We start from the raw sequence: 47,742 nt of genomic DNA, 5'->3' as shown, positions 1-47,742 counted from the left end.
TGCCACCGCGCCCGGCGATACCGGATCCGCAGACACCGCCGCGCCCGAGTCCGCAGCGGACGTCGCGGGCGCCACCGCCGTAGGTCGCGACACCGCACCGGCGTTTCCGCTGCGGCTACCGTGGCTGCTGCTGATCGCCGCGATCGTGCTGGCGGCGGATCTGGGCACCAAGGTGCTGGTCGTGGCGAAGATGACACCGGGAGAGCCGATTTCGGTCATCGGTGACCTGGTCCGGCTGAATCTGATCCGCAATTCGGGCGCGGCGTTCTCGATGGCCACGGGGATGACCTGGCTGCTGACCCTGATCGCGGTCGCGGTGGTGATCGGAGTGATCCGGATCGGCCGGACGTTGCGCTCGCTGAGCTGGGCGATCGGTCTCGGGCTGGTACTCGGTGGCGCGGTGGGAAATCTGGTGGACCGGATCTTCCGCGCACCCGGCCCGCTGCAGGGCCATGTCATCGACTTCATCGCGGTGACCCGCTGGTGGCCGGTGTTCAACATCGCCGACTCCGCCATCGTGTGCGGCGCGATTCTGCTGGTGGTGCTGACGGTGTTCGGATTCGAACCCGACGGCACCCGGACCCGTGACAAGGAGGCGGGCGAATGAGAGAGACCCGGGCGATGCCGGTTCCCGACGGTCTGGAGGGGATGCGCGTCGACGCCGGTCTGTCGCGATTGCTGGGCTTGTCGCGGACCGCGGTGGCGAATCTCGCCGAGGACGGTGCGGTGCAGATCGACGGCACCGCAGCCGGGAAGTCGGATCGGCTCGTCGCGGGCGCCTGGCTGGAAGTCGAGTTCCCCGAACCGAAACGGGAACTGACCGTCGATGTGACCCCGGTCGAGGGAATGACCATCCTCTACGCCGACGACGACATCGTCGCGGTGGACAAACCGGTCGGGGTCGCCGCGCACACCGGTGTCGGCTGGTCGGGGCCCACCGTGGTCGGTGGCCTGGCCGCGATGGGATACCGCATCTCGACTTCGGGCGCGCACGAACGGCAGGGCATCGTGCACCGCCTGGATGTCGGAACGTCCGGGGTGATGGTGGTCGCGCAATCCGAGCACGCGTACACGATGCTCAAGCGCGCCTTCAAACAGCGCACCGTCGAGAAGCGGTATCACGCGCTGGTGCAGGGGCATCCGGACCCGTCCAGTGGGACCATCGACGCGCCGATCGGGCGGGCGCGCGGCGGTGACTGGAAGTTCGCGGTCACCGCGGACGGGCGGCCCAGTGTCACCCACTACGACACCGTCGAGGCGTTTCAGGCCGCCAGCCTGCTCGACGTGCATCTGGAAACCGGCCGCACCCACCAGATCCGGGTGCACTTCTCCGCGATCCGGCATCCCTGCTGTGGCGATGCGACCTACGGCGCCGATCCGCGGCTGGCCGAGCGGCTGGGGCTGGCCCGCCAGTGGCTGCACGCCCGCAGCCTCGGTTTCAGCCATCCCGCCGACGGCCGCTGGATCGAGATCACCAGCGACTATCCCGACGATCTGGCGCATGCGCTGGATGTTCTGCGGGCAGCCTGAGCGGCGGTGAGCGTGCGCGGGCGGTGGCGCACCGCGGCCGGTCCAGTCCTGGTGGCCGCGGTGGTAGCGGCGGTGGTCGCGCTGGGCTGGGCCCGTCCGCCCAGTAGTTCACTGGTCGGCACCGACCGGCTGGGGCCCGATTCCGGGGAGCCGGTCGCCGCGTATCTCGACCGCGCGCACGATTCGCTGCCGGGTGGTGACACCGGGCCGCGGTGGGCGCTGGTGACCTTTCGCACCGGGCTCTCCACCGGAGCCGTGGTGAATGCGGTAGCGGGGCTGCGTATTTCGCAGGTGCTCTATCACGTGCCGATCGATCGGGTGTACACGCCGGTGATCACGGTGCCGGTCCCGGCCGGGGAGGCGGCGCTGCGGGCGGCACAGCCGGCGGCAGCGGGCGCGATGGACCACGTCGTCACCGACGACGACCGGTCGCGGCGCATCGCCGGTGTGCTGGCGGCTCGGTTGCACGAAGGCTGCGCGTGTGTGGTGAATCTGGTGGTGCGGGGCAGTCTCGCGCAATTGCGCGGCCTGATGTCGCATGCGGATGTGCGCAGTGTGCAGGCCCTGCCCGCCGATGCGTCCGCCGGGACCTTCGCGGTACTACCGCTACTACCCGAGCAGGTGGACACGGTGGTGCCGGGACCCGACGACGGAGCGGTGCCGGCGCCGTGACGTGCGACCGACTCGCGTCCGGTTCGCCCGGAACGTTCTAGGCTGTCGGACATGTCGATCACCGAGCAGTACACCCGCGCATCCGGGCTGAGCGCGGCCGAGGTGGAACAGCGGGTTCGGGACGGACAAGCCAACGATGTGCCCGACCGGGCGAGCCGATCGGTGGCCGACATCGTCCGTGCCAATGTCCTCACCCGGATCAACGCCATTCTCGGCGTGCTGTTCGTACTGGTCATGGCCACCGGATCGATCATCGACGGCATGTTCGGCCTGCTGATCGTGGCCAACAGTGCGGTCGGCATCATCCAGGAACTGCGCGCCAAGCGGACCCTGGACGAACTCGCCATCGTCGGGCAGGCCAAACCGGTGGTGCGGCGCGACGGTGTCGCCGGTGAGGTGGGCCCCCAGGAGGTCGTGCTCGACGATCTGATCGAACTGGGACCGGGCGATCAGATCGTGGTCGACGGTGAGGTCGTCGAGTCCGAACTACTCGAGGTCGACGAGTCGCTGCTCACCGGCGAGGCCGACGCCGTCGACAAGCCGGTCGGCGCGACGGTGATGTCGGGCAGCTATGTCGTCGCCGGATCCGGTGCCTACCGCGCCACCAAGGTTGGGCGCGATGCCTACGCGGCGCAGCTGGCCGAGGAAGCCTCGAAGTTCACGCTGGTCGATTCGGAGCTGCGCCGGGGTATCGACACGATCCTCAAGGTCATCACCTACCTGCTGATCCCCGCGGGCCTGGTGACCATCTACAACCAGCTGTTCTCCAGCCACGACTCCTGGCGCGACGCGCTCAACGGCATGGTCGCGGCCCTGGTGCCGATGGTGCCCGAGGGACTCGTGCTGATGACCTCGATCGCCTTCGCAGTCGGTGTGGTGCGGCTGGGGCAACGCAAATGCCTGGTCCAGGAGTTGCCCGCGATCGAGGGACTGGCCCGCGTCGATGTCGTGTGTGCCGACAAGACCGGCACGCTCACCGAGAACGGCATGCGGCTGTCGGAACTACGGCTGGTCGGTGATGTCGACGAGGCGCGGCTGCGCTCGGTGCTGGCCGCCCTCGCCCACGACGATCCGCGCCCCAACGCCAGCGTGCTCGCGATCGCCGAGGCGATGACCGAGGACCCGGGCTGGCACTCCACCGGAGTGGCGCCGTTCAGTTCGGCCAAGAAGTGGAGCGGAATCTCCTACGGCGACGACGGCAACTGGCTGCTCGGCGCCCCGGATGTGCTGCTGGACCCCGAGACCGACATCGCCGCCACCGCACAGGACATCGGCGCCCAGGGACTGCGGGTGCTGTTGCTGGCCTCCTCGGATCGCCCGGTGGACGATCCCGCCGCGCCGGGGACCGTGCACCCCCAGGCGTTGGTGGTACTGGAACAGAAGGTGCGGCCGGACGCCGGCGAAACCCTGGAATACTTTGCCGACCAGGATGTCTCGATCAAGGTCATCTCCGGTGACAACGCGGTGTCGGTCGGCGCGGTGGCGTCCTCGCTCGGGCTGGGCGACGGGGAACATGCGGTCGACGCCCGCGGGTTGCCGTCGCAGCAGCAGGAATTGGCCGATGTGCTGGAGCGCGAGACCACGTTCGGCCGGGTACGACCGGATCAGAAGCGGGCGATGGTCGGCGCACTGCAGTCGCGCGGGCACACCGTCGCGATGACCGGTGACGGCGTCAACGACGTGCTGGCGCTCAAGGACGCCGATATCGGCGTGGCGATGGGGTCGGGGAGTCCGGCCACCCGCGCGGTCGCGCAGATCGTGCTGCTGGACAACCGATTCGCGACGCTGCCCTATGTGGTGGGCGAGGGACGGCGGGTGATCGGCAACATCGAGCGCGTGTCGAACCTGTTCCTCACCAAGACCGTGTACTCGGTGCTGCTGGCCTTCCTGGTGGGGGTCGCCGGAATCGGTTCCAAGATCTTCGATTACGAACCGCTGTCGTACCCGTTCCTGCCCCGGCACGTGACCATCGCCGCCTGGTTCACGATCGGCATCCCCGCCTTCATCCTCTCACTCGCCCCGAACAACGAGAGGGCGCGAACGGGTTTCGTACCGCGGGTACTGCGGTTGGCGGTGCCTTCGGGAGTGGTGATCGGGGTGATGACCTTCGTCGCGTACCTGGTCGCCTACAACAATCCCGATCGCGGGCTCGGTGTGGAGGACCAGCAGGTGCAGACGGGGACGACGGCGCTGATCACGCTGCTGGTGATCGCGGTATGGGTGCTGGCGATCGTGGCGCGGCCGTGGTCGTGGTGGAAGATCGTGCTGGTCGCCGGTTCGGTCGCCGGTTATCTGATCCTGTTCACGGTGCCGTTCACCCGTCACTTCTTCAAACTCGATCCGTCCAATGCCGAACTGACCGGGGTGGCATTCCTCTGCGGCGCGGTCGGTGTCGTGCTGGTCGAGTTGATGTGGTGGCTGACGGCGATGGTGACCGGTGAGAAGCGGCAGCTGTTTCCACCGGTGGCGGGTCGGTCCCGCTGAGCGACGGCCTGTTCCGGCGGCTCTACTGGTCGCATGGTATGGCGCGCCGTGAACCTCGTTGTCCCGGGCATCTATTCGACACGCGAGTACCTTCTGCACTATGGAGGTCCTGCTGCATCAGATCGACGCGTTCGCCGATGCGCCCTTCACCGGCAACCCGGCGGCGGTGATGCCGCTGCTGGCGTGGCTGCCCGACGAACTGCTGCAGCGGCTGGCCGAGGAGAATCGGCTGTCGGAGACGGCTTTCTACACCTCGTCGCTGCCGCCGGAGGCCGGATTGCCGCCCGGTGACGGCCCGGCCTTCTGGCTGCGCTGGTTCAGTCCCACCACCGAGATCGACCTGTGCGGGCACGCCACCCTGGCGGCGGCCGCGCAGATCTTCGACGATATGCATCCGGTCGCGGAAGTAGTGCACTTCTACACTCGCAGTGGGTGGCTCGGTGTGCAGCGTCGTGGTCCCGATCTCGTCCTCGACCTGCCCGCGGCCGAATCCCGCGATACCGTGCCCGATCCGGATCTGATCGCCGCACTCGGCGTCCGCCCGGTGCGGGTGCTGACCGGCCCCGACGAGCTGGTGGTCGTCGCCACCGAAGCGCAGGTGCGCGGGGCACGCCCGAGTTTCACCGCCTTTCCGCGGCTGGCGCGCGGGGTGATCCTCACCGCTCCCGGCGACCGCACCGATTTCGTATCACGGTTCTTCGCTCCCGGCGTCGGGGTCGACGAGGACCCGGTCACCGGTTCCGCGCACGCCCAGCTGGCCCCGCTGTGGGCGCGCGAGTTCGGGCGCCGGGAGCTGTCGGCCCGGCAGTTGTCGTCGCGGACCGGGCGCCTGCACTGCACGGTGACGGGGTCACGGGTGCTGCTCACCGGCCGCTGCCACCGGTATCTCGACGGGGTGGTCCGGCTGCCACACCCCGAGGTGCTGCCGACCCTTGGATGAGGGAGCCCGCCCGATGCACCGTGGCGGCCGAAATCTGCTCGACAGGTATTGCCGGACGGAAGTAGCGTGCGCGTGGTGTGGTCGCGTGGATCGGTGAGTGATTCGGGGCAGGCGGCACCCGATGCGGGTGCGGGGGAACCGGCGGGGCGGCGGTGGCGGATCGGCCGCGCGACGGCCGGTGGTGGCGTGGCGGTGGGGGCGGGCGCCTATCTGGTCTGGGGAATGTTCCCCGCGTACTTCGGAGTCCTGGATTTCGCCGGCCCGATCGAGATCCTGGCGCAGCGGATCCTGTGGACCCTGGTGGTGGTGCTGGTGCTGCTGTTCGCCGCCGGGCGCTTGCGCGAGATGCGCACCATCGACGGGCGGACCTGGCGGCTCGCGGCGGTCGCGGCGGCAGCGATCGCACTGAACTGGGGAACCTACGTCTACGGGGTCACCTCCGGGCACGTGGTCGAATGCGCGCTCGGATACTTCATCAATCCGCTGGTCACCGTGTTGTTCGGGGTGTTGCTGTTCCGGGAACGGCTGGTCTGGCCGCAGTGGGTGGCGCTCGCGCTGGGGGTGTCCGCGGTGGTGGTGCTGACCGTCGACTACGGCAAGCCACCGGTGATCGCACTGGTGCTGGCCTGTTCGTTCGCCACCTACGGACTGGTGAAGAAGGTGATCCGGCTCGACCCGATGCGCAGTGTGGCCGCCGAGGGAGTGGTCTCGGCACCGTTCGCACTGGCTGTGATCGTCGTGCTGGGATTGCGAGGCACCGCCGAATTCGGGCACGGCGCGGGCCACACCGCGCTGCTACTGAGCTCCGGCCCGGTGACCTTGCTGCCGCTGCTGCTGTTCGCCTTCGCCGCCTCGCGGACCGCGCTGTCGACCATGGGCATGTTGCAATACCTCACTCCGGCACTGCAATTGGCATGGGGCGTGCTGGTGGGTCACGAGCCGATGCCGGCCTCGCGCTGGATCGGCTTCGGGCTGATCTGGGCGGCACTGGCGATCTTCACCGCCGATGCGCTACGCCGATCGCGGCGGGCTCGGTCTCCTCAGGCCGACACCGCGACGCCGAGCGACATCGCCGCCAGGAAGCGTGGCGCGGGGGAGTCGTAGAACCGGTCCACCTCGGTGATCTCGAATCCGGCCTCCTCCAACAGGCCCCGGATATCGCGATCGAGATGGCACCCGCCCGCGATCACCCCCTGGATCGGATCCAAGCGGTGCTGCCAGGTGCGCACCTGCGCGTCCGGCGCCAGACCGTGCTCCACGAAATGCAACTGCCCACCCGGCACCAGCACCCGCCGCACCTCCTGCAGTGCGAGCGCGATATCGGGAATCGTGCACAGCGTCCAGGTCGACAACGCGCTGTCGAAGCTGTTGTCCTCGAACGGCAGTGCCTGTCCGTCCAGACCCGCCCGCTCCACCGGCACCGAGGAATCCGCGATCCGGGCGGCGGCCATCCGCCACCCCAGATCGGCGGGTTCCACCGCACCGACCCGGGTCACCGCGGCGGGATAGAACGGCACATTGCGCCCGGATCCGAAGCCGATCTCGAGGACCCGGCCGTGCAGTCCCGCGCACACTCGTTTGCGCAACCGTTCGTTGGCCGCCATGCCACAGGTCCGGTCGATCAACCGCGGAAGTATCCGCTCGCTGTAGATTCCCACTCCACCACTGTGTCAATTCACCGCGTCCACCGCCACCGCGTTCACCGGGTCGGTGGCACGTACTTCTCGATCCAGGTGCTGACGTAGGAGAGCACTTCGGGAGCCATGGTGGTCTGGATGACGGGATATTCCGAGGGGCTTCCGGTATCGGCGGGCTGCATCAGATGGTTCAGGCCGTCGAAGACGTGGATATCGGCCTCCGGGTTGCCGGCGAGGTCGGCCCGCGCGGCCGGTGCGCTCTGATCGGCCGGCACCTGCATATCCTTGGTGCCGTAGAACGCGAGCACCGGGATGTGCAGCGCGCGCAGCGCGGGAGCGGGGTCGTAGTCGATCAGGGCGTCGAAGTACGGGCTGGTCAGCTGGTCGATCGCGGCCTGTGGCTGGCGTTGCTCCGGCGGTAGTGCGTCGTTGTGCTCGGTGGCGAAGCGGCGCACCTGGTCCAGATCGCCGCTGCGGATCAGGGTGGTCAGGGTGGAGACGTATTCGACCTGCTCGCGCACCTGCTCGGGGGTGGCGCCGGAGCTGCGCAGCAGCAACTCGTTCTGCTTCACCAGCACCTCCGAACCGGAGACGGCGGGCCCGGCCATCAGGATCACGAAGGCGAGATTGCTGTCGGGACGTTGCGCCGCCAGGGGGGCCAGATAGCCGCCCTCGCTGTGGCCGAGCAGGCCGATGCGGTTGCCGTCGATATCGGAGCGGGTGCGCAGGTAGGTCAGCCCGGCCATGATGTCGTCGGTCAGGTCGGTGTAATCGGAGGTGTCGAGGTCGCCGCCGGTACCGCCGACGCCGCGATCGTCGGTGCGCAGCACCGCATATCCGGCGCGAGTGAGGGTGTCGGCCAGCAGCAGGAACGGTTTGTGCCCGGCGATCTGCTCATCGCGGTCCTGCGGACCGCTGCCGGTCACCAGGACCACAGCCGGATGCGGGCCGGGTGCCTCGGGCAGGGTGAGGGTTCCGGCGATGGTGATGTCACCGCTGCGGTAGGTGACATCCTCGGACGGGTATGGCCACGGCGGGTGCGGTTCCTGCGGCCGGAGCGGTGTCGGCACCGCGCCGCGGTGCAGCGTCAGCGGCAGATCCTGCCCCGACTGGGTGAAGGTGCCGGTGATGGTGTCACCGGCCTTGTCGAAGCGGCCGTGGAAGGCGGGGTTGCCGGGCAGCCCGGTGATGGTGAAGGTGATCGCCTCCGGCGTCAGGTCCACGTTTTCCAGCGGCTGGTCGTAGACCCCCTGTAGCGGGACCGAGGCGGTGCCGCCGTCGGAGGTGAAGGTGAAGCCGATCGGTAACTGCTGTTCGGCGATCTGCAAGGCGCCGTTCCAGTCGCCGGTGACCGCTGGTTCCGGAGGAGCCGAGGACGAATCGGAGCCCGAGCAGGCCGCCACCAGTGCGACCGCGAGCACGAGGGCCACGAGTGCGCCACCGAGCCGGCGTGATGTCGGTGAGGCGGCCGTCGATCGACCAAATCCCGGCAAAACAGACTTGTATGAGCGCGGCGATCCCATCCGTCAACCATGTCATATCCGGGGTCGGAAAGGCATTTTCGCAGTTCCCAACGGTGTGTGCCGGAATCATCGTTCGGGCGATGCCATTGCCCGAGCAACGGTACGCCCGTACCGTAGATGGGTGAGCAACGACGCTTTACCCGCAGGTGCTGCGGTGCTACCCGCTGGTGTGAGCGGTGTGGCCGCAGTCGAATTCGAGCCCCTGGTGCGCAACTTCGCGCGGATCGTCGGGGGCCGTGCCGGAGCCGGTGGCGGCCTGACGGTGCTGCGGCACGGCGAGCCGGTGGTCGACATCTGGACCGGGCACTCCGATCCCGCCACGCCCTGGACCCGCGATACGGGCAGTGTGGCCTTCTCGGCGACCAAGGGCATCGCCTCCACGGTCATCCATCGCCTGGCCGATCGCGGCCTGATCGACTACGCCGCCCCGGTCGCGGAGTACTGGCCGGAATTCGGTGCGGCGGGCAAATCGCGGATCACGGTGGCACAGGTGCTCACTCATCGGGCCGGTCTGTCCGCGTTGCCGAATATCGCCACCGGGCTCGACGAGGTGCTCGACCACGAACTCATGGAGCATCGGCTGGCCGCGGCCGCCCCGGACCGGCTGCTGGGCATCCCGGCTTATCACGCCCTCACCTACGGCTGGTTGCTCGCCGGTCTGGCCCGGGCGGTCACCGGCTCGAGTATGCGCGAGCTGTTCCGTACCGAAGTGTCCGAACCGCTCGGCATCGACGGGTTGCATCTGGGGCATCCGGCGCCGGGGGCGGGAACGGCCGTCGCCGCGCTCGCCGGGTCTAAGCTGGAGGTGGCCGGAACCGCGTTGGGGGCGCTGGTTCTCGGGCAGGCGGGACACTTGCCCGGCCCGGCCGGTGCCGCGACCCGTGCCTTGTTCCTGCCGGGGCTGCATGCGCTGTTCGACGGTGCGGATCCGGCGATCCTCGCGACCGAGATGCCGGCCGGGAACGGGGTTTTCACCGCGCCCGCGCTGGCATCGGTGTACGGGGTCCTCGCCGAGGACGGTATGCATGCCGGACGCCGGTATCTGTCGGCATCGACGATGCGGCGGATCCGCCGCATCCAGACCCACCGGCTCGATCACGCGCTGTTCTACTTCCCGATGATGTGGCATCTCGGGTATCACACGTTCCCGTTCCCGGGCGCTGCCGGTGGGTTCGGCCATATCGGTCTGGCCGGCTCCTTCGGCTGGGCGGAACCGAGGCTGGGACTGTCGGTCGGGTTCGTGCACAACCGGTTCACCCCGCAGTCGTTCGTCTGGGATCAACTGGCGGCGGCCTGGGTGTTACCGCTGGCGGTCCGCGGCGGGCGGGCCATGGAGGCCGGAGTGCGTCGTCCGTACCGGGAACGCGCGGCCTGACTCGCCGGTACGGCGAACTGTCCTGCCGCACACCGAATCCGGTGCTGCAGCGGAGGTCGTTCGCCGTGCCGGCGTGCGGGTCAGGTCAGGTAGCGGTACGTGGGGGAATCGGGATCGAGCTGTTCGCACTGGATGGGCGAGTTCGCCATCCGGGCCAGCAGCGGCCCGATCCCGGCCGGTTCGCCCAATTCGATACCGACCAGCGCGGCGCCGATCTCGCGGTTGTTGCGCTTGATGTACTCGAACAGGGTGATGTCGTCGTCGGGACCGAGAACCTCGTCGAGGAAGCGGCGCAGCGCACCGGGTTCCTGCGGGAAGTCGACCAGGAAATAGTGCTTGAGCCCGCGGTGGACCAGCGACCTCTCGATGATCTCGCCGTACCGCGAGATGTCGTTGTTGCCGCCGGACAGCAGGCATACCACCGTCGAGCCGGGCTCGATCTCGATATCGGCCAGTGCCGCAACCGACAGCGCACCCGCCGGTTCGGCGATGACGCCCTCGTTCTGGTACAGCTCGAGCATCGCGGTGCAGATGGCGCCCTCGTCGATCTGCATCATCCGGAACGAACCGGCCCCGGGGGGAGGCTCGGTGCCGATCAGTAGCGGTAACGAGGCGTGTGAGACCACCCGGCCGCCGAAGCCCGACACCGCCGCGTAGGGCAGGTCGCCGACGCGCCGCACCGCCGCGCCGTCCACGAACGGATCCACCTCCGACAGCACCACCGGGCCGCCTTCGATCAGGGCCGCCGTCATCGAAGCCGCACCGGTGGGCTCGACCCCCAGCATCGCGGTCGCGGGCGAGCGGTCGCGCAGATAGGTGCCGATGCCGGCCAGGCAGCCGCCACCACCGACCGGGACGATCACCAGATCGGGTGCGGTGGGCAGTTGCTCGAGCAGTTCCACTGCGACGGTGCCCTGTCCGGATGCGGTACGCGCATCGTCGAACGGGGGAACCATTGTCGCACCGGTACGCTCTACATCCGCGGCGGCCGCGGCGGCCGCCGCGTCGAAATTGTCGCCGACGGCGATCAGTTCCACGAAGTCGCCGCCGTGGGCGCGGATACGGTCGCGCTTCTGCTTGGGTGTGGTGGTCGGAACGTAGATCCGGCCTTGGATCTGCATCGAGCGGCAGGCGAAGGCGACGCCCTGGGCGTGATTACCGGCACTGGCGGTGACCACACCGGCCGCACGTTCGGCCGATTCGAGCTGCACGATCAGGTTGTAGGCGCCCCGCAGTTTGTAGGACCGGACCGGGGTGAGGTCTTCGCGCTTGAGGTAGATGTTCGCGCCCGTGGCCGCCGACAACCGCTCGATACGCTGCAGCGGGGTCGGCTCCATGATCTCCGAAATTCGCTTGGCGGCCGCGTCGATCTCGTCCGCGCTCAGTTCGGGCTGCGGAGTGGACACTTTCGCTACGACATCCAGCGGATCAGACACTCGGATATGTTATCGGGCCCGTGCCGCGGCCTGTTCGGCAGCGGGGGCGCACGAGGTGCGGACGGACCGGTCCGCAGACGAACGCGACGCCCCGGGCCGGGGCGTCGCGTTCGGGATGTGGTTGCCGACCGGCCGGGACCGGCTGTGTCCTCAGGACTTCGGCGTCAGAACGAACAGTGGAATTTCGCGAGTGGTCTTCTTCTGGTAATCGGCGTAGTCCGGGTAGGCCGCCACGGCGCGCTCCCACCACACGGCCTTCTCCTCGCCGGTCACCTCGCGTGCGACGTACTCCTTGACCACATCGCCGTCGCGCAGCTCGACGTCCGGGTTGGCTTTGAGGTTGTAGTACCAGACGGGGTGTTTCGGGGCGCCGCCGAGTGAGGCGACCGCCGCATATTCACCGTTGTGCTCCACTCGCATCAACGGGGTCTTACGCAGCTTGCCGCTCTTGGCTCCGATGCTGGTCACCAGGATGATCGGCTCCTCGCGGCCGGGCAGAACATTGGCTTCGGCCCCATTGGAGGACTCGAATTTCTCGGCCTGCTCGCGGGCCCAGCCGGATGTGCTGGGTGCATATTCTCCGGTAAGTGGCATGACCGGCACAACGCCTGTTCCTCCGCATCTGTTCCCGGCCGGCCCGGGTGTGCAAATCCCGACATAGTTGTACGGATCACCGCCGGTCACCCCCAATGTTCGGTAGACCGAAACTCTGGATACGAGTAGCCTGATCTCATGACCGCGGTGACCCCTCTCGAGTGCCCCGCTCCCCGCATTTCACAGACGGTGGAGGTGGCGGGCGTGCCGTGGCCGGTCTACAAACTCGAAGCTCTCGCACTGGGCGTGCTGGTGGGTCTCGTCCTCGGAGTGGTGTTCGGGTCGGCACAACTCGCCGTCCTCGCTGCTGCCGGGGTGGCGGCACTGCGCTGGACGGCCGGCGCCGTCACCCGGAGTGTGGTCCGCGCCCGCGCGACCGAACCGGTCGACCGCGCCTGCGTGAATCACTGAGCGTGCGGGGGCAGGCCAGCTCAGCTGGTCAGGCAGCCCGGTCCGAGTAGTGCCTTCAGATCACCCATCAGCGCCGAGGACGGCGAGACCCGGAGATTGTCGGCCACCTTGAGCATCGTGGTCCGCTCCCGCGACCCGACATGGCGAATGTGCACATCCGCGGTTCCCGGATGGCTGGACAGCACCCGCTTGAGCGCGCCGACCTTGTCCGGGGTGCACAGCCGGGTCGGGATCGTCACCGCGAGCGGCTTCTCCATTCCGATCGCCGACAGATCCGGAACCACCAGGTCGTTGGCGATCAGCGAGATGCGGTCGTCGCGCACCGAGACCCGCGCCTTCACCAGCACCACCGCGTCCTCGGTGACGTCCATGCCGTACACCGAATAGGCCTGCGGGAAGAACAACACCTCGATACCGCCGGTGAGATCTTCCAACTGTGCCGAAGCCCAGGGCATACCGTTCTTGTTCACCCGGCGCGTCACCGAGGCGAGAATGCCGCCGATGGTCACCTGGGCGCCGTCCTTGACATCGCCCTGCAGAATGGCGGGAATCGGAGTGTCGGCCTGCGCGGCGAGTACATGTTCCACGCCGTTGAGCGGATGGCCGGAGACGTAGAGGCCCAACATCTCGCGTTCCAGTGCGAGCTTGTGCTTGGACTCCCACTCCTCGTCGGGCACCTTGACATCGAAGACCGACGACAGCGAATCGTCGGCATCGTCGCCGAGCCCGCCGAACAAGTCGAACTGGCCGATCGCCTCGGCCTTCTTGGTAGCCATCACCGCGTCGATGGCATCGGAGTGCACCAGCAGCAGGCCCTTGCGCGGATGGTCGAGCGAATCGAAAGCGCCTGCCTTGATGAGGGATTCGGTGACCTTCTTGGTGCAGGCGATGGTATCGATCTTGTTCAGGTAATCGGAGAAGTCGGTGAACTTCGACTTGTCGGCGCGCGCCGAGATGATCGAGGACACCACGTTGGTGCCGACATTGCGCACCGCGCCCATGCCGAAGCGGATGTCCTTGCCGACCGAGGTGAAGTTGTGCACGGACTCGTTGACGTCCGGCGGCAGCACCGTGATCCCGAGGCGGCGGCAATCCGACAGATAGACCGCGGCCTTGTCCTTGTCGTCGCCGACACTGGTGAGCAGTGCGGCCATGTACTCCGCGGGATAGTTGGCCTTGAAGTACGCGGTCCAGTACGAGACCAGGCCGTAGGCGGCGGCGTGCGACTTGTTGAACGCGTATCCGGCGAACGGGAGGATGGTGTCCCACAGGGCCTTGATCGCCGCCTTGGAGAACCCGTTGTCCTGCATGCCCTTCTCGAAACCCTCGAACTCCTGCGCGAGGACCTCGGCCTTCTTCTTACCCATCGCGCGGCGCAGAATATCTGCTCGTCCGAGCGAGTAGCCGGCCACCTTCTGGGCGACGTGCATGATCTGCTCTTGGTAGACGATCAGACCGAAGGTTTCACCGAGAATGTCGGCCAGCGGCTCCTCGAGTTCCGGGTGGATCGGCTTGACTTCTTGGCGGCCGTTCTTGCGATCGGCGTAGTCGTTGTGCGCGTTCATGCCCATCGGGCCGGGGCGATACAGCGCGCCGACGGCCACGATGTCCTCGAAGGCGGTGGGCTGCATACGGCGCAGCAGGTCACGCATCGGCCCACCGTCGAGCTGGAACACGCCCAGGGTGTCGCCGCGGGCGAGTAGTTCGAAGGTCTTCGGGTCGTCCAGCGGCAGTGCGTCCAGGTCGACCTCGACCCCGCGATTGGATTTGGCGTTGTCGATCGCGTCGCCCAGCACCGTCAGGTTGCGCAGGCCCAGGAAGTCCATCTTCAGCAGGCCGATGGCCTCACAGGACGGGTAGTCCCAGCCGGTGATGATGGCGCCGTCCTGGGCTCGCTTCCACACCGGGATGGCGTCGGTGAGCGGCTCCGAGGACATGATCACCGCGCAGGCATGCACACCCGCGTTGCGGATCAGGCCCTCGAGGCCCTTCGCGGTGTCGTAGATCTTGGCGATGTCCGGGTTGGACTCGATGAGCGTGCGGACCTCGGCGGCCTCTTTGTAGCGCTCGTGCTCGGGATCGGTGATACCGGCGACCGAGATGTCCTTGGCCATGACCGGTGGCGGCAACGCCTTGGTGATCTGGTCGGCGATCGCGAAACCGGGCTGGCCGAACAGTACGCGGGCCGAATCCTTCAGCGCCGCCTTCGTTTTGATGGTGCCGAAGGTGATCACCTGAGCGACCCGGTCGCTGCCCCACTTCTCGGTGGCGTAGCGGACCATCTCACCGCGGCGGCGATCGTCGAAGTCGATATCGATATCGGGCATCGACACGCGCTCGGGGTTGAGGAACCGCTCGAACAGCAGACCGTGCGGCAGCGGGTCGATATTGGTGATCTTCAGGGCGAACGCGACCAGCGAACCGGCTGCCGAACCACGTCCGGGACCGACTCGGATGCCGACCTCGCGGGCATGGTTGATCAGGTCGCCGACGACCAGGAAGTAGGCCGGGAAACCCATTTCCAGGATGACGCCGATCTCGTAGTCGGCCTGGTCGAGGTACTTCTGCGGCACACCGTCCGGGAAGCGGTATTCCAGCCCGCGCGCGACCTCCTTGCGCAGCCACGACGCCTCGCTCTCGCCCTCGGGGACCGGGAACTTGGGCATCCGGTCGCGGTGGGTCCAGACCTCTTCGTAGGACTGGACGCGCTCACCGATCTGCACCGTGTTGTCGCAGGCGCCGGGCACCTCGGAATCCCAGAGTTCGCGCATCTCCGCGGCCGACTTCAGGAAGTAGCCGCTACCGCCGAACTTGAACCGATTGGGATCCGAGAGCGTCTTACCGGTCTGGATGCACAGCAGCGCCTCGTGATTGGTCGAGTCGGATTCGTGCACGTAATGGCAGTCGTTGGTGGCCAGCGGCGGGATGCCCAGCTTCTTGCCGATCTCGATCAGACCGCTGCGGACCCGGGTCTCGATGGACAGGCCGTGGTCCATCAGTTCGAGGAAGAAGTTGTCCTTGCCGAAGATCTCCTGCCACTTGGCGGCGGCCTCGAGCGCCTCGCGGTCGTGGCCCAGCCGCAGGCGGGTCTGCACCTCGCCCGACGGGCAGCCGGTGGTCGCGATGATGCCCTCGGCGTGCTGGGCGATGATCTCGGCGTCCATGCGCGCCCACTTGCCGAGCTGGCCCTCGATGGAGGCCAGGCTCGACAGCTTGAACAGGTTCCGCAGTCCGGTCGCGTTCTCGGCAACCATCGTCATATGCGTGTAGGCGCCGGAGCCGGAGACGTCGTCGCTCTTCTGGCTCGGGTCGCCCCACAGGACGCGCTTGGTGTTGAAGCGCGACTCCGGCGCGATGTAGGCCTCGATGCCGATGATCGGCTTGATGCCCTGCTTCTTCGCCGAGTTGTAGAACTCCGCGGCGCCGTACATGTTGCCGTGGTCGGTCATCCCGACCGCGGTCATTCCCAGCCGCTCCGCCTCGGCGAACAGCGGCGAGATCTTCGCGGCGCCATCGAGCATCGAGTACTCGGTGTGGTTGTGAAGGTGTACGAATCCCGAGTCAGCCACGCGGGCGATCCTAGTCGAATTCCGGGCGGCTCACCGCGCGTCGGGGCCGACGAATCACATCGGTGACATTCCCGGGGAGTCCCGGCCAGCGATCTTGCCGCAATCGTCCCCCGATCCAGTGTGCGATCTCACCTCGCGGCCTGCTCGTACGGCCCTTCCGGACCGGGTCCGCGATCTCGTTCGGTCATAGCCGAGCGGTTCCTCGGGTGACGACGGTAACGTCGTGCCGACGCGCCGGGATACATCTGGTGCGAGAGCGGCAAGGGTCTTCGCGCCGCAGCCGGAGCTGTCGCCGGCCTCGCCGATGACGGTCGACCGAGACGAGGGCGGTCGGCCGTCGTCATCGGCGTCCGGGCCGGCCGGCGCCGGGATCGAATCCGACAACCGAGCGAGGGGACAGGAATGCCTACGTTTCGATTCGTGAAATCCGCCGCTGCATTCGGCGTCGCTGCCGCGGCGGGGGCCGCGACCGTGCTCGCCACCGCCGTCCCGGCGGCCGCCGAGGATACCGGCGGCGCGTTCACCACCGTCTATTCACTGGCGAACGGTCCGTGCGCCGCCGTCGTCGATTCCTCGGTCAACGGCGACGCCTATCCGGGGATGGCAGCGTTCACCGTCGAAGTCCGGCTCGCCGGCGTCGGGAACTGCAGTCTGGACGTCACCCTGAATTGGCGCAACACCGAAACCGGGGAGACCGGCAGCGTCACCGAGACCGCCAACGGGCCCGGATACTGGAGCAACAGTGGGCGCTCCGCGTTGTTCGACCCGGGCTACGGGGAGTTCACCGGCACGGTCACCGTGGGGGCCGCGCACATCCCCGAACCGGGCGAGGTCCACTTCTCCAATCATCCGTATCAAGGCTGATCCGGAAACCCCTGCCGTTCCGGAAACCCTTGCCGTGCAGTGAGTTCACGCACCGCATCGAGAGAAGTGCCGATCGCGAGTGAGACGTGACGCCGTAGCGATCTGCGGGCCGCGTGCCCGGCCGTCCACACCGAATGCGGGTGACAATTAACGCATTCGGTGTGTGGGCGCGATGATTCGGGTAGTTCACTACTCGGGATCGTCGTTACCCGGGGCGGGAGGATCGTGGCTATGAAGCGTTTGGTGGTCTGCTGTGACGGTACCTGGGGTACGGAGAGCAATCCGACGGTCTCCAATGTCGTGAAGATCGCCGAGTCGGTGCGTTCGAGTACCACTGTCGCGGGCGAGCATGTGGGACAACGGGTCTTCTACGTCGACGGCCCCGGGTCCCGCGGATATCTGGCCGACAAGTTGCTCGGCGGCGCCTTCGGTCTGGGGTTGGACGCCAATCTGGCCACCATGTACTGGCAGCTCGCATTGAACTGGGTACCCGGGGACGAGATCTACGTATTCGGATTCAGCCGCGGCGCCTACACCGCGCGCAGCCTGGTCGGGATGATCAACCGGCTCGGACTGCTGACGGCCGACGCGATGGTCGATCGCGCCTATCCGCAGGCGCTGAAGATCTATCGGCAGCGCAAGCAGGATCTGGACGCGCCGGATCGGCCGGAATGGGTGGAGTTCCGCAAGGAGCACTGCGTCTACCCGGTGCCGATCACCTTCGTCGGCGTCTTCGACACCGTCGGCGCACTGGGCATTCCGGGACTGACCTCGTGGCGCTACCGCTTCCACGATGTGCGGCTGTCGCCCAATGTGCAGCGGGCGCGGCAGGCGTTGGCGATCGACGAACGCCGCCGCATGTACGCGCCGTGCCTGTGGGAGAACACCGACGACCCGGACCACGGTGCGGGCGGATCCGAGCGGGTGCGGCAGGTGTGGTTCGAGGGCGTGCACACCGATGTCGGCGGTGGTTACACCGACAGCCGGCTGTCGAACCGGTCGCTGCGCTGGATGGTCGACCAGGCACGCGAGGCCGGATTGTGTTTCGACGACGAGCGCATCGGGCAGCTCCTCGAGCGCGACACCGTGACACCCGTCGCGCCGCTGCGGTCGTCGGTCGGACGGGTGCGTGGCCCGTCGCGGTCGAAGAGTGCCCCGGCACGGCCGGTGCGCGAGGCGGCACCGTCGGCGACCGACTCGGCGGCGGCGCCGAGCGATTCGGATTCCCCACTCGCCGCGCAGGACTCGCTCACCGTCTTCTACCGGATACTGAACCGGCTCGGGTGGCTGCTGCATCCGCGCAATCCTCGGTTCTACGCCGATTCCTGGCGCAGGTTGTCCGCACCCGACGATCGGCGGGTATCGCTGGCCGACTGTGCGGTACGCGAGGGATACGACCCACCGAATGTCGACCGCTGGGAGCAGGAACTCGGCTGCGCACCGCCCACCACGGCCATCGGTATCGGCACCGCGATACCCGGCGACGGTGACCCGGCGGACGAAACGGCCGCCTGACCCCGGCCGCCGGTTCAGCGCACCAGCAAGGCCACCGGGAGTCGGGCGAACAGCTTCTCCAACCGGACGCGCCCGGTGAAGGTGTGACCGGTGAGCCGGTCGGTCCAGGTCCCGGACGGGAGATCGAGCACGGTATCGCTCCAGCCGGCCTCGGCCAGCGCCACGCTGTGCCGGGTCGCGGCGACGATGACCTGGGGCGGCTCACCGGCGCGCCCGCGCGCATAGCCGACCATATGGTCGCTGCGCTCACCACCTGCGAACAACGGCGTGTACGTGCCGCCGACGAAACAGTCCGGACGCTCGCGGCGCAACCACAGCGCGTATGCCACGATCCACATCTTGGCCGCACCCGTGGATTCCAGTTCCGGTGTGCCGGTGAGTGATTGCAGCATCGCGAGGCGGTGCCCGAAGTCGACCGGCCTGCGGTTGTCCGGATCGACGAGTGCGTCCTCCCACAATTCGCAGCCCTGATACACGTCGGGGATACCCGGCCCGCACAGCTGCAGCAGTTTCTGGGCCAGCGAATCCGACCGGGCGTGCGGGGCGAGGTGGGTGGCCAGCTCGCTCAGTTCGAGCCCGACCGGGCCGTCGACGACCGCGTCCACCCACCGGTGGATCTCGGATTCGAACTCGCTGTCGGGTTCTTCCCAGGACGAGCGCAATCCGGCCTCGCGGACCGCCTTCTCGGTGAACAGATGCAGCCGCTCGCGCAGCTGCGGCACCGCGGCCGGACGAGTGCCGTCGACCGGCCAGATCCCGAACATGTTCTGCAGCAGGAAGGCCGCGGTGGGACCGTCCGGTGCCGGGGTGAGCTCGAGCCAGGCGGTGACCGACCGTGCCCAGTTCTCGGCAACCTGGGACAGTACCGAAATGCGCGCGCGCACGTCCTCACCACGTTTGGTGTCGTGCGTGGACAGTGTCGTCATGGTCATCGGCCGTCGCATCGCCCGCTCGGCGTTGGCCAGATGGAATTCCAGGACCGAGCGGCCGAAGCGGCCTGGATCGCCACCCATCTCCTGCAGCGACACCAGTCGTGCCGCCTGATAGAACATGGTGTCGTCGATCGCCTTGGCCGCGACCGCTCCGCCGACCTGATGCATCCGTCGCGCCGCCTCGCCACCGGCGGCCAGCGCGCGCACCAGCACCGACAGTGGTGCGGTCAGCTCCCGGTGGCGGCGCTGCACCTCGGCCACGACCTCGGTGAGGACGCCCGCCAGCGCCGGATAGTCGGTGCGGTAGACCGGCATGTGCGAGAGCACCTCGATGGTGGCGTTGGTCAGCGCCATATCGCTGATCGCGGCCGAGTCGAAGCCGTTCACCGCGGCGTCGCGTTTGACCGCGGCGACCAGGCGGCGTACCTCGGGTACCAGCAGCCGTTCGGCCACCGCGCGCCGGATCCGATGTTCGGTGTCGGCCATCCACTCGGCATCGCTGCCGTGTCCGAGCAGCCGGTGCGACAGCTCCGTCAGCGCGGGCTCACCGGCCGGGTCCACCAGTACGCCGCCGATCTGGGCGAGGGCCTCGTAGCCGACGGTGCCGTCGACGGGCAGGGTCGGATCGAGCGGTTCGTGGCGTCCGAGCACCTTCTCCACCAACAGCAGTCGCTGCGGTCCGATCAGGCGGCGCAGCGCGGCCAGATAGGCGACCGGGCGGGACAAACCGTCGGGGTGGTCCACCCGCACCCCGTCGATCAGGTCGTGTTCACACCAAGCCGCCAGCTCACGGTGGGTGATCTCGAATACCGCCGGATCCTCCTGCCGCAGCGCGGCCAGTTCCGAGACCGCCAGGAAACGCCGGTAGGTCCCGATACCGGCCTTCCAGCTGACCAGCCGGTAGTGCTGCCGGTCGTGGATGCGCAGCGCATTTTCCCCGTCGGTGCCCGGGGCGATCGGGAACCGCAGATCACGCAGGGCCAGTACGGGTTCGGGTCCGGAACGGTCGACGGTCAGTGCGGCCGGATCGTTCTCGCTCTGCAGCACCGGCAGTGCCAACCGGCCACCGGCGCCGTTGGCCGGACTCCAGTCGATGTCGAAGAAGTGCGCGAATGCCGACTTCTTACCGTTGCGCAGCACATCCCACCACCACGGATTGCGGCGTGGATCACCGACACCGACGTGGTTGGGCACCAGGTCGACGATCAGGCCCATGCCGCGCCCGCGCACCTCGTCGGCGAGGGCCTTGAGCCCGGACGGGCCGCCGAGCGCTGCCGACACCGTGGTCGGATCGGTGACGTCGTATCCGTGCGCCGAGCCCGGCATCGCGGTCATGATCGGGGACAGGTACAGATGCGAGACACCCAGTTGCTGCAGATACTCGGCGATAGCGCGGGCATCGGCGAAGGTGAGCGCATCCGGACGCAGCTGCAATCGATAGGTGCTGCGGACGGGAGGCCGCCGGAGGATGGGGCCGGTGCGGTGGTGCGGGGAAGAAGGGGTGTCTGTCATCTCGATATCGGTGTGAATTCGGTGCGGCGGGCGACGAGCAGGCAGTGGCCGGGCACGGTGACCGTGGCCGCTGCCGGATAGGAGACACCGGAGTATCCGGTGGGAGTGGAGCAGTCCAGCGCAACGGTCCACTGCGCGCCGAATTCCGGTCCGGGGACCGCGAAATCGAGTGCTGCGCTGTGCGCGTTGAAACACAGCAGGAAGGAATCATCGCGCACCCGCTCTCCACGTGGTCCGGGTTCGGCGATCGCGTCGCCGTTGAGCAGGACGGCGAGCGAGCGGGCGAAGCCGGTGTCCCAGTCCGCCGTTGTCATCTCGGTACCACCCGGGGTGAACCAGGTGATGTCGCCGGCCCCGCGGCCGTCGAAGAACCGGCGCCGGCGGAAGACCGGATGGGCGCGGCGCAGCGCGAATGCGGCGCGGGTGAACTCCAGCAGTTCGGCGTTCTTCTGTGCCGCCGCCCAGTCGACCCAGGTCAGCGGGGAGTCCTGACAGTAGGTGTTGTTGTTGCCGTGCTGGGTGCGGCCGAACTCGTCACCGTGCAGCAGCATCGGCGTGCCCTGCGACAACGCGAGGGTGGCGATCATGTTGCGGCTCTGCCGGTCTCGGAGCGCGGACACATCGGGATCGTCGGTGGGGCCTTCGATGCCACAGTTCCAGGACCGGTTGTGTTCCTCGCCGTCGCGTCCGTCCTCGCCGTTGGCATGGTTGTGCTTGCGGTCGTAGGACACCAGATCCCGCAGGGTGAAACCGTCATGGGCGGTGACGAAGTTGATGCTCGCGCCGGGACGGCGGCCGGTGGCTTCGTACAGGTCCGAACTGCCGGTGAAGCGGGAGGCGAATTCGCCGAGCGTGGCGGGCTCGCCGCGCCAGTAGTCGCGCACGGTGTCGCGGTATCTGCCGTTCCACTCGGTCCACAGGCCCGGGAAATTTCCGATCTGGTACCCGCCCGCGCCCACGTCCCAGGGCTCGGCGATCAGCTTGACCCGGCTCAGCACCGGGTCCTGCTGCACCAGGTCGAAGAAGGTCGACAACCGGTGCACATCGTGCAGTTCCCGTGCCAGGGTGGCGGCGAGATCGAAGCGGAAGCCGTCGACGTGCATCTCCAGTACCCAGTAGCGCAGTGAGTCCATGATCAGCTGCAGGGTGTGCGGATGGCGCACGTCGAGGCTGTTGCCGGTGCCGGTGTAGTCCATGTAGTGCGCCGGATCGCCGTCGCAGAGCCGGTAGTAGGCCGCGTTGTCGAGGCCGCGTAGACCGATGGTCGGCCCGAATTCGTTGCCCTCCGCGGTGTGGTTGTAGACCACATCCAGGATCACCTCGATCCCGGCGCTGTGCAGCGCCCGGACCATGGTCTTGAATTCGGTGACCGCCGCTTCGGGGCGCGGATCGCAGGCGTACTCCCGGTGCGGGGCGAGATAGCCGAAGCTGTTGTACCCCCAGTAGTTTCGCAGGCCACGGTCGAGCAGGATCCGGTCGTGCAGGAATTGGTGCACCGGCATCAGTTCGATCGCGGTGACCCCCAGCGACCGCAGATGTTCCACGATCGCCGGATGCGCGATCCCCGCATAGGTGCCGCGCTGGGCCGGTGGGACCGCCGGATGGGTCATCGTCAGGCCCTTGACATGGGCTTCGTAGAGGACGGTCTCGTGATAGGGGTGTCGTGGTGCGCGGTCGCCGGCCCAGTCGAAATACGGGTTCACCACCACCCCCGTCATGGTGTGGCCGAAGGTGTCCGCGCCGTAGGCATGCAGTTCGGGGCCGGGTGTGAACGCACCGTCGAAGGCCTTGCCGTACGGGTCCAGCAGGAACTTGGCACCGTCGCACCGCAGCCCGCGCTCGGGATCCCACGGCCCGTGCACCCGGAACCCGTAACGCTGACCCGGTGCCACCGTGGGCAGGTAGGCGTGCCAGATGTGCCCGTCCACCTCGTCGAGCGGTATGCGGTGTTCACCACCGCCGGGGTCGAGCAGACACAACTCGACCCGTTCGGCAACCTCGGAGAACACCGCGAAGTTGGTTCCGGCGCCGTCGTAGGTCGCACCCAACGGGTAGGCCGAACCCGGCCAGACGCCCAGGGGCGTCATTTCACCGGAGGTATCGGGCCGAACCATATACCGACAGTAACCGTCGCTCCCCGAGGTGAGTGGACGGGTGGGCGGGTCCGGGACCGCACCTGCTGCCCGCATTCCGCGCGATGCTAACTTGAACGATGTTCAAGACCGTCTCGTGAAGGGATCCCCGTGGCCCTGACTGCCGCTCAGATCACCGCGCTCGACGCCGCGCACGTCTGGCACCCCTACGGCGGGTTCCCGGCCGGCACCGAGCCGCTGGTGGTCGCCTCCGCCGCCGGAACCCGCCTCACCCTGGCCGACGGCCGCGAACTGGTCGACGGCATGAGTTCCTGGTGGGCCGCCGTGCACGGCTACCGGCACCCCGTCCTGGACGCGGCACTCGCCGAGCAGGCCGGACGGATGAGCCACGTGATGTTCGGCGGGCTCACCCACGAACCGGCGGCCCGGCTGGCGCAACTGCTGGTGCAGCTGACCCCCGACGGTCTCGACAAGGTGTTCCTGTGCGACTCCGGATCGGTGTCGGTGGAGGTCGCGGCCAAGATGTGCTTGCAGTACTGGCGAGCCCTCGGCAAACCCGGCAAGCGGCGGCTGTTCACCTGGCGCGGCGGGTATCACGGCGACACCTTCACCCCGATGAGTGTGTGTGATCCCGAGGGCGGGATGCATGCACTGTGGACCGATGTGCTCACCGAGCAGATCTTCGCGCCGATGCCGCCCACGGAGTTCGATCCCGCCTACGTCGCGGAACTGGAGCGGCTGGTCGCCGCCCACGCTCACGAGACCGCTGCGATCATCGTGGAGCCGGTCGTCCAGGGGGCCGGCGGGATGCGCTTCCATCATCCGCGCTATCTGCGGGAACTGCGCCGGCTGTGCGACGAACACGAGGTGCTGCTGGTCTTCGACGAGATCGCCACCGGATTCGGCCGCACCGGAACGCTTTTCGCGGCCGACGCCGCGGGCGTGGCACCGGATGTGATGTGCGTGGGCAAGGCCATCACCGGCGGATACCTGAGCCTGGCGGCCGCGCTGTGCACGACCCGGATCGCCGAGACGGTCAGTGCCGCACACGGCGGGCTGATGCACGGGCCCACCTTCATGGGTAATCCGCTGGCGTGTGCGATCGCCGTCGCCTCGATCGAGTTGTTGCTGTCGCGCGACTGGGCCGGTGAGGTCGCCGCGATCGACACCGGGTTGCGGACCGGGCTGGCGGCCGCCCGCGAGCTGCCCGGAGTCGTCGATGTCCGGGTACTCGGTGCGATCGGCGTGGTGGAACTGGACCGGCCGATCGATATGGTCGCCGCCACCCGCGCGGCGGTGGATGCGGGAGTGTGGTTGCGCCCGTTCCGGAATCTGGTCTACACCATGCCCCCGTTCATCAGCAGCACCGACGATATCGCGACCATCGCGGCAGGTGTCGTCGCGACAGCCGCCGCCGGGTGAAGCGAGTCCGGCAGCCCTGACTCCCGCAGCCGGGTGGTCGGCGCCTGCACCACACTGCGCGCTGTGATTCGCTGGGCGGAGATCGGGCGAGCCGAAGGAGTAGGTATGCGAGTGATCGTCGTCGGTGCGGGGATCGGCGGGCTGGCCGCGGGCATCGCCCTGCAACGGCGTGGACACGACGTGCAGGTGTGGGAGCGGGCCGGCGGGCCGGCCGACGCGGGATCCGGATTGACGCTGTGGCCGAACGGTTTACGTGCGCTGGATGCGCTCGGACTGGGTGACCCGGTGCGGGCCCGGGCCATGATCGATACCGCGGGCGGAATCCGGGACCGCTCCGGGCGATGGCTCTCGCGTACCGATACCGCGGCGTTCGCCGCCCGGCACGGATCGGTGGTCGCGGTGCACCGCACGGATCTGCTGGACATCCTGCGCAGTGCACTCGAACCCGAGCGGTTGCACTACGGGCGGGCGGTCACCGGGGTCGCCACGGCCGGAGCCCGCGACGACGCTGCACCGGGGAGTCGTACCGGTAGCGCCGGCACGGCGCATTCCGGCACCGGCTCCCGGGCCGCGGCTACGGCTCGACCGGGTGTGGGCCGGGTCGAAGATCTCGTGCCCGCGACAGCCGCGGATGCTGCAGCGACAGTGCGCGTACATCATGATTCCGGGTGGGACACCGCTGATCTGGTCGTCGGTGCGGACGGGGTGCGCAGCGTGGTGCGCGCCGCAGTCCGCCCGGGGGCGCGACCGCCGCGCTATGCGGGATATACGGCGTGGCGGATGGTCACGCCGCCGACGACGCCCCTGCGCGAGGGCGGCGAATTCTTCGGCAGCGGTGAGCGTTTCGGCGTGGTTCCGCTCCCCGACGGGCGGGTCTATCTGTTCGGTGTGGCCGATGCACCCGCGGGGCAGCACGCGGTGGACGGTGAATTCGCCGAGCTCCGACGCCGTTTCGGCGGCTGGCCCGAGCCGATTCCCCGCCTGCTCGAGCTGGTCTCGCCCGATGAGGTGCTGCGTCACGACATCTACGATCTGCCTCCGCTCGGCTCCCTCGTCCGTGGGCCCGTCGCAGTGCTCGGCGATGCCGCGCATGCGATGACACCGAATCTCGGACAGGGCGCGAATCAGGCGCTCGAGGATGCGGTCACGCTGGCCGCGGTGCTCGCCGACCGCCCGCTCGAGGCCGCGCTGCGGACCTACGACACGCTGCGCCGGCCGCGCACCCGTACCCTCACGCTGCGTTCGCGGCTGATCGGATCCGTAGCGCAGTGGTCGTGGCGACCGGCGGTGACGGTACGCGATACGACCCTGCGGTGCATGCCGGATCGTGCGATGTTGCAGGCGTTCGACAGCGCGGTGGACTGGTATCCACCGGCCTGATCGGTGCCGCCGATACCGCGCAGGCCGGCGCGGCGCTCGCGCGTGCCGGCCTGCGCCGGACCGTATCGCCGGTGCCCCGGAACGCACCCCTGAACGGCGTTCAAGTATGCTTCCGAGCTGTGACCGAGGATCCGTTGGGCTGGCTGGACGAGCGTGCAGGTGCGCGGGTGCGCGCCGGGTTGCGGCGGCAGTTGCGGGCACGCCCGGCACACAGCGATCTCATCGACCTCGCCTCCAACGACTACCTGGGCCTGTCCCGCCATCCCGCGGTGATCGAGGCCGCCGTTGCGGCCGTGCGCACCTGGGGGACCGGATCCACCGGGTCACGGCTGGTCACCGGGACGACCGTCGCGCACGAGGAGTTCGAGGCCGATCTGGCCGATTTCACCGGTGCGCAGGCGGGATTGGTCTTCGCCTCCGGATATGCGGCCAACCTGGGCGTGGTGACGGCCCTCGCCGGACGTGGCTCGCTGGTCGTCTCCGATGCGGGGAGCCACGCCTCGTTGGTCGACGCGTGCCGCCTCTCGCGAGCGCGGGTGGAGATCGCCCCGCACCGTGACGTGCAGGCGGTCGACCGTTTGCTGGCCGAGCGCACCGAACAGCGCGCCGTGGTCCTCACCGATTCGGTGTTCAGCGCCGACGGTGATCTCGCCCCGCTGCGGGAATTGCACCGGGTGGTGCGGGCCCGTGGTGCGATCCTGATCGTCGACGAGGCACACGGCCTCGGGGTGCGTGGTGGCGGCGGGCGCGGACTGGTGCACGAACTCGGTCTGGCCGGCGAACCCGATCTGATCGTCACCGCCACCCTGTCGAAAGCTCTCGGCGCCCAGGGCGGTGTGGTGCTGTGCGAGGAACGGGTGCGTGCACATCTGATCGACACCGCCCGCACCTTCATCTTCGATACCGGACTGGCACCGGCCGCGGTGGGGGCCGCGCATGCGGCGCTGGGATTACTGCGTGCGGAACCGGCACTGGCCGGTCGAGTACTGACCCGCGCCGCCGAACTCGCCCGGGCGAGCGAGGTGCCGGCCCCGGATTCCGCGGTCGTGTCGGTGGTACTGGGCCGGGCACCCGTCGCCTACGAGGCGGCACAGCAGTGCCGGGCCCGCGGCCTCGCCGTCGGCTGCTTCCGTCCGCCGTCGGTGCCGGAGGGCACCTCACGGCTACGCCTGACCGCACGCGCTGATCTGGCCGACGCCGAGATGCGAACCATCGCAGACGTTCTCGGCGAGGTGCTGCGGACCGCGCGCCGTGCCGGCCCGCCCGAGCGACGACAGGAATCGATACCGGCATGACCCGCCTCATCATCACCGGCACCTCGACCGATGTGGGGAAGACCATCGCCACCGCGGCACTCGCCGCGGCGGCCGGCGCCACCGGCCGCAGCGTGGCAGTGTGCAAGCCTGCCCAGACCGGGACGGGTCCCGGCGACCCCGGTGACCTCGCGGTGATCAGCCGGCTGTCCGGTGTCACCCGCACGGCCGAGTTCGCCCGCTATCCCGACCCGCTGGCTCCCGATACCGCGGCTCGCCGATGCGGGCGGCCGTTGCTCACCCTCGACGAGACGGTCGCCGGAATCGACGAACTGGCCGACGCCGACCTCACCCTGATCGAGGGCGCGGGCGGGCTGCTGGTGCGGATGGGGGAGTTCACCCTCCTGGATCTGGCACAGAAGCTCGCCGCACCGGTGGTGGTGGTGGCCGCCGCCGGGCTGGGCACGCTCAATCACACCGAACTCACCACGCGCGCGCTCACTGCCGCCGGGGTGCCGTGCGCCGGTGTGATCATCGGCTCCTGGCCGAGCGCCCCGGACCTCGCCGCCGAATGCAACCGCACCGACCTGCCGGCGGTAACCGAAGTCCCGATCGTCGGCGCCGTACCCGAGGGCGCCGGCGGATGGACACCCGATCGTTTCGCCGGCACCGCCGCGGACTGGTTCGATCCGGACTGGAGTCGCCGCTACCTCGGATGAACCGGCACGGACGGGCCGATCCGAGTGCGCATTCCGGGACGGCGATCCTGTCGGTGGTGCGTGGCAGTATGCCGGTCATGAGTACTACCGGGGAGGACGTGCGCGACTATGCCCTGACACTCGCGCAGGTGTCGGAGCAGTTCGCCTGGGGGATGCCGACGTTCCGGGTGGCGGGCAAATTGTTTCTGACACTGCCCGAGGGGGAGACCTCGATGGCGGTGCGCTGCCCGATCATCGACCGGGACGAACTGGTGGTGGCCGAGCCGGAGAAATTCTGGATCGCCGCGCACGAGGCCGGAAACGCGTGGGTACGGGTGCGTCTCGAGGCCCTGGACGATCGCGCGGAACTGCAGGCGATCGTCGCGGACTCGTGGCGCCAGGCCGCACCACGTCAGTTACTCGACGACTCCCGGTGACTCGAGGACGCCCCGGTCGACGGCAGGCGCGAGCCGTCGACGCCCTTACAGTGGATGGGGATGTCCATCGAGCCCCGGCACCCGTCCACGGTCGCGGATTACGACAATGCGCACCGGCGGGCCCGGCTGACCGAAACCGGAACCGGACATCGGTGGCGTGCGCTCGGCCGCACCCGGCGGGTGCTGTTGCGACTGCTGCTGATTCCGCTCGTCGTGCTGGTGTTGTTCGCTCAGTACTGGCACTACGACGTGGTTCCGGAGCAGGCCCGTCTGGCCCGCACCGATCCCGCTGTGCTGCCGATCGCGGGCCCCGAGGATCCGGCCCGGCGCGATACCGCGGTATTCGATATGACCGGCCTGGGCACGCTGGACGCCTCCGATACCGCCCGCGCCCTGCCGTCGCTGCGGGCGCTCGGATCGGTGTGGGCGGTGCGATACGACAACACCGGTATCGACACCAAGGTCATCAGCGACCTCATCATCCGGGTCACCGAATCGGCCCGCATCCGCAACGTCGTCCTGGTCGGCCACAGCATGGGCGGGGTGATCGCACTCGAGATCGCCAAACACATCCACCGGCACAGCAGTCGCACCCTGTCGGCGGTGATTCTGGACTGTACGCCGGTGAATCTGTCCGCGGTGCGGCCCGAGAGCCGGGACGCCGGTGAGGATCTGCTGCGCTGGTTCGGCTGGTTTCCCGGCGCGCGGGAAAGCCGGGGCCTGCGGCTGCTCGCCGAAACCTATGCCCGCCGCGAACAGTTCATTGATGACGGGTCCGATCCACCCGGGATCCGGATGGACGCGCTGTGGGACACGGTCGGCGACGTGATGCGGGAGAAGATCGCCAACACCGACGCCGCAAGTAACGGGCTGATCGAAGACCAGTTCAAGACCATCGTCGCCAGCGGCGCGGTCGACGATCTGCGTTCGGTCTCCGAACCCGCCGGTCGCAAACCGCCACCGGCAGTCGCGTTCATCCGCCCACACAACCCCTACCGGGATGCCGTCGTCGACGACGAATACACCCACCGCGTGCTCATCGACACGGTCGGCGGCGTGAACGGCCACCTCCTGGTCGTGCTGACCCGCCGCACCGGGCACGCCGATCCGCGCCAGCATCCGCGCGAGTACAACACCGTGATCACCCAGCGGATCGTGCCGTTCATCGCGTTGGTGCACTCCGAGCAGGGCGCCACGGCGGGCTGAGCGCTCACCGGACCGCGTCGTCGAACTCCGGCCGGATCCCCGACGGTGGCAGCAGGTTCCATCGTTCGAGTTGCGCCCGGACCTGCTCGGCGGCGTCGACATTGAGCGGGCTCGAGGTCCACAACACGTACGGCAGATTCAGGAAGCGCTGTTCGGTGACCGCCCGCAGCCGGTTGATTCCCGGTTTGGCACGCAGTGCGTCGATCTTCTCCTGGAAGGTCTGGCCCGGGTAGTCGACGAAGACGATGGCGTCGGGATCGGCGGTGGCCAGGCGCTCCCACGACACCGCGGTCCAGGTGTCGGGCACATCGCCCAGCGCGTTGCGGGCGCCCGCGGCCTCCAGTACCGCGTGGGGCCCACCGAACTTGCCGCTGGAGAAGACGGTGTCGCTCGCGGTGTCGAAGACGAAGACCGTCGGCGCCTGCTGTGCTTCAGCGGCCCGGGGCGCCGATCGCAGCCGCTGTACCCGCGCGTCGATCTCGGCGTTCACCTGTGCCGCGCGCTCGGTGCGGCCGGTGATCGCACCCAGATTCGTCAGATCCTCGCGCAGCGCCGCCCACGGCTCGGTGGTGCCACGCTGCCGTTGCCCGGCCTGCGGGCGGCAGCTCTCGGTGAGAATGTAGGGCGCGACTCCGTTGGCGCGCAGCGCATCCGGAGTCAGGCCGGTGGCCTCGCTGTAGCCGTAGCTCCAGCCCGCCACCATCACATCCGGTCGCTGGGCGAGGACCGTCTCGCGGGACGGGGAGGTCGGTGCCACATTGTTCAGCCCGTCCACCACATCACCGTAATGCCGGCGCAGGGTGGGAATGTCCTGCTGCAGGCCCGCGACCGCCGCCACCGAATCCTGCGCACCCAGTGCCAGTGTCATCGCGATCATATTGGTGTCGTTGACGAACATGCGCTGCGCCGGTGCCGGAAACCGGGCCTGCTCACCGCAATTGACGACAGCGAGATCACCGCCCGCGGTTCCGGTGGAGCCACAGGCGGTGACGGTGAGCAGTACCGCCACGGTGGCCGCCCAGCGCGCATATCTCATCGGACTACCTTTCATCGGACCCGGCACCTGCTTCGCGGCCGGGCGAATTCGGTTCGAGGAGTAGATGTATCGCGCCGGTCTCCGGGTGCGGGACCCGAGCCGCGCGTACGTCGAAGGCGGCCGCGAGGACGTCGGAACTCAGCGCGACGTGTGGTGGGAGCAGCGCCCCGGCCCTGCCGTCGTGTACGACGAGCACGCGGTCGCAGTACCGGTCGGCGAGCGTCAGATCGTGCAGGGCGATCACGACGGTGCGGCCCAGGCCGCGAACCAGTTCCAGCAGCGCCAGCCGATGGGTGATGTCGAGGTGATTGGTCGGCTCGTCGAGCAACAGCAGCGGGCACGCCTGCGCCAGTGCCCGGGCCAGCAGCACGCGTTGCCGCTCGCCGCCCGACATCCGCTGCACCGGTCGCTCGGCGAAGCCGTCGAGATCGACCGCGTGCAGGGCATGTTCGATAGTTCGGCGTTCGGCTCGGCTGCCCGCGCCCCACGGCGGCAGATAGGGAGTGCGGCCCAGGGCGACGACCTCCGCGGCCCGCAGATCCGCCGGTGGTTGTTCGTCCTGCCCCACCAGGGCGACCGTGCGCGCCCGCCGGCGCGGTGCCATCGCGCCCAGATCGGCACCGTCGACGAGCATCCGCCCGTCCCGTGGCCGGAGCAGGCCGGCCAGGGTACGGAGCAGCGTGGATTTTCCGGCCCCGTTCGGGCCGACGATCCCGACCACCTCTCCGGGGGAGACGGTGAAATCGATACCGGTGAGCACCGATCGGCTTCGCGGACCGCAGTGCAGTCCGCGGGCCTCGAGCGCGGCGCCCTGGGTGGTGTCGCGGGTCATGTCCGCCTCCGCTCGCCGATCATGCCGCACCGAAGCGGTAACGCCGGCGACCCATCAGAACGAGGAACACCGGGGCGCCGATCAGACCGGTCAGCACCCCGACCGGGATCTCGGTGGGACGCACCAGTATCCGCGCTGCCGCATCCGCGACCACCAGGAACAGCGCCCCGCACAGTGCGGCCACCGGCAGCAGCCGCCGGTGGCTCGATCCGACCAGCATCCGGGCCGCGTGCGGGACGACCAGCCCGACGAATCCGATCCCACCCGACACCGCCACCAGCACTCCGACCAGCACTGCCAGCCCGACGAACAGTGCGTAGCGCAGCGCCCGCACCGGAACCCCCACCGAGGCGGCGGTGTCGGCGCCGACGGCGAGTGCGTCGAGCCAGCCGTGGACCGCGGACAATGCGACCGCCGCGACGGCAACCACGGTGGCGGGCACCGCGATCCGCGTCCAGTCCGCGCCGGCCAGGCTGCCCAGCAACCAGAACAGCACCGATTGTGCTGCCTGCGCATCGGCGCTGCGGAAGATCAGATAGCTGCTCAGTGCCGAGAACGCCGATCCCAGCACCGTCCCCGTGAGTACCAGGCGCAACGGGGTGAGACCGCCCTGGGCCAGCGAGATCGCGAAGACCGCGGTGGCCGCGGCGAGCGCGCCGAGCAGGGCGCCGCCCGACAGCGCCCAGACGCCGGCACCGGCGAAGACGCCGGAGGTGATCACCGCGGCCGCGCCGACCCCGGCACCCGAGGACACGCCGAGCAGATACGGATCGGCCAGTGGATTACGCACCAGGGTCTGCATCGCCGCGCCGGCCAGCGCGAGCCCGGCGCCGACCACGGCGGCCAGCAGGGTGCGCGGCACCCGTAGCTGCCACACGATGGTGTCGACGCCGGACGGTTGTCCGCCGCCACCACCCAGATGGTCGCGCAGCACTCTCAGCACCACGGAGACGGGCAGCGACTCGGCGCCGCAGGCGGTGGCGAGAACCATCGCCGCGATCAACAACCCGGCAGCGACCGGGACGACGACGGATATCCGGACGCGAATCATCGCCGGAACTCCACAGGCATGACGCGACCTCTTCAGAGCAGTGCCCGGCGACCGAGGTCCGACTCCCGCGACGAACGGTCGCGGTCACGGTGGCGCGACCGTTCCGGATTCACACCGGATTCCCGCACCGCCGGGGATGACGGTCCGGACTCTACCGTCCGATATGTCTGGTCACCGCACCCGGCTGCCCAGCAGATGCCGTACACCACCCATGAACAGTCGCAACCCGAAGTCGAAGCGTTCGGTCGCCGACGTGTTCTCGTACAGGGGAGAAGCCTCCTCGGCCAGTGCGCCCACGGAGTCCATCTGAATCCGCGACTGCTCGTCGACCGTCTCGCCCAGCACGTAGTACAGCAGCGTGAACGCCGCGAGATCACTCTCCTCGCGGGTCATTCCCCCGCGAATCATGGCGCTCGCCAGGCGTTCCCGGCCCTTGCTGGTGGTCAGGCGTGAGGCGTAGGTGGACGAGACCAGCTCGGCGCCGTCCCGGTAGGTCAGCAGGCACGAACGCAACCGGTGGGCGAGCTCACCGACCTGACCGGACCAGTCCGTGGCGGTGACGGGTTCGTCCATCGGAGTGAGGATCCGGTCGGCCACCGCGCCCAGCAGGGCCTGTTTGTTGGGGAAGTGCCAGTACAGCGCGCCGGGTTGCACGTGCAGTGCCGTGGCCAGCCGTCGCATCGTGAGATCGGCGAGACCGTACTGGTCGAGAATGGCGACGGCACCATCGATGACATCCGCCCGGCGCAGTTGCACGAAGACCCCTGTATCTCCGGGGCTTTCCGCGCCCGGTGTGAGTTTTGACTCGGTGTTCCCTCTACCCTAGCCTGAACACCGTTCAAGTTGCACGGCGCGGGCGGTCCGGCCCGCAGGCGGCATCCCCGTAACCGCGTGGGCGTCGGCCGTGCCTCGACAAGCACGGCCGTATCCGGCCGGACGAAGGGATTCGTGCAGTGACGCAGGCACCTGTGAACACCGACATTCTGGCTGTCGCCCGCGAGCAGGTTCTCGAACGCGGCGTCGGGCTCACCGAGGAGCAGACCCTCGAGGTGCTGCGCCTGGGGGACGATCAGCTCGAAGCGCTGCTGGAACTTGCCCACGACGTGCGGCTGAAGTGGAACGGACCGGAGGTCGAGGTCGAGGGCATCATCTCGCTCAAGACCGGTGGCTGCCCCGAGGACTGCCACTTCTGCTCGCAGTCGGGCCTGTTCGAGTCGCCGGTGCGCGCCGCCTGGCTCGACATCCCCAGCCTGGTCGAGGCGGCCAAGCAGACCGCCAAGACCGGTGCCACCGAATTCTGCATCGTGGCCGCGGTGCGTGGACCCGACGAGCGGCTGATGGCGCAGGTCGCCGCCGGTGTCGAGGCCATCCGCAACGAGGTCGACATCCAGGTCGCGTGCTCGCTGGGCATGCTCAACCAGGAACAGGTCGACCAGCTCGCCGCGATGGGTGTGCATCGCTACAACCACAATCTGGAGACCTCGCGCTCGCACTTCCCGAACGTGGTCACCACCCACAGCTGGGAGGAGCGCTGGGACACCCTGCGCATGGTGCGCGAGGCCGGAATGGAAGTGTGCTGCGGCGGTATCCTCGGCATGGGGGAAAGCCTGGAGCAGCGCGCGGAGTTCGCCGCCAACCTGGCCGCCCTCGAGCCCGACGAGGTGCCGCTGAACTTCCTGAACCCGCGCCCGGGCACCCCCTTCGGTGATCTGGAGGTGCTGCCCGCCGCCGATGCGCTGCGTGCCGTGGCCGCCTTCCGGCTCGCGCTGCCGCGCACCATTCTGCGTTTCGCGGGCGGCCGGGAGATCACCCTCGGCGATCTCGGTGCCAAGCAGGGCATCCTCGGCGGTATCAACGCCGTCATCGTGGGTAATTACCTGACCACCCTCGGTCGTCCCGCCGAAGCGGATCTGGACCTGCTGGGTGATCTGAAGATGCCGATCAAGGCACTCAACGACACCCTCTGATCCGCGCCCGGCGCGCCGCGTCGGGTATTGTCGAGCAGCTGGAGAGCTGCACTTCACAAGGGGTTTCGCGAAATGGTGGTCCAGATGCCGCAGCCGGATATGCACGAGCGCTACAACCCGTACACGGGTAAACGCATCGTCGTGGGTCTCGACGATCCGATACCTGCGGCCGCCGCGCTGGGGTTGGAGCCGCCACGCTTCTGTGTGGAATGCGGGCGCCGGATGATCGTGCAGGTGAGCCCGGACGGCTGGTGGGCCAAATGCTCCCGGCACGGTGTGACCGATTCCCACAGCCTGGATCACCGCTGATGACCTCCCGCGACGCCACCGTCTCGTCGTCGCGGCGGGAACTGCGTGCCGCGCTGTGGATCGTGGTCGCGGTGGTGGCGGTGAGCCTGGTCGGCGGCGCGGTGTGGGCGATGCTCGCACCCACCGAGACCGTGCTGGTGGTCGAGCCGGGTGCGGCAGCGGCGCTGACGGGGGAGAGTACGCACCGCTTCGACGCGGTGGCCCTGTTCGCCTGCGTCGGTGTGGTTTCCGGTCTGCTGAGCGCCGCCGCGGTGTGGCGGTGGCGCTCGGTACGCGGTCCGCTCATGTGGGGCGCGCTGCTGGTCGGCTCGCTGGGCGGCGCCTGGCTGATGTCCTGGTTCGGTGAACAGGTCGCCGGCTGGATTCATCCCGGTTCGCACAATCCGCCCGTCGGTACGGTGCTCGAACTCGCTCCCACCGTCGAGGGCTGGACCGTCCTGCTCCTGCAACCCCTGATGGCCGGGCTCGTGGTGATGGTGTTGTCGGCCCTCAGTACCTCCGAGGACCTGGGGCGCCGCAGTGCCACGACCGGCCCCGCAGCGGGGCTGCCGCTGTCGGAGATCTCCTACGGCCCCTACAGTGGTCCCGGCCACTACCAGGGCGTCGACACTCCCCACTGACCCGGCCGCGGAGCGCCGGCCGTTCGGCGCACCGTGGTCCGATCGATGTCGACCGCGTGGTGAGGCAGGCGGGAATTGCGCTGATCGGCTGCGGCGCAGCCGATCAGCGGCCTTCGTGAGTGGCGTGATATTCGGATTCGATCTTCTTGTCCTGGCGGTGTTCGCGGACCTTCCACACGATGACACCGAGGATCAGGACCACCACGACGGCGATCGCGATATCGCGGCCGACGGTCTTGGCGACCGTCTCGTAGGAGTTGCCGGCGACATAGCCGAGCACGACGAAGATGGCGCCCCAGACGATCCCGCCGAAGGCGTTGAAGGCCAGGAACCGTGGGTACGGCATGCGGGAGGCGCCGACCAGGGCCGGCATCACGGCGCGGAAGAACGCGGTGAAGCGGCCGAGGAATACCGCCCAGCCACCCCGGCGTGCCAGGAAATCCTGGGCTTTGTCGAGACGGCCACGGTGCTTGTCGAGGAACGAGGCGTTCAACAAGCGGGGCCCGAAGTGCTTACCAACTTCGTAGCCGACGCTGTCGCCGGCGATCGCCGCGACCACCACCAGTGCGATCATCACCCCCAGCACCACATGGCCCTGACTGGCGGCGACGCCACCGAGAACGGCGGCAGTCTCACCGGGGATGACGAATCCGACGAAAATGGCATCCTCGGCGAAAACCAGCAGTCCCACCGTCAGATAGACCCACACCGGCGCGATATCGAGAATCCGGTGCATCAGCGATTCCATTCCCTCGACGCTACCGTGCCCGCGGCGATGGCGTCCGTCCCGGTGGTGCCGGGTCAACGAGACGGTGGCAGCTCGGCTCTGGTGGTTTCCGGTGGTCGCAGTGCCGCGAATTCGTCGGTCACCCGGATCTCGTCGTCGGTGAACCGGTACATCGCCGCCGGACGGCCGCCGGTTCGTCCCGGTGCCGCGGTCTCACCGGTGGGGGTGATCACCTTGCGCCGGCTGAGGACTCGCTGCAGGTTGGTGGTGTCCACGTCGTATCCCAGTGCGGTGCAATAGATATCGCGCAGGGTGGACATGGTGAACGTCGAAGGAGCAAGGGCGAAGGCGATATTGGTGTAGGAGAGCTTCGCCGCCAGCCGGGTGTGCGCATGCCGCGCGACTGTGCCGTGGTCGAACGACATGTTCGGCAGCGCCGAGACCGGATGCCAGCGCGTATCGGGGGGTAGCTGCGGATCGGCGGTGAGCGGCACCAGCCCCAGATAGGCCGAAGCGATCCGGCGCACCCCCGGTACCCGGTGGGGGTCACTGAACACCGACAGCTGTTCGAGATGCCACAGCTCGCGCACGTCGACCTTCTCCGCCAGCTGGCGCCGGGCCGAATCGTCGAGGTCCTCGTCGTCGCGTAGCCGTCCGCCCGGCAGGGACCAGGTGCCGGTCTGCGGTTCCATCGCGCGTTGCCACAGCAGAACCCCGAGTTCGATCCGGAAGCCGGCCCCGGTGCGCGGTGCCTGCGGGTCGACCGGAGTGCTGATCACTTGCTCGGCAGCCTCCGGGCCTGCGGTGATCGTGTGCGGGAAGTGACGAACCTGGAACACCGCGGTGAGCGATTCGTGAATGGTGCTACCATGGGCCATGTTTTCGATTGTAAGTCGAAAACCGGGGCGATGCGAATCGGCCCGGTGTGATGCGCGTGGTGAGAGTGCTGCGTGCATGAGGAAGGAGCCATGCCATGGCGTCAACGAGTTCGACGACGACGGCATTCGCAGCGCAAGTCATCGACGGGCCGGACGGATTCGGCGGTGTCGAAGCCACGCCGGAGTGGGCACAGGAGATCAAGCGGCTCGCGCGTGAGCGCAACGCGACCATCCTGGCGCACAACTACGAGCTACCCGAGATTCAGGACGTCGCCGACCATGTCGGCGATTCCCTCGCGCTGTCCCGGATCGCCGCCGAAGCACCCGAGGACACCATCGTGTTCTGTGGTGTGCACTTCATGGCCGAGACCGCGAAGATTCTCAGCCCGGACAAGACCGTACTGATTCCGGACCAGCGCGCCGGGTGTTCCCTGGCGGACTCCATCACCGCCGCAGACCTGCGGGAATGGAAGGCCGAACACCTCGATGCCGTGGTGGTCTCCTACGTCAACACCACCGCCGCGGTGAAGGCGCTCACCGATATCTGCTGCACGTCCTCCAACGCCGTCGACGTGGTCGCCTCCATCGACCCCGATCGCGAGGTGCTGTTCCTGCCCGATCAGTTCCTCGGTGCGCACGTCAAACGTGTCACCGGACGCGAGAACATGCACATCTGGGCCGGTGAATGCCACGTGCACGCGGGGATCAACGGTGACGAGCTCAACGAGCAGGCCCGCGCGCACCCCGACGCCGAACTGTTCGTGCACCCCGAGTGCGGCTGCGCCACCTCCGCGCTGTACCTCGCGGGCGAGGGAGAGTTCCCGGCCGACCGGGTGCACATCCTGTCCACCGGCGGCATGATCGACGCGGCCAAGGCCGCCAAGTCCGCACAGGTGCTCGTCGCGACCGAGGTCGGCATGCTGCATCAGTTGCGCAAGGCCGCGCCGGGAGTGGATTTCCAGGCCGTCAACGACCGAGCTGCCTGCAAATACATGAAGATGATCACCCCGGCGGCATTGCTGCGCTGCCTGACCGACAACCTCGACGAGGTACACGTCGATCCCGAAACCGCCGCGCTGGCCCGCAATTCGGTGCAACGCATGATCTCCATCGGCAATCCGGGCGGCGGCGAGTAGGGCTGGAACCGGCCACAGGTAGCCGGAAAGGTTCGATCGATGATGTCGTCTCCTTCGATCGGCTGGGAAGCCGAAGCCGATCTGGTGGTGATCGGTGGTGGTGTCGCGGGACTGACCGCGGCACGGACCGCATCGCTGCGTGGGGCACGGGTGCTGATCCTGAGCAAGGGTGGCCCCACCGATACCTCCACCCAATACGCGCAGGGCGGGATCGCCGTGGTCGCGCCCGGCGGCGATACGGTCGACTCCCACGTCGCCGACACCGTGAACGCCGGTGCGGGACTGTGCGATCCGGACGCCGTGCGGTCGGTCGTGTCCGGCGGCGCCGACGCCGTGGCCGCGCTGACCGATCTGGGCGCGGTATTCGACCAGGGCCGCGACGGTCAGGTCTCGCGTACCCGCGAGGGCGGGCACAGCACCCGCCGCATCATTCACGCCGGCGGTGACGCCACCGGCGCGGAGGTGCAGCGCGCGCTCAACGCCGCCGGCCTGCCGACCCTGTTCGGCACCGCGGCTCTCGATATCGTCACCGGCCCCGACGGGGTGCGGGGCGTGATCGCGGTGTCCGGTGACGGCTTCGGCGTCGTGCACGCACCTGCGGTACTGCTGGCCACGGGCGGTCTGGGGCAGTTGTACGCGTGCAGTACCAATCCGCCCGGCGCGACCGCCGACGGGATCGCGCTGGCCTTGCGGGCCGGCGCGCTGATCGCCGATCTGGAGTTCGTGCAGTTCCATCCCACGGTGCTGTTCAGTCCCGGCGGTCTGGGCCGCCGTCCGCTGATCAGCGAGGCGGTGCGGGGCGAGGGAGCGATTCTGGTCGATTCCGCCGGGGAGTCGGTCACCGCCGGTGTCGATCCGCGGGGCGATCTGGCCCCGCGCGATATCGTCTCCCGGGCCATCGCGGCCCGGATGCGCGAACTGGGCACCGACCACGTCTATCTCGACGCCCGCGCGCTCGACGACTTCCCCCGGAGGTTCCCGAACATCACGACCTCCTGTCGCGCTGCGGGACTCGATCCGCGCGCCGACCTGATTCCGGTGGCCCCCGCCGCGCATTTCCAGTGCGGTGGCATCGTCACCGACACGCACGGCCGCACCGCGGTGCCCGGGCTGTATGCCGCGGGTGAGGTTGCGCGCACCGGGCTGCACGGCGCCAATCGCCTGGCGTCCAACAGCCTGCTGGAGGGGCTCGTGGTGGGCGAGCGGGCGGGGATCGCCGCGACCACCGAGCGCTCGCGGAGCCGCGCGGGCGTGACCGATACGCCAGAGGTGGCATTACCGCACGCGGACCGCTCCGCACTGCAGCAGCTGATGTCCGCGCACGCGGCGGTGGTGCGCGACGGTGACGGCCTGCGCGGGGCGATGCTGCGCGTACTGCACCTGATGGACGAGGCGCCGCGCGCCGACCCCATGACGGTCGCCGAGGATGCCGCGCTGACGATCACCGCGCGGGCGCTGCTGGTCGCGGCCACTACCCGGGCGGAGAGCCGTGGCTGTCACACCCGATCCGATTGCCCGCAACCGAGCGAGGAGCTGCGGCGTAGTGTGGCGATCCGGCTCGGCGCGGACGGCCGCCCGCAGGTGGCCGGTGAACCCGTCGCCCCGGTGGGCACCCTGCCACTGGCGAGCACCCGGTGAGCACGCGGGCCACCGCGGGCTCGCACGTTCGAACACCCATGCTGAGGAGTAGATGATGGCATTGGACCCCGCCCTGGATCGCGAGCAGTTGCGGGCCCTGATCCGCACGGCACTGGACGAGGACCTGCGGTACGGACCGGATATCACCTCGGCCGCGACCGTTCCCGCCGACGCGAGTGTGAAGGCGTCGATGGTGTCGCGGCAGCCGGGCACCATCGCGGGCATCGATGTCGGCCTGCTGGTGCTCGACGAGGTGATCGGTGCCGGCAACTACCAGGTGACCGGCCGGGTCGACGACGGCACCCGGGTCGGTTCGGGCGATGCGGTGCTGACCGTGGTCGCGCCGACCCGGCAGCTGCTCACCGCCGAACGCACCATGCTCAATCTGGTCACCCACATGTCCGGAATAGCGACTGCCACCGCGGCGTGGGTGGACGCGGTCGCCGGAACCAACTGCCGGATCCGTGACAGCCGCAAAACCCTGCCGGGACTGCGTGCGCTGCAGAAGTATTCGGTCCGGGTGGGCGGTGGGGTCAACCACCGGATGGGCCTGGGCGACGCGGCGTTGATCAAGGACAACCACGTCGTCGCCGCGGGGTCGGTCGTCGCCGCCCTGCAGGCGGTGCGGGGGCTGAACCCCGATATCGAATGCGAGGTCGAGGTGGACAGTCTCGATCAACTCGATGCGGTGCTCGCCGAGAACGTGGAACTGGTGCTGCTGGACAACTTCCCGTTGTGGGCCACCCAGGCTGCGGTGCAGCGGCGCAACAGCCGCTGCCCGCGCACCCGGCTCGAATCCTCCGGCGGGCTCTCCCTCGATGCCGCCGCCGAGTACGCCCGTACCGGTGTCGACTACCTTGCCGTCGGCGCGCTCACGCACTCGGTGCGTGTTCTCGACCTCGGTCTCGACATGTGAGCGCGCGCTCAGGCCGTCAGTTCGCGTTCCAATGGGGTCCGGAAGCGAGGGATGGCGCGCACCTCGCCGTACCAGGCGGCGGTGCGCTCGACCTCGGTCTCGATCAGCGCTTTCGCGTCGGCACCGACGTCTTCGAGTAGCCGCCAGACGATCTGCCCGTCCGCCCGCTGTGCCCAGCCACCCACGATCCGGCCGTCCATCCAGACCGTGGGGCCGATATTGCCATTCGTGTCGAACAGTGCGGGGGCGTGCGGGCCGAGGAACCACTCGCGCGACCGCCAGCCCATCGGCGTGGGATCCAGGGCGGGCAGCAGCGCCGCCCACGGCTCGGGCTCCGGTGCGGGGGCCCGATCATCGGACAGGATCACCCCGGTGGTGCCGTCGAGGTCGACCTCGGTCAGGTCCAGGGACGAGAGCGTCTTGCGTACTTCGGTTTTCGTCCACCCGGTCCACCAGGTCAGATCATCGACAGGGGCCGGACCGAAGGTGCGCAGCCAGCGCCGGGCCACCTCGGCACGCGCGGACTCCGGGGTCGGTGCGGCGTCCCCCTCGGGCAACCAGGCCTCACGCGGCGCCCAGCTGTACTGGCTGCTGGTCCAGCCGCCCTTCGGGCGGGCCCGCACGATATGGCCATCGCAACCGAGGATGAGCAGCACCCAGGTGGTGATATTGGTCGGTTTCGAATACGGCTTACCCGGTGCGGTGTCGACCTGGGTGCGGAGCCGGGGCAGTGCGGCCGACAACTGTGCACCCGTGGCACTGCCGCGGGCCAGCAGTTCCCGATGCGTCTCCTCGGCGACCTCGGCCAGCCAGGTGTCGATATCGCCCGGCACGGCCTGCTGCAGGTATTTGCCGTAGGTGCGGCGCTGTTTCACCGCCAGCGCGTCGGCGACGGCGCCCTGCAGGACCGCGACCAGATCGACCGGCACCACGAACATGGTGCGGCGCATCGCCAGCATGCGCAGCAACGTCCGGTCGTCGTAGAGAGCCCGCTCCACATCGGCCGGGGTGAGGCCGATGCTGCGGGCGCTGACCGACAGGTACACCGTTGCCGGATCGGTGGCATGGAGCGCGACCATCGACGCGGTGATATCGGCGGGGTCGGTGCCGCGGGCAGACGGCGCGAGTCGATGCCGGTGGGCCAGACGGGCGCGACGCTCAGCTACGGTTATCGAACGCATGAGCGAAGCCTAATGGATGGATTCGGGAAGTGGGGGAGTTCCTCGCGAGTAGGGGCCGGCCGGAACATCGCGATGCGAGCGGCCGTTGCTCATTGGGTCAGCGCAAGCAGCAGTGCAGCAGCGGGTGTGGGTGTCCGCGTGTGTCAGGAGGTGTCATGACCGACGATTCGGCCCGGGCTTCGCAGTGGGGCGGTGCGGAACTGGATGTGGCGGCCTACTTCGCCCGCATCGGGTTCACCGGGCCCGCCGAGCCCACCGCCGCCACCTTGCGCGCACTGCATGCCGCGCACACCAGCAGCGTTCCGTTCGAGAATCTCGAGCCGGTGCTGAAACGTCCCGTCCCGCTGGATGTGCCGTCGCTGCAGGACAAGATCGTGCGCACGGCCCGCGGCGGGTACTGCTATGAAAACGTCGGGCTGTTCGCCGCGGCACTGGAACGCCTCGGATTCGGTGTCACCGGGTTGCACGGCCGAGTGAGTATGGGGGCGCGTGGGTCGATCCGCCCCGCCACGCACGCGCTGTTGCGGGTGACGACCGCCGACGACGACCGGGTGTGGTTGTGCGATGTCGGCTTCGGTGCGGGCCCGCTCGCGCCGCTCGAGTTGGTCCCCGGTGCGGTGAATACCGGTGACTGGCGGTTCCGGCTGGAACGCAGCCGCGGCGACCTCGATTCCGAGCTGTGGATACTGCACCACTTCGCCCGCGACGGCTGGATCGACCGGTACAGCTTCACGCTGAATCCGCAGTACCCCGTCGACTACGCCGTGGGCAACCACTTCGTCTCCACCGCGCCGCGCTCACCGTTCGTGACCCGCCCCTTCGTCCAGCGATTCCGGCCCGACCGGCACGAAATCCTGGACGATACGACCTGGATCACCGAGTACCCGGACGGCACCGCGCACCGTCGCGACCTCGCTCCCGCCGACCTGCCGAAGATTCTGGCCGCCGAGTTCGACATCGAACTCGGTGACGCCGACGCGGCCCGCGTGGCGTCCGCGGAGTGGCGCACCGGGTAGCGGACCCCGCGGTCGGCGACCCGCGCGGAGAGCTCCGCGACCGCGGATGTGTGCGGCGGTATGGTCGGCCGGATGCGTATGCGTACCGGATCGAAACTGCTCGCCCTGATCGCCGCCCCGGTTCTCGCTGCAGCCGCCTGTTCCGGTCAGAGCTCGGGTGACCGGCTCGAGAGCAGCGTGCATACCTTCGCCGACGCGCTCGCCGAGGGGGACGTCGCCGCCGCGGCCGGTGCGACCAGTGATCCCGCCCGGGCCACACCGGTGCTGACCACGCTGTTCGACAATCTCGGTACGAAGGTACAGATCGAGGTGCGCGATATTCAGCGGTCCAAGGACGACGCCTCGTTCACTCTCGACACCACGTGGGCCTTCGGTTCGGGCGGCAATCAGTGGAAATACACCACGACCGGGCACGCCGGCGAGTCCGGCGACGACTGGAAGATCCGCTGGGACCCGGCCACGGTCGCACCCGGACTCGACATCGGGCCGCTGTCGTACGAGACCGCCGCGCCGCAACCCGGTGCCCGGGTGCTCGACCGCAGTGGTGCGGAGCTGATGACCCAGCAGTTGGTCACCCTGGTGCAGATGGGCCCCGAGGCCGATCCCGAGGCGGTCGCCGCGGTGCTCGCGCCGATAGATCCCACCATCACCGCGGCGAGTCTGCGTGATCAGCAGGCGCAGGCGCAGGGGAAGCAGATCACCGCGATCGCGCTGCGCGACAGCGATTTCGAGCCGGTTCGCGATCAGCTGTCGGCCTTGGCCGGTGTCACCCTCGCCCCACAGAACCGGGTGCTCGGGGTGGACAAGGCGTTCACTTCGCCGACGATGTCCGGGCTGACCGAACTGTGGCAGCACGATACCGACGCGGCCTCGGGCTGGGCCGTGCGAGCGCAGGGCGCCGACGGTGCGCGCACCGTCGGCGGAGCCGACCCGAAACCGGTGCACGACATCGCGAGCACCCTCGATGCGGATATGCTGCGGCGCGCGGAGTCCGCGCTGGCACCGATTCCGACACCCGCGGCGATGGTCGTGCTGCAACCCTCCACCGGTGACGTGCTCGCGGTGGCCCAGAACGATCCCGCCGATACCGAGGGTCCGATCGCGCTCACCGGGCTGTACCCGCCCGGATCGACGTTCAAGACGGTCACCGTCTCGGCCGCACTGCAGTCCGGCGCCGTCGACGCCGACAGCATGGTCGCCTGCCCCGGAACCGAGAACATCGAGGGCCGCCAGATCCCCAACGACGACAACTTCGATCTGGGCACGGTGCCGCTGCACACCGCCTTCGCTCGTTCCTGCAACACCACGATGGGCCGGCTCGCGGCCGGTCTGCCGCCGGACGGATTGACCCGCACCGCAGCACAACTCGGGCTCGGAGTGGACTTCACCGCGCCCGGGATGACCACGGTGACCGGAAAGGTCCCGGTCGCCGACTCGCCGACGCTGCGGGTCGAGGAGGGGATCGGTCAGGGCCGGGTGACGGCCTCGCCGTTCGGGATGGCACTGGTCGCCGCCACGGTCGCGCACGGTTCGATGCCCGCACCGACGATCGTCGCCGGATCCTCGGCCCGGCCCGATCGGACGCCCGAACCGCTCCCTGCGCCGGTACTGGATCAGGTGAAATCGATGATGCGCGAGACCGTCACCAACGGCACGGCGACCAATCTGGCCGATATTCCGGGGATGCTCGGTAAGACCGGTACCGCGGAATATATCGACGACAAGCATGCGCACGGGTGGTTCGTGGGCATCAACGGCGATCTCGCGCTCGCGGTCTTCGCCGCCGATGCCGGGAGCTCCACGCCGGCGGTCGACGCGGCCGGCCGGTTCCTGCGGGAACAGTAGAATCGGATCATGCGCGAAAGTGAAATCAATCACACCCCGTCCCGGGGTAATAGCCGAGTGATCTCGCCCGCATCACGGAGATGTCACCCATCTCGTGCACAGATCCCGCTCCGGGGTCGGAGTGGGGCGTCGCGCCCGCTACACTCGTCCGAGAACACGTGCGGGTCCTGACTCCCGCGCGCGGTAATTCACGGATCGCGGAGAAACTCGGAGAAGTGCCATCGAAACCGGCCAAGTGATCGCAGGGCATTACCGCCTGGTCGAGCGGATTGGTAGCGGCGGCACAGGCGTCGTCTGGCGTGCCGTCGACGAACGACTCGAACGGTCCGTCGCGATCAAGCAGATCCTCACCCAGCCCAGTCTGCCGCCGGGTGAGAAGGAGATCGTGCGTCAGCGCGCGTCTCGCGAAGCGCGTAATGCGGCGCGCTTCCAGCACCCCAACGCGATCGTCGTCTTCGACATCACCGATCACGAGGGTGACCCCTGCCTGATCATGGAGTACCTGCCGTCGCAGAGCCTCGCGGTGGTGCTGTCCGCGCAGGGCACACTGCCACTGCCGCAGGTGGCACGCATCGGGGAGCAGGTCGCCTCGGCACTGGTCGCCGCCCATCGCGCGGGCATCGTGCACCGCGACATCAAACCCGGCAACGTGCTGCTGGGTGAGAACGGCACGGTGAAGATCACCGATTTCGGCATCTCCAAGGCCAAGGGAGATGTCAATCTCACCGCGACCGGCCTGATCTCCGGCACCGCCGCCTACCTCGCCCCCGAGGTCGCCCGCGGTGCCGAGCCGAGCCCGGCCGCCGACGTATTCGCCTTGGGCGCCACGCTTTTCCACGCGCTCGAGGGAGAACCGCCGTACGGGACGAACCCGAACCCGCTGGCGTTGCTGTACGCCGCGGCCAACGGTCAGCTCGGTCAGCCCCGCAATGCCGGCCCGCTCACCGATCTCCTGCTGGATCTGCTCAGCTTCGAGCCCGACGACCGGCCCAGCATGACCGATGTCCGCGACCAGCTCGCCGACTTCGCCGACCAGGCCGTCGACGCCGAATCCACCCGGATGTTGTCGACCCACCGCAGCGCACCGCGTCGCCAGGCCACTCGCACCATGGATCGCCGTGAGGCACAGGCCGATATCTCCACCTCGGAGATGATGGCCGCCGCAGCGGTGCTGTCGGAACCGGAGATGCGCCCCGTCCGCCCCGCAGCGCCCGGTGCGCATCCCACCCGGTCCAATCCGGTGCCGCCCGCCGAACCCACACCGCCGCGCAATTCGAAGCCGTGGTTGTTCGCCGGCGGCTTCGTCGTCGGTCTCGTGATCGTCGGCGCGGCGCTGTATCTGATGTTCGGCGGCGCGAAAACCGAATCGCCCGACAACCAGGCGGGCTCGTCGTCCACCTCGGCCCCGGCGCAGTCGGAGTCGGCGGAGCCGAGCGTGTCCGCGGTGGGGCAGACGAAGAGTTCGGGCAAGGCGGATGTCGGTTCCGCGGCGGGCATGATCGAACAGTTCTACGGCGCGCTGGTCGACCAGAACGCCGCTACCGCATGGAATATGCTCACTCCCGCCGCGCAGCAGGTGTACGGCGATCAGCAGGCGTTCTCGAGCTACTGGGAGCAGAACCAGATCACCGCGTACAACACCATCCAAGGGGCACGCGGGCCGGGCGCCAGCGTCAATTCCGATGGCTCGGTGGACATGTCGGTTGCCAGCATCACCTACGGTGGCCGTTCGCACGGGGTTCAGCTGCGCGTGGTCGTCGGCCCGAACGGTCGCCTGCTCGTCGACAGCGACACCCACTGAGCCCTGCCGGTGCCTACCGCTGAGCCCGGCACCGGGTGTGGCGGTTCTCGGTAACCGCCGGTGACGGGTTATGCCCTGTTTGCGGTGCGTCGAGACAGCGGTAATCTCGGCGGATGAGTATGCGGGGGTTGCTGAACGACGAACGCGCCGAACTGATCACGATGCTGGGTGAGTTGTCGGAGCAGGAATGGGAGACGCCGTCGCTGTGCGCCGGATGGCGGGTCCGTGATGTGGTGGGGCATCTGCTCTACGACGAGATGAGCCTGTCGGCCTACGCGCGTTTCGCGCTGCGTCGCCGGATGAACACCGACCGGGTCAACAACGATCTGGTGGAACGGGTGCAGCAGCTGTCCACCGCAGAGCTGCTGTGGCGATTCGAGAACTCGGGTCAGCGCATCAGTTCGACGCTGCCGGCGGTGGGGCTGGCCGACATCCTCGTCCATCAGCAGGACATTCGCCGGCCCCTCGGCCGCCCGCGCAGCATTGCCCCCGACCGGCTGAAGGCCGTCCTGCAGCGGCCCGACCCCTTCGCGCGGCCCGGCCGGATCACCCGCGGGCTCCGCTTCGAGGCCACCGATGTCGACTGGGCATCGGGTTCGGGACCGCAGGTGAGCGGCCCCGGAGAGGCGATCGCACTGGCAGTGGTCGGCCGTCCGATCGTGCTGGACGAGCTCAGCGGTAACGGTGTCGCGGTGCTGCGGCAGCGGCTGGCGCCCTGAGCGGCGCTCCCGGTAGGGCAAGCCGGCGCGTCCGTCGAGGCTCGGGCCGAGAATATCGGCTGGTGCGGACCGGATAGGCTGGTAGCTGGTCCGGAGTATTCGCTCCGATGTGATGACCAGCACAGACTCGCCGGACAGAGAAGGATCGCACACCGCTATGACAAGCCGCATCGAGCCGGCCCGCGTGGATCTGCGCGGCCGCACGCCCTCCGCTGCCGAATTGCGCGCGGCCCTGCCGCGCGGCGGAGTGGACGTGGATTCGGTGCTGCATCAGGTGCGGCCGGTGGTGGAGGCGATCCGTGAGCGTGGCGCCGCGGCGGCGCTGGAATTCAGCGCCAAGTTCGACAACGTCACCCCCGCGAGCGTGCGGGTACCCGCGGCAGAACTCGACCGGGCGCTGGCCGAGCTGGACTCGGCCGTGCGCACGGCGCTCGAGGTGGCCATCGCACGCACCCGTACCGTGCACGCCGACCAGCGGCGGACCGACACCAGCACCGAGGTCGTGCCCGGCGGTACCGTGACCGAGCGCTGGGTGCCGGTCGAGCGGGTCGGGCTGTACGTGCCCGGCGGTAATGCGGTCTACCCGT

Annotated in this window: 41 protein-coding genes (1 of these 41 cut by a window edge); 27 read left to right on the top strand and 14 right to left on the bottom strand. The window is 68.7% G+C overall.

The window, feature by feature from the left end; translation table 11 throughout:
• The 6 genes from lspA to rarD form a co-directional block, all read left to right on the top strand.
• On the top strand, window positions 1-607 hold a 607-nt coding region (gene lspA / locus NV2_RS18860; RefSeq protein ID WP_067875844.1), incomplete at its 5' end, for a signal peptidase II.
• Window positions 604-1,530 carry an RluA family pseudouridine synthase gene (locus NV2_RS18855; RefSeq protein WP_067875841.1) on the top strand — a complete coding sequence of 309 codons (927 nt, stop codon included), beginning with the start codon at window positions 604-606 and terminating at the stop codon, window positions 1,528-1,530. The genes lspA and NV2_RS18855, both read left to right, overlap by 4 nt.
• A 6-nt stretch (window positions 1,531-1,536) precedes the next feature.
• Window positions 1,537-2,202, top strand: a complete 666-nt coding sequence (locus tag NV2_RS18850) for a hypothetical protein (RefSeq protein WP_245662667.1) — start codon at window positions 1,537-1,539, stop codon at window positions 2,200-2,202.
• 51 nt (window positions 2,203-2,253) lie between these two features.
• On the top strand, window positions 2,254-4,686 hold the full coding sequence (locus NV2_RS18845) for a cation-translocating P-type ATPase (RefSeq protein ID WP_067875835.1): 2,433 nt from the start codon (window positions 2,254-2,256) through the stop codon (window positions 4,684-4,686).
• A 100-nt stretch (window positions 4,687-4,786) separates the two neighbouring features.
• Window positions 4,787-5,626 (top strand): PhzF family phenazine biosynthesis protein, encoded by an 840-nt coding sequence (locus NV2_RS18840; RefSeq protein ID WP_067875833.1) that lies wholly within the window; start codon window positions 4,787-4,789, stop codon window positions 5,624-5,626.
• A gap of 159 nt (window positions 5,627-5,785) precedes the next feature.
• Window positions 5,786-6,730 carry an EamA family transporter RarD gene (rarD, locus tag NV2_RS18835; RefSeq protein WP_067875938.1) on the top strand — a complete coding sequence of 315 codons (945 nt, stop codon included), beginning with the start codon at window positions 5,786-5,788 and terminating at the stop codon, window positions 6,728-6,730.
• Here the strand turns inward: rarD and NV2_RS18830 are convergent.
• Both NV2_RS18830 and NV2_RS18825 read right to left on the bottom strand, forming a co-directional pair.
• Window positions 6,667-7,284 (bottom strand): class I SAM-dependent methyltransferase, encoded by a 618-nt coding sequence (locus NV2_RS18830; protein WP_067875830.1) that lies wholly within the window; start codon window positions 7,282-7,284, stop codon window positions 6,667-6,669. The two genes, rarD and NV2_RS18830, sit on opposite strands and share 64 nt — an antisense overlap.
• 41 nt (window positions 7,285-7,325) lie before the next feature.
• Window positions 7,326-8,693, bottom strand: a complete 1,368-nt coding sequence (locus NV2_RS18825) for an alpha/beta hydrolase family protein (protein ID WP_067875827.1) — start codon at window positions 8,691-8,693, stop codon at window positions 7,326-7,328.
• A 214-nt stretch (window positions 8,694-8,907) separates the two neighbouring features.
• On the opposite strand from NV2_RS18825, the gene NV2_RS18820 reads away from it, so the two are divergent.
• Window positions 8,908-10,161, top strand: coding sequence for a serine hydrolase domain-containing protein (locus NV2_RS18820; protein ID WP_067875824.1), 1,254 nt, complete (start codon window positions 8,908-8,910; stop codon window positions 10,159-10,161).
• A gap of 80 nt (window positions 10,162-10,241) precedes the next feature.
• On the opposite strand, the gene ilvA is transcribed toward NV2_RS18820, so the two are convergent.
• Window positions 10,242-11,597 carry a threonine ammonia-lyase IlvA gene (ilvA, locus tag NV2_RS18815; RefSeq protein WP_067875821.1) on the bottom strand — a complete coding sequence of 452 codons (1,356 nt, stop codon included), beginning with the start codon at window positions 11,595-11,597 and terminating at the stop codon, window positions 10,242-10,244.
• A 150-nt stretch (window positions 11,598-11,747) separates the two neighbouring features.
• The gene (locus NV2_RS18810; RefSeq protein ID WP_067875818.1) at window positions 11,748-12,191 is read right to left on the bottom strand and encodes a nitroreductase family deazaflavin-dependent oxidoreductase; all 444 of its coding nucleotides are present in this window, start codon (window positions 12,189-12,191) and stop codon (window positions 11,748-11,750) included.
• A gap of 138 nt (window positions 12,192-12,329) precedes the next feature.
• Between NV2_RS18810 and NV2_RS18805 the strand changes: the two genes are divergently transcribed.
• Window positions 12,330-12,602 carry a hypothetical protein gene (locus NV2_RS18805; RefSeq protein ID WP_067875815.1) on the top strand — a complete coding sequence of 91 codons (273 nt, stop codon included), beginning with the start codon at window positions 12,330-12,332 and terminating at the stop codon, window positions 12,600-12,602.
• A gap of 20 nt (window positions 12,603-12,622) precedes the next feature.
• On the opposite strand, the gene dnaE is transcribed toward NV2_RS18805, so the two are convergent.
• Complete coding sequence (dnaE, locus tag NV2_RS18800; RefSeq protein ID WP_067875812.1) at window positions 12,623-16,171, bottom strand: DNA polymerase III subunit alpha; 3,549 nt, start codon at window positions 16,169-16,171, stop codon at window positions 12,623-12,625.
• Between the two features lie 420 nt (window positions 16,172-16,591).
• Between dnaE and NV2_RS18795 the strand changes: the two genes are divergently transcribed.
• Together NV2_RS18795 and NV2_RS18790 are read left to right on the top strand one after the other, a co-directional pair.
• Window positions 16,592-17,035: a hypothetical protein gene (locus tag NV2_RS18795; protein WP_067875809.1), complete on the top strand. Its 444-nt coding sequence runs from the start codon at window positions 16,592-16,594 to the stop codon at window positions 17,033-17,035.
• Between the two features lie 231 nt (window positions 17,036-17,266).
• A complete protein-coding gene (locus NV2_RS18790; RefSeq protein ID WP_067875805.1) occupies window positions 17,267-18,550 on the top strand; it encodes a T6SS phospholipase effector Tle1-like catalytic domain-containing protein in 1,284 nt (427 codons plus the stop codon).
• A 14-nt stretch (window positions 18,551-18,564) separates the two neighbouring features.
• On the opposite strand, the gene treY is transcribed toward NV2_RS18790, so the two are convergent.
• On the bottom strand, window positions 18,565-20,994 hold the full coding sequence (treY, locus tag NV2_RS18785; RefSeq protein WP_067875802.1) for a malto-oligosyltrehalose synthase: 2,430 nt from the start codon (window positions 20,992-20,994) through the stop codon (window positions 18,565-18,567).
• Window positions 20,991-23,108 (bottom strand): glycogen debranching protein GlgX, encoded by a 2,118-nt coding sequence (gene glgX, locus NV2_RS18780; protein ID WP_067875799.1) that lies wholly within the window; start codon window positions 23,106-23,108, stop codon window positions 20,991-20,993. The genes treY and glgX overlap by 4 nt, the downstream gene beginning before the upstream one ends.
• A 129-nt stretch (window positions 23,109-23,237) precedes the next feature.
• Here glgX and NV2_RS18775 point away from each other — a divergent pair, with 129 nt between their 5' ends.
• The 6 genes from NV2_RS18775 to NV2_RS18750 all read left to right on the top strand — a co-directional run bounded on the left by NV2_RS18775 (window position 23,238) and on the right by NV2_RS18750 (window position 29,483).
• Entirely contained in the window at window positions 23,238-24,509 is a 1,272-nt protein-coding gene (locus NV2_RS18775; RefSeq protein ID WP_067875797.1) for an adenosylmethionine--8-amino-7-oxononanoate transaminase, read from the top strand.
• A 105-nt stretch (window positions 24,510-24,614) separates the two neighbouring features.
• Window positions 24,615-25,889, top strand: coding sequence for an FAD-dependent monooxygenase (locus NV2_RS18770; RefSeq protein WP_067875935.1), 1,275 nt, complete (start codon window positions 24,615-24,617; stop codon window positions 25,887-25,889).
• Window positions 25,890-26,008: 119 nt separating this feature from the next.
• On the top strand, window positions 26,009-27,184 hold the full coding sequence (locus NV2_RS18765) for an 8-amino-7-oxononanoate synthase (protein ID WP_067875932.1): 1,176 nt from the start codon (window positions 26,009-26,011) through the stop codon (window positions 27,182-27,184).
• Window positions 27,181-27,861, top strand: a complete 681-nt coding sequence (gene bioD / locus NV2_RS18760) for a dethiobiotin synthase (protein ID WP_067875794.1) — start codon at window positions 27,181-27,183, stop codon at window positions 27,859-27,861. The genes NV2_RS18765 and bioD overlap by 4 nt, the downstream gene beginning before the upstream one ends.
• Window positions 27,862-27,938: 77 nt before the next feature.
• Window positions 27,939-28,277 (top strand): MmcQ/YjbR family DNA-binding protein, encoded by a 339-nt coding sequence (locus NV2_RS18755; protein ID WP_067875929.1) that lies wholly within the window; start codon window positions 27,939-27,941, stop codon window positions 28,275-28,277.
• Window positions 28,278-28,337: 60 nt separating this feature from the next.
• The gene (locus NV2_RS18750) at window positions 28,338-29,483 is read left to right on the top strand and encodes an alpha/beta hydrolase (protein ID WP_067875926.1); all 1,146 of its coding nucleotides are present in this window, start codon (window positions 28,338-28,340) and stop codon (window positions 29,481-29,483) included.
• Between the two features lie 4 nt (window positions 29,484-29,487).
• Here NV2_RS18750 and NV2_RS18745 read toward each other — a convergent pair whose 3' ends face one another.
• From NV2_RS18745 to NV2_RS18730, 4 genes are all read right to left on the bottom strand, one after another.
• Window positions 29,488-30,519, bottom strand: coding sequence for an ABC transporter substrate-binding protein (locus NV2_RS18745; protein WP_245662666.1), 1,032 nt, complete (start codon window positions 30,517-30,519; stop codon window positions 29,488-29,490).
• Window positions 30,520-30,523: 4 nt separating this feature from the next.
• Window positions 30,524-31,351, bottom strand: coding sequence for an ABC transporter ATP-binding protein (locus NV2_RS18740; protein WP_067875788.1), 828 nt, complete (start codon window positions 31,349-31,351; stop codon window positions 30,524-30,526).
• Between the two features lie 19 nt (window positions 31,352-31,370).
• The gene (locus NV2_RS18735) at window positions 31,371-32,402 is read right to left on the bottom strand and encodes a FecCD family ABC transporter permease (protein WP_067875786.1); all 1,032 of its coding nucleotides are present in this window, start codon (window positions 32,400-32,402) and stop codon (window positions 31,371-31,373) included.
• A gap of 171 nt (window positions 32,403-32,573) precedes the next feature.
• A complete protein-coding gene (locus tag NV2_RS18730; protein WP_067875783.1) occupies window positions 32,574-33,158 on the bottom strand; it encodes a TetR family transcriptional regulator in 585 nt (194 codons plus the stop codon).
• A gap of 197 nt (window positions 33,159-33,355) precedes the next feature.
• Between NV2_RS18730 and bioB the strand changes: the two genes are divergently transcribed.
• The 3 genes from bioB (at window position 33,356) to NV2_RS18715 (ending at window position 35,298) form a co-directional block, all read left to right on the top strand.
• Window positions 33,356-34,369 (top strand): biotin synthase BioB, encoded by a 1,014-nt coding sequence (bioB, locus tag NV2_RS18725; RefSeq protein ID WP_067875780.1) that lies wholly within the window; start codon window positions 33,356-33,358, stop codon window positions 34,367-34,369.
• An 84-nt stretch (window positions 34,370-34,453) separates the two neighbouring features.
• Window positions 34,454-34,678, top strand: coding sequence for a biotin synthase auxiliary protein BsaP (gene bsaP / locus NV2_RS18720; protein WP_067875923.1), 225 nt, complete (start codon window positions 34,454-34,456; stop codon window positions 34,676-34,678).
• Entirely contained in the window at window positions 34,678-35,298 is a 621-nt protein-coding gene (locus tag NV2_RS18715) for a DUF2567 domain-containing protein (protein WP_067875777.1), read from the top strand. The genes bsaP and NV2_RS18715 overlap by 1 nt, the downstream gene beginning before the upstream one ends.
• Before the next feature lie 103 nt (window positions 35,299-35,401).
• On the opposite strand, the gene NV2_RS18710 is transcribed toward NV2_RS18715, so the two are convergent.
• On the bottom strand, window positions 35,402-36,046 hold the full coding sequence (locus NV2_RS18710; RefSeq protein ID WP_067875774.1) for a DedA family protein: 645 nt from the start codon (window positions 36,044-36,046) through the stop codon (window positions 35,402-35,404).
• A gap of 53 nt (window positions 36,047-36,099) precedes the next feature.
• Window positions 36,100-36,903 carry an NUDIX hydrolase gene (locus NV2_RS18705; RefSeq protein ID WP_067875771.1) on the bottom strand — a complete coding sequence of 268 codons (804 nt, stop codon included), beginning with the start codon at window positions 36,901-36,903 and terminating at the stop codon, window positions 36,100-36,102.
• Between the two features lie 95 nt (window positions 36,904-36,998).
• On the opposite strand from NV2_RS18705, the gene nadA reads away from it, so the two are divergent.
• The 3 genes from nadA to nadC are packed head-to-tail and all read left to right on the top strand — an operon-like array spanning window position 36,999 to window position 40,593.
• Complete coding sequence (nadA, locus tag NV2_RS18700) at window positions 36,999-38,039, top strand: quinolinate synthase NadA (protein ID WP_067875768.1); 1,041 nt, start codon at window positions 36,999-37,001, stop codon at window positions 38,037-38,039.
• 42 nt (window positions 38,040-38,081) lie between these two features.
• A complete protein-coding gene (locus NV2_RS18695; protein ID WP_067875920.1) occupies window positions 38,082-39,677 on the top strand; it encodes an L-aspartate oxidase in 1,596 nt (531 codons plus the stop codon).
• A gap of 55 nt (window positions 39,678-39,732) precedes the next feature.
• Window positions 39,733-40,593 carry a carboxylating nicotinate-nucleotide diphosphorylase gene (nadC, locus tag NV2_RS18690; RefSeq protein ID WP_067875918.1) on the top strand — a complete coding sequence of 287 codons (861 nt, stop codon included), beginning with the start codon at window positions 39,733-39,735 and terminating at the stop codon, window positions 40,591-40,593.
• A gap of 8 nt (window positions 40,594-40,601) precedes the next feature.
• Here the strand turns inward: nadC and NV2_RS18685 are convergent, their stop codons facing one another.
• Window positions 40,602-41,774 (bottom strand): winged helix DNA-binding domain-containing protein, encoded by a 1,173-nt coding sequence (locus NV2_RS18685; RefSeq protein ID WP_067875765.1) that lies wholly within the window; start codon window positions 41,772-41,774, stop codon window positions 40,602-40,604.
• Window positions 41,775-41,929: 155 nt separating this feature from the next.
• Here NV2_RS18685 and NV2_RS18680 point away from each other — a divergent pair, with 155 nt between their 5' ends.
• From NV2_RS18680 to hisD, 5 genes are all read left to right on the top strand, one after another.
• A complete protein-coding gene (locus tag NV2_RS18680) occupies window positions 41,930-42,790 on the top strand; it encodes an arylamine N-acetyltransferase family protein (RefSeq protein WP_067875762.1) in 861 nt (286 codons plus the stop codon).
• Between the two features lie 78 nt (window positions 42,791-42,868).
• Window positions 42,869-44,635: a penicillin-binding transpeptidase domain-containing protein gene (locus NV2_RS18675; protein ID WP_084475052.1), complete on the top strand. Its 1,767-nt coding sequence runs from the start codon at window positions 42,869-42,871 to the stop codon at window positions 44,633-44,635.
• 235 nt (window positions 44,636-44,870) lie between these two features.
• Window positions 44,871-46,436 (top strand): serine/threonine-protein kinase, encoded by a 1,566-nt coding sequence (locus tag NV2_RS18670; RefSeq protein ID WP_067875759.1) that lies wholly within the window; start codon window positions 44,871-44,873, stop codon window positions 46,434-46,436.
• Between the two features lie 113 nt (window positions 46,437-46,549).
• The gene (locus NV2_RS18665) at window positions 46,550-47,155 is read left to right on the top strand and encodes a maleylpyruvate isomerase family mycothiol-dependent enzyme (protein WP_067875756.1); all 606 of its coding nucleotides are present in this window, start codon (window positions 46,550-46,552) and stop codon (window positions 47,153-47,155) included.
• A 157-nt stretch (window positions 47,156-47,312) separates the two neighbouring features.
• On the top strand, window positions 47,313-47,742 hold the beginning of the coding sequence (gene hisD / locus NV2_RS18660; RefSeq protein ID WP_067875753.1) for a histidinol dehydrogenase. The gene runs 908 nt beyond the window's last position; the window shows 430 of its 1,338 coding nt (coding positions 1-430); the start codon lies at window positions 47,313-47,315; its stop codon lies off the right edge, out of view.

Source organism: Nocardia vermiculata NBRC 100427 (assembly GCF_001613265.1).
Taxonomy (GTDB): Bacteria; Actinomycetota; Actinomycetes; order Mycobacteriales; family Mycobacteriaceae; genus Nocardia; species Nocardia vermiculata.
This window is presented reverse-complemented; position numbering and strand designations above follow the sequence as displayed.

What these genes read in the sequence shown, in the direction of transcription:
- NV2_RS18855 (WP_067875841.1), top strand. Translation starts at nt 604, where the DNA reads ATGAGAGAGACCCGGGCGATGCCGGTTCCCGACGGTCTGGAGGGGATG.
- NV2_RS18845 (WP_067875835.1), top strand. Translation starts at nt 2,254, where the DNA reads ATGTCGATCACCGAGCAGTACACCCGCGCATCCGGGCTGAGCGCGGCC.
- NV2_RS18840 (WP_067875833.1), top strand. Translation starts at nt 4,787, where the DNA reads ATGGAGGTCCTGCTGCATCAGATCGACGCGTTCGCCGATGCGCCCTTC.
- NV2_RS18810 (WP_067875818.1), bottom strand. Translation starts at nt 12,191, where the DNA reads ATGCCACTTACCGGAGAATATGCACCCAGCACATCCGGCTGGGCCCGC.
- NV2_RS18805 (WP_067875815.1), top strand. Translation starts at nt 12,330, where the DNA reads ATGACCGCGGTGACCCCTCTCGAGTGCCCCGCTCCCCGCATTTCACAG.
- NV2_RS18790 (WP_067875805.1), top strand. Translation starts at nt 17,267, where the DNA reads ATGAAGCGTTTGGTGGTCTGCTGTGACGGTACCTGGGGTACGGAGAGC.
- treY (WP_067875802.1), bottom strand. Translation starts at nt 20,994, where the DNA reads ATGACAGACACCCCTTCTTCCCCGCACCACCGCACCGGCCCCATCCTC.
- glgX (WP_067875799.1), bottom strand. Translation starts at nt 23,108, where the DNA reads ATGGTTCGGCCCGATACCTCCGGTGAAATGACGCCCCTGGGCGTCTGG.
- NV2_RS18770 (WP_067875935.1), top strand. Translation starts at nt 24,615, where the DNA reads ATGCGAGTGATCGTCGTCGGTGCGGGGATCGGCGGGCTGGCCGCGGGC.
- bioD (WP_067875794.1), top strand. Translation starts at nt 27,181, where the DNA reads ATGACCCGCCTCATCATCACCGGCACCTCGACCGATGTGGGGAAGACC.
- NV2_RS18755 (WP_067875929.1), top strand. Translation starts at nt 27,939, where the DNA reads ATGAGTACTACCGGGGAGGACGTGCGCGACTATGCCCTGACACTCGCG.
- NV2_RS18750 (WP_067875926.1), top strand. Translation starts at nt 28,338, where the DNA reads ATGTCCATCGAGCCCCGGCACCCGTCCACGGTCGCGGATTACGACAAT.
- NV2_RS18745 (WP_245662666.1), bottom strand. Translation starts at nt 30,519, where the DNA reads ATGAGATATGCGCGCTGGGCGGCCACCGTGGCGGTACTGCTCACCGTC.
- NV2_RS18740 (WP_067875788.1), bottom strand. Translation starts at nt 31,351, where the DNA reads ATGACCCGCGACACCACCCAGGGCGCCGCGCTCGAGGCCCGCGGACTG.
- NV2_RS18735 (WP_067875786.1), bottom strand. Translation starts at nt 32,402, where the DNA reads ATGATTCGCGTCCGGATATCCGTCGTCGTCCCGGTCGCTGCCGGGTTG.
- bsaP (WP_067875923.1), top strand. Translation starts at nt 34,454, where the DNA reads ATGCCGCAGCCGGATATGCACGAGCGCTACAACCCGTACACGGGTAAA.
- NV2_RS18715 (WP_067875777.1), top strand. Translation starts at nt 34,678, where the DNA reads ATGACCTCCCGCGACGCCACCGTCTCGTCGTCGCGGCGGGAACTGCGT.
- NV2_RS18710 (WP_067875774.1), bottom strand. Translation starts at nt 36,046, where the DNA reads ATGGAATCGCTGATGCACCGGATTCTCGATATCGCGCCGGTGTGGGTC.
- NV2_RS18705 (WP_067875771.1), bottom strand. Translation starts at nt 36,903, where the DNA reads ATGGCCCATGGTAGCACCATTCACGAATCGCTCACCGCGGTGTTCCAG.
- nadA (WP_067875768.1), top strand. Translation starts at nt 36,999, where the DNA reads ATGGCGTCAACGAGTTCGACGACGACGGCATTCGCAGCGCAAGTCATC.
- NV2_RS18695 (WP_067875920.1), top strand. Translation starts at nt 38,082, where the DNA reads ATGTCGTCTCCTTCGATCGGCTGGGAAGCCGAAGCCGATCTGGTGGTG.
- nadC (WP_067875918.1), top strand. Translation starts at nt 39,733, where the DNA reads ATGGCATTGGACCCCGCCCTGGATCGCGAGCAGTTGCGGGCCCTGATC.
- NV2_RS18685 (WP_067875765.1), bottom strand. Translation starts at nt 41,774, where the DNA reads ATGCGTTCGATAACCGTAGCTGAGCGTCGCGCCCGTCTGGCCCACCGG.
- NV2_RS18680 (WP_067875762.1), top strand. Translation starts at nt 41,930, where the DNA reads ATGACCGACGATTCGGCCCGGGCTTCGCAGTGGGGCGGTGCGGAACTG.
- NV2_RS18675 (WP_084475052.1), top strand. Translation starts at nt 42,869, where the DNA reads ATGCGTACCGGATCGAAACTGCTCGCCCTGATCGCCGCCCCGGTTCTC.
- NV2_RS18665 (WP_067875756.1), top strand. Translation starts at nt 46,550, where the DNA reads ATGAGTATGCGGGGGTTGCTGAACGACGAACGCGCCGAACTGATCACG.